At 37.1% G+C, this 57671-nt stretch carries 56 protein-coding genes and 1 other annotated feature (2 of these 57 running past the window's edge); of the genes, 50 read left to right on the forward strand and 6 right to left on the reverse strand.

Features of this window, described 5'->3' with window-relative positions; translation table 11 throughout:
* Nucleotides 1-2875 carry the 3' portion of a pyruvate carboxylase gene (pyc, locus tag ACW2QC_RS05605; protein ID WP_457542999.1) on the forward strand. The gene continues 569 nt to the left of window position 1, outside the view, so 2875 of the gene's 3444 nt are visible here — the last part of the coding sequence; the start codon falls outside the window, past its left edge; the stop codon is at nucleotides 2873-2875.
* A gap of 79 nt (nucleotides 2876-2954) precedes the next feature.
* On the opposite strand, the gene ACW2QC_RS05610 is transcribed toward pyc, so the two are convergent.
* Nucleotides 2955-3899, reverse strand: coding sequence for a COX15/CtaA family protein (locus ACW2QC_RS05610; protein ID WP_457543000.1), 945 nt, complete (start codon nucleotides 3897-3899; stop codon nucleotides 2955-2957).
* A gap of 487 nt (nucleotides 3900-4386) precedes the next feature.
* Between ACW2QC_RS05610 and cyoE the strand changes: the two genes are divergently transcribed.
* The 7 genes from cyoE to ACW2QC_RS05645 all read left to right on the forward strand — a co-directional run bounded on the left by cyoE (nucleotide 4387) and on the right by ACW2QC_RS05645 (nucleotide 10978).
* Nucleotides 4387-5325, forward strand: a complete 939-nt coding sequence (gene cyoE / locus ACW2QC_RS05615) for a heme o synthase (protein ID WP_457543001.1) — start codon at nucleotides 4387-4389, stop codon at nucleotides 5323-5325.
* Between the two features lie 73 nt (nucleotides 5326-5398).
* A complete protein-coding gene (gene coxB, locus ACW2QC_RS05620) occupies nucleotides 5399-6451 on the forward strand; it encodes a cytochrome c oxidase subunit II (protein ID WP_457543002.1) in 1053 nt (350 codons plus the stop codon).
* A 58-nt stretch (nucleotides 6452-6509) separates the two neighbouring features.
* Nucleotides 6510-8360 (forward strand): cytochrome c oxidase subunit I, encoded by a 1851-nt coding sequence (gene ctaD / locus ACW2QC_RS05625; RefSeq protein WP_457543003.1) that lies wholly within the window; start codon nucleotides 6510-6512, stop codon nucleotides 8358-8360.
* Nucleotide 8361: 1 nt separating this feature from the next.
* Entirely contained in the window at nucleotides 8362-8985 is a 624-nt protein-coding gene (locus tag ACW2QC_RS05630) for a cytochrome (ubi)quinol oxidase subunit III (protein WP_457543004.1), read from the forward strand.
* Nucleotides 8986-8988: 3 nt separating this feature from the next.
* A complete protein-coding gene (gene ctaF / locus ACW2QC_RS05635; protein WP_457543005.1) occupies nucleotides 8989-9309 on the forward strand; it encodes a cytochrome c oxidase subunit IVB in 321 nt (106 codons plus the stop codon).
* A gap of 208 nt (nucleotides 9310-9517) precedes the next feature.
* Entirely contained in the window at nucleotides 9518-10420 is a 903-nt protein-coding gene (ctaG, locus tag ACW2QC_RS05640; RefSeq protein ID WP_457543006.1) for a cytochrome c oxidase assembly factor CtaG, read from the forward strand.
* 102 nt (nucleotides 10421-10522) lie between these two features.
* Complete coding sequence (locus ACW2QC_RS05645) at nucleotides 10523-10978, forward strand: DUF420 domain-containing protein (protein WP_457543007.1); 456 nt, start codon at nucleotides 10523-10525, stop codon at nucleotides 10976-10978.
* Nucleotides 10979-11390: 412 nt separating this feature from the next.
* Here ACW2QC_RS05645 and ytvI read toward each other — a convergent pair whose 3' ends face one another.
* Nucleotides 11391-12449, reverse strand: coding sequence for a sporulation integral membrane protein YtvI (ytvI, locus tag ACW2QC_RS05650; RefSeq protein ID WP_457543008.1), 1059 nt, complete (start codon nucleotides 12447-12449; stop codon nucleotides 11391-11393).
* A gap of 173 nt (nucleotides 12450-12622) precedes the next feature.
* Nucleotides 12623-12988 carry a YugN family protein gene (locus tag ACW2QC_RS05655; protein ID WP_457543009.1) on the reverse strand — a complete coding sequence of 122 codons (366 nt, stop codon included), beginning with the start codon at nucleotides 12986-12988 and terminating at the stop codon, nucleotides 12623-12625.
* A 286-nt stretch (nucleotides 12989-13274) separates the two neighbouring features.
* Between ACW2QC_RS05655 and ACW2QC_RS05660 the strand changes: the two genes are divergently transcribed.
* From ACW2QC_RS05660 to coaD, 7 genes are all read left to right on the forward strand, one after another.
* The gene (locus ACW2QC_RS05660; protein ID WP_457543010.1) at nucleotides 13275-14348 is read left to right on the forward strand and encodes a CAP domain-containing protein; all 1074 of its coding nucleotides are present in this window, start codon (nucleotides 13275-13277) and stop codon (nucleotides 14346-14348) included.
* Between the two features lie 201 nt (nucleotides 14349-14549).
* On the forward strand, nucleotides 14550-14951 hold the full coding sequence (gene ylbD, locus ACW2QC_RS05665; protein ID WP_457543011.1) for a spore coat protein YlbD: 402 nt from the start codon (nucleotides 14550-14552) through the stop codon (nucleotides 14949-14951).
* Nucleotides 14952-14966: 15 nt separating this feature from the next.
* A complete protein-coding gene (locus ACW2QC_RS05670) occupies nucleotides 14967-15200 on the forward strand; it encodes a YlbE-like family protein (RefSeq protein WP_457543012.1) in 234 nt (77 codons plus the stop codon).
* 53 nt (nucleotides 15201-15253) lie between these two features.
* Nucleotides 15254-15697, forward strand: a complete 444-nt coding sequence (locus ACW2QC_RS05675; RefSeq protein WP_457543013.1) for a YlbF family regulator — start codon at nucleotides 15254-15256, stop codon at nucleotides 15695-15697.
* A gap of 68 nt (nucleotides 15698-15765) precedes the next feature.
* Nucleotides 15766-16041 (forward strand): YlbG family protein, encoded by a 276-nt coding sequence (locus tag ACW2QC_RS05680; protein ID WP_457543014.1) that lies wholly within the window; start codon nucleotides 15766-15768, stop codon nucleotides 16039-16041.
* A 468-nt stretch (nucleotides 16042-16509) separates the two neighbouring features.
* Nucleotides 16510-17067 (forward strand): 16S rRNA (guanine(966)-N(2))-methyltransferase RsmD, encoded by a 558-nt coding sequence (rsmD, locus tag ACW2QC_RS05685; protein WP_457543015.1) that lies wholly within the window; start codon nucleotides 16510-16512, stop codon nucleotides 17065-17067.
* Between the two features lie 45 nt (nucleotides 17068-17112).
* Nucleotides 17113-17598, forward strand: coding sequence for a pantetheine-phosphate adenylyltransferase (gene coaD / locus ACW2QC_RS05690; protein WP_457543016.1), 486 nt, complete (start codon nucleotides 17113-17115; stop codon nucleotides 17596-17598).
* A gap of 47 nt (nucleotides 17599-17645) precedes the next feature.
* Here coaD and ylbJ read toward each other — a convergent pair whose 3' ends face one another.
* The gene (gene ylbJ / locus ACW2QC_RS05695; protein ID WP_457543017.1) at nucleotides 17646-18854 is read right to left on the reverse strand and encodes a sporulation integral membrane protein YlbJ; all 1209 of its coding nucleotides are present in this window, start codon (nucleotides 18852-18854) and stop codon (nucleotides 17646-17648) included.
* A gap of 239 nt (nucleotides 18855-19093) precedes the next feature.
* On the opposite strand from ylbJ, the gene ACW2QC_RS05700 reads away from it, so the two are divergent.
* A complete protein-coding gene (locus ACW2QC_RS05700; protein WP_457543018.1) occupies nucleotides 19094-20110 on the forward strand; it encodes a SepM family pheromone-processing serine protease in 1017 nt (338 codons plus the stop codon).
* 743 nt (nucleotides 20111-20853) lie between these two features.
* Here ACW2QC_RS05700 and ACW2QC_RS05705 read toward each other — a convergent pair.
* On the reverse strand, nucleotides 20854-22065 hold the full coding sequence (locus ACW2QC_RS05705; protein WP_457543019.1) for a nucleotidyltransferase: 1212 nt from the start codon (nucleotides 22063-22065) through the stop codon (nucleotides 20854-20856).
* Nucleotides 22066-22269: 204 nt separating this feature from the next.
* Between ACW2QC_RS05705 and ACW2QC_RS05710 the strand changes: the two genes are divergently transcribed.
* The 4 genes from ACW2QC_RS05710 (at nucleotide 22270) to ACW2QC_RS05725 (ending at nucleotide 24549) form a co-directional block, all read left to right on the forward strand.
* Nucleotides 22270-22800 carry a YceD family protein gene (locus ACW2QC_RS05710; RefSeq protein WP_457543020.1) on the forward strand — a complete coding sequence of 177 codons (531 nt, stop codon included), beginning with the start codon at nucleotides 22270-22272 and terminating at the stop codon, nucleotides 22798-22800.
* 46 nt (nucleotides 22801-22846) lie between these two features.
* On the forward strand, nucleotides 22847-23023 hold the full coding sequence (gene rpmF / locus ACW2QC_RS05715) for a 50S ribosomal protein L32 (protein ID WP_457543021.1): 177 nt from the start codon (nucleotides 22847-22849) through the stop codon (nucleotides 23021-23023).
* 174 nt (nucleotides 23024-23197) lie between these two features.
* Nucleotides 23198-23956, forward strand: coding sequence for an enoyl-CoA hydratase/isomerase family protein (locus tag ACW2QC_RS05720; RefSeq protein ID WP_457543022.1), 759 nt, complete (start codon nucleotides 23198-23200; stop codon nucleotides 23954-23956).
* A 104-nt stretch (nucleotides 23957-24060) separates the two neighbouring features.
* Entirely contained in the window at nucleotides 24061-24549 is a 489-nt protein-coding gene (locus ACW2QC_RS05725; RefSeq protein ID WP_457543023.1) for an RsfA family transcriptional regulator, read from the forward strand.
* Between the two features lie 87 nt (nucleotides 24550-24636).
* Here the strand turns inward: ACW2QC_RS05725 and ACW2QC_RS05730 are convergent, their stop codons facing one another.
* Complete coding sequence (locus ACW2QC_RS05730) at nucleotides 24637-25128, reverse strand: N-acetyltransferase (RefSeq protein WP_457543024.1); 492 nt, start codon at nucleotides 25126-25128, stop codon at nucleotides 24637-24639.
* 185 nt (nucleotides 25129-25313) lie between these two features.
* On the opposite strand from ACW2QC_RS05730, the gene ACW2QC_RS05735 reads away from it, so the two are divergent.
* The 30 genes from ACW2QC_RS05735 to ileS all read left to right on the forward strand — a co-directional run.
* Nucleotides 25314-26192 carry a 2-dehydropantoate 2-reductase gene (locus ACW2QC_RS05735; protein ID WP_457543025.1) on the forward strand — a complete coding sequence of 293 codons (879 nt, stop codon included), beginning with the start codon at nucleotides 25314-25316 and terminating at the stop codon, nucleotides 26190-26192.
* A 2-nt stretch (nucleotides 26193-26194) separates the two neighbouring features.
* Nucleotides 26195-26578 carry a DUF3397 domain-containing protein gene (locus tag ACW2QC_RS05740; protein ID WP_457543026.1) on the forward strand — a complete coding sequence of 128 codons (384 nt, stop codon included), beginning with the start codon at nucleotides 26195-26197 and terminating at the stop codon, nucleotides 26576-26578.
* 377 nt (nucleotides 26579-26955) lie between these two features.
* A complete protein-coding gene (bshC, locus tag ACW2QC_RS05745; protein ID WP_457543027.1) occupies nucleotides 26956-28581 on the forward strand; it encodes a bacillithiol biosynthesis cysteine-adding enzyme BshC in 1626 nt (541 codons plus the stop codon).
* A 566-nt stretch (nucleotides 28582-29147) separates the two neighbouring features.
* On the forward strand, nucleotides 29148-29579 hold the full coding sequence (gene mraZ, locus ACW2QC_RS05750) for a division/cell wall cluster transcriptional repressor MraZ (RefSeq protein WP_457543028.1): 432 nt from the start codon (nucleotides 29148-29150) through the stop codon (nucleotides 29577-29579).
* 26 nt (nucleotides 29580-29605) lie between these two features.
* Nucleotides 29606-30586 carry a 16S rRNA (cytosine(1402)-N(4))-methyltransferase RsmH gene (rsmH, locus tag ACW2QC_RS05755; RefSeq protein WP_457543029.1) on the forward strand — a complete coding sequence of 327 codons (981 nt, stop codon included), beginning with the start codon at nucleotides 29606-29608 and terminating at the stop codon, nucleotides 30584-30586.
* Nucleotides 30583-30954, forward strand: a complete 372-nt coding sequence (ftsL, locus tag ACW2QC_RS05760; protein ID WP_457543030.1) for a cell division protein FtsL — start codon at nucleotides 30583-30585, stop codon at nucleotides 30952-30954. Before rsmH ends, ftsL begins: the two co-directional genes overlap by 4 nt.
* Nucleotides 30955-30966: 12 nt before the next feature.
* The gene (locus tag ACW2QC_RS05765) at nucleotides 30967-33162 is read left to right on the forward strand and encodes a penicillin-binding protein (RefSeq protein WP_457543031.1); all 2196 of its coding nucleotides are present in this window, start codon (nucleotides 30967-30969) and stop codon (nucleotides 33160-33162) included.
* A 111-nt stretch (nucleotides 33163-33273) separates the two neighbouring features.
* Nucleotides 33274-35217 carry a stage V sporulation protein D gene (locus ACW2QC_RS05770; RefSeq protein ID WP_457543032.1) on the forward strand — a complete coding sequence of 648 codons (1944 nt, stop codon included), beginning with the start codon at nucleotides 33274-33276 and terminating at the stop codon, nucleotides 35215-35217.
* Between the two features lie 104 nt (nucleotides 35218-35321).
* On the forward strand, nucleotides 35322-36794 hold the full coding sequence (locus tag ACW2QC_RS05775) for a UDP-N-acetylmuramoyl-L-alanyl-D-glutamate--2,6-diaminopimelate ligase (RefSeq protein ID WP_457543033.1): 1473 nt from the start codon (nucleotides 35322-35324) through the stop codon (nucleotides 36792-36794).
* Entirely contained in the window at nucleotides 36795-38159 is a 1365-nt protein-coding gene (locus tag ACW2QC_RS05780; protein WP_457543034.1) for a UDP-N-acetylmuramoyl-tripeptide--D-alanyl-D-alanine ligase, read from the forward strand. It abuts the gene before it with no gap.
* A 5-nt stretch (nucleotides 38160-38164) separates the two neighbouring features.
* On the forward strand, nucleotides 38165-39181 hold the full coding sequence (gene mraY, locus ACW2QC_RS05785) for a phospho-N-acetylmuramoyl-pentapeptide-transferase (RefSeq protein ID WP_457543035.1): 1017 nt from the start codon (nucleotides 38165-38167) through the stop codon (nucleotides 39179-39181).
* Nucleotides 39178-40524 (forward strand): UDP-N-acetylmuramoyl-L-alanine--D-glutamate ligase, encoded by a 1347-nt coding sequence (murD, locus tag ACW2QC_RS05790; RefSeq protein ID WP_457543036.1) that lies wholly within the window; start codon nucleotides 39178-39180, stop codon nucleotides 40522-40524. Before mraY ends, murD begins: the two co-directional genes overlap by 4 nt.
* Before the next feature lie 132 nt (nucleotides 40525-40656).
* Nucleotides 40657-41769 (forward strand): stage V sporulation protein E, encoded by a 1113-nt coding sequence (spoVE, locus tag ACW2QC_RS05795; RefSeq protein ID WP_457543037.1) that lies wholly within the window; start codon nucleotides 40657-40659, stop codon nucleotides 41767-41769.
* A 432-nt stretch (nucleotides 41770-42201) separates the two neighbouring features.
* Nucleotides 42202-42990 (forward strand): cell division protein FtsQ/DivIB, encoded by a 789-nt coding sequence (locus ACW2QC_RS05800; RefSeq protein WP_457543038.1) that lies wholly within the window; start codon nucleotides 42202-42204, stop codon nucleotides 42988-42990.
* The gene (locus ACW2QC_RS05805; protein ID WP_457543039.1) at nucleotides 42974-43675 is read left to right on the forward strand and encodes a DUF881 domain-containing protein; all 702 of its coding nucleotides are present in this window, start codon (nucleotides 42974-42976) and stop codon (nucleotides 43673-43675) included. Before ACW2QC_RS05800 ends, ACW2QC_RS05805 begins: the two co-directional genes overlap by 17 nt.
* Nucleotides 43676-43680: 5 nt before the next feature.
* The gene (locus ACW2QC_RS05810; protein ID WP_457543040.1) at nucleotides 43681-44412 is read left to right on the forward strand and encodes a DUF881 domain-containing protein; all 732 of its coding nucleotides are present in this window, start codon (nucleotides 43681-43683) and stop codon (nucleotides 44410-44412) included.
* Nucleotides 44412-44780, forward strand: coding sequence for a small basic family protein (locus tag ACW2QC_RS05815; protein ID WP_457543041.1), 369 nt, complete (start codon nucleotides 44412-44414; stop codon nucleotides 44778-44780). Before ACW2QC_RS05810 ends, ACW2QC_RS05815 begins: the two co-directional genes overlap by 1 nt.
* A gap of 152 nt (nucleotides 44781-44932) precedes the next feature.
* Nucleotides 44933-46213: a cell division protein FtsA gene (ftsA, locus tag ACW2QC_RS05820; RefSeq protein WP_106497702.1), complete on the forward strand. Its 1281-nt coding sequence runs from the start codon at nucleotides 44933-44935 to the stop codon at nucleotides 46211-46213.
* Nucleotides 46214-46272: 59 nt separating this feature from the next.
* Complete coding sequence (gene ftsZ / locus ACW2QC_RS05825; RefSeq protein ID WP_457543042.1) at nucleotides 46273-47415, forward strand: cell division protein FtsZ; 1143 nt, start codon at nucleotides 46273-46275, stop codon at nucleotides 47413-47415.
* Nucleotides 47416-48318: 903 nt separating this feature from the next.
* Nucleotides 48319-49239 (forward strand): sigma-E processing peptidase SpoIIGA, encoded by a 921-nt coding sequence (gene spoIIGA, locus ACW2QC_RS05830; protein ID WP_457543043.1) that lies wholly within the window; start codon nucleotides 48319-48321, stop codon nucleotides 49237-49239.
* Between the two features lie 116 nt (nucleotides 49240-49355).
* Nucleotides 49356-50075 (forward strand): RNA polymerase sporulation sigma factor SigE, encoded by a 720-nt coding sequence (gene sigE, locus ACW2QC_RS05835; RefSeq protein WP_457543044.1) that lies wholly within the window; start codon nucleotides 49356-49358, stop codon nucleotides 50073-50075.
* Nucleotides 50076-50199: 124 nt separating this feature from the next.
* Entirely contained in the window at nucleotides 50200-50979 is a 780-nt protein-coding gene (gene sigG, locus ACW2QC_RS05840) for an RNA polymerase sporulation sigma factor SigG (protein ID WP_457543045.1), read from the forward strand.
* Between the two features lie 333 nt (nucleotides 50980-51312).
* Complete coding sequence (locus tag ACW2QC_RS05845) at nucleotides 51313-51585, forward strand: YlmC/YmxH family sporulation protein (RefSeq protein WP_457543046.1); 273 nt, start codon at nucleotides 51313-51315, stop codon at nucleotides 51583-51585.
* A gap of 53 nt (nucleotides 51586-51638) precedes the next feature.
* Nucleotides 51639-52448 (forward strand): peptidoglycan editing factor PgeF, encoded by an 810-nt coding sequence (gene pgeF, locus ACW2QC_RS05850; RefSeq protein ID WP_457543047.1) that lies wholly within the window; start codon nucleotides 51639-51641, stop codon nucleotides 52446-52448.
* Between the two features lie 27 nt (nucleotides 52449-52475).
* Nucleotides 52476-53150: a YggS family pyridoxal phosphate-dependent enzyme gene (locus tag ACW2QC_RS05855; protein WP_457543048.1), complete on the forward strand. Its 675-nt coding sequence runs from the start codon at nucleotides 52476-52478 to the stop codon at nucleotides 53148-53150.
* 14 nt (nucleotides 53151-53164) lie between these two features.
* The gene (locus ACW2QC_RS05860; protein ID WP_457543049.1) at nucleotides 53165-53599 is read left to right on the forward strand and encodes a cell division protein SepF; all 435 of its coding nucleotides are present in this window, start codon (nucleotides 53165-53167) and stop codon (nucleotides 53597-53599) included.
* Nucleotides 53600-53605: 6 nt separating this feature from the next.
* Nucleotides 53606-53872 carry a YggT family protein gene (locus tag ACW2QC_RS05865; RefSeq protein ID WP_457543050.1) on the forward strand — a complete coding sequence of 89 codons (267 nt, stop codon included), beginning with the start codon at nucleotides 53606-53608 and terminating at the stop codon, nucleotides 53870-53872.
* Between the two features lie 199 nt (nucleotides 53873-54071).
* Entirely contained in the window at nucleotides 54072-54848 is a 777-nt protein-coding gene (locus ACW2QC_RS05870) for a YlmH family RNA-binding protein (RefSeq protein ID WP_457543051.1), read from the forward strand.
* A gap of 188 nt (nucleotides 54849-55036) precedes the next feature.
* A complete protein-coding gene (locus ACW2QC_RS05875) occupies nucleotides 55037-55540 on the forward strand; it encodes a DivIVA domain-containing protein (protein ID WP_457543052.1) in 504 nt (167 codons plus the stop codon).
* Between the two features lie 53 nt (nucleotides 55541-55593).
* Nucleotides 55594-55815 (forward strand) — a binding site (T-box leader).
* An 84-nt stretch (nucleotides 55816-55899) separates the two neighbouring features.
* Nucleotides 55900-57671, forward strand: partial view of an isoleucine--tRNA ligase gene (gene ileS / locus ACW2QC_RS05880; protein WP_457543086.1) — the 5' portion only. 988 nt of this gene lie beyond the right edge of the window; only the first 1772 of its 2760 coding nucleotides appear in the window; it begins with the start codon at nucleotides 55900-55902; the stop codon falls past the right edge of the window.

Here is a 57671-nt window from a genome sequence, read left to right on the forward strand (position 1 = left end):
AAGATCTGAGGCACGTGCTGCATTCGGCAGTGATGAAGTTTATGTTGAAAAGTTAATTGAAAATCCAAAGCATATCGAAGTGCAAATAATTGGTGATCATAACGGTAATATTGTTCATTTATATGAACGTGATTGTTCTGTCCAACGTAGACACCAAAAAGTTGTGGAGATTGCCCCAAGCGTTTCCCTTAGCGAGGGACTTCGATTAAAAATATGTGATGCAGCGGTTAATTTAATGAAGAATGTAAACTATTTAAACGCTGGAACAGTTGAGTTTTTAGTGACGGATGACGATTTTTACTTTATTGAAGTTAATCCACGTGTTCAAGTGGAACACACGATAACGGAACTTATTACGGGAATTGATATAGTTCAGTCACAAATTAAAGTGGCGGAGGGACAAGCAATTCATGATAAATCGATTGGTATACCATTACAAGAAAATATCTCAATAAATGGCTATGCAATTCAATCAAGGGTAACAACAGAAGATCCACTAAATAACTTTATGCCGGATACAGGTAAAATTATGGCCTATCGTACTGGTGGCGGATTTGGTGTTCGTCTTGATGCAGGGAATGGATTTCAAGGTGCTGTTATTTCACCGCATTATGACTCGTTGCTCGTAAAAGTATCCACATGGGCTTTAACGTTTGAGCAAGCTGCGCACAAAATGGTCCGAAATTTAAAAGAGTTTCGAATTCGCGGGATAAAGACAAACATTCCATTTTTGGAAAATGTGATACTTCATGGGAAGTTTTTATCAGGTGAATATAGCACAACTTTTATTGATCAAACACCAGAGCTTTTTGTTTTTCCAAAACGGAAAGACCGTGGTACAAAAATGCTTACATACATTGGAAAAACGACGGTTAACGGTTTTGAAGGAATGACAAAAAAGAAAAAGCCATTATTTTCGAAACCATCAATCCCAAAAATAAATCGAAGTCAAGAGATACTAGCGGGGACAAAGCAAATATTAGATGAACGTGGACCTGAAGGCCTTGCTAACTGGCTGAAAAAACAAAATGAGGTATTATATACGGATACTACATTCCGTGATGCCCATCAATCATTATTAGCAACACGCGTACGGACGAAAGATTTGTTGCAAATTGCTGAACCGACAGCACGTATGCTTCCGGAATTATTTTCTGTGGAAATGTGGGGTGGGGCAACATTTGATGTCGCGTATCGTTTCTTAAAAGAAAATCCTTGGCAACGATTGTTAAATCTTAGGGATAAAATCCCGAATGTTCTGTTCCAAATGCTTTTGCGTGCAAGTAATGCGGTTGGTTATAAAAACTATCCAGACAATGTGATTCAAGAATTCGTTGAAAAGAGTGCAACTGCAGGGATCGATGTATTCCGGATATTTGATAGTTTGAATTGGCTTGATGGAATGAGACCGGCAATTCAAGCTGTTCGGGACAATGATAAAATTGCCGAAGCATCGATGTGTTATACTGGTGATATTTTAGATGTAAACCGCAGCAAATACAATTTAACCTATTATAAAAACCTGGCAAAAGAGCTAGAAGATTCAGGTGCTCATATTTTAGGCATAAAGGACATGGCAGGATTGTTAAAACCGGAAGCCGCATATCAACTTATATCAACATTAAAAGAGACAATTGATTTGCCAATTCATTTGCATACACATGATACTAGCGGTAATGGGATCCATATGTATGCACGTGCGGTTGAAGCAGGCGTTGATGCTGTCGATGTTGCTTGTGGATCGATGGCTGGGCTAACATCACAACCAAGTGCTCAGACATTGTACCATGCACTTGAAGGAACAGAGCGTCAACCAAAAATCAATGTTGGTTCATATGAAAAATTATCACAATACTGGGAGGACGTTCGTGGATATTATCAAGATTTTGAAAGTGGTATGAAGTCACCGCATACAGAGGTATATTTCCATGAAATGCCAGGAGGACAATATAGTAATTTAAAACAACAAGCAAAAGCTGTTGGACTTGAAAATAGATGGAATGAAGTAAAAACGATGTTCCGCCAGGTTAATGAAATGTTTGGTGATTTAGTAAAAGTAACACCTTCATCAAAAGTTGTTGGTGATATGACATTATTTATGGTGCAGAACAATTTAACTGAAGATGATATTTACGAACGCGGTGAATCAATTGATTTTCCGGATTCAGTTGTAGAGTTTGCGCAAGGGTATATTGGTCAACCACATCAGGGAATACCACAAGAATTACAACGGATAATTTTGAAAGGGAAAAAGCCTATTACGAAAAGACCTGGTGAACTTCTCGATCCCGTTGATTTTAAACAGTTAAGGGACACATTATTTAAAACACTGGACCGTCAAGTAACGAGTTTTGATTTGATATCCTACGCATTGTATCCAAAAGTATTTATGGATTATCATAAGTTTACGGAATCATATGGGGATATGTCTGTTCTTGATACACCAACATTCTTCTATGGTATGCGGTTAGGGGAAGAAATTGAAGTTGAAATTGAACAGGGGAAGACATTGATTGTTAAATTAGTTTCGATATCAGAGGCTCGCTCAGATGGAACACGGGTTGTTTATTTTGAATTGAATGGTCAGTCCCGTGAAGTGGTAGTAAAAGATGATAGTGTTAAATCAAATGTTGTTACAAGGCCAAAAGTAGATCCGAGCAATAACAAACAAATCGGGGCTACAATGCCAGGCACAGTAGTAAAAGTAATTTGTGAAAAAGGGGAAAAAGTTAAAAAAGGTGATCACTTGTTAATTACAGAAGCAATGAAAATGGAAACAACTGTACAGGCTCCATTTGCTGGCGTTATTAAAGACATTCACGTTAAAAATCAAGAAGCAATTACTGTGAATGACTTGCTAATTGAGTTTGAATAAGCAAAAAACGGGTAGTAGATTTTTAATCTACTACCCGTTTTTTGCTAACGAACAAACATCTTAAAATAAAGTTTCTAGCTTATAAGCTGTTTGTTGAGGATTCGTCCATTTTTTCTTCATATTTGGCGCTGCGTGATGAAAGTAAAATAAAGTAACTTAACATTGAGAAATAACACGAGATCACAAATGCGTGCAATAATGCTATACCTAAATTGAGCATCGTAAAAATGATCATTGCTCCAAAGAAAACTTGAAGCAAAATAAGAAGCATCGTGGTAATCCAACCCCAAAACATGACGCGATTGTTATGATAGTTCTTGATAATTTTTATGAACAATACAATCGTCCAGACAAGAAGGATTCCTGCTAACAAGCGATGTCCCATTTGGATCCATTGTTCAAAACTAAATGTGGAAAAAGAAAATGCTTGATCATTTGTACAGAATGGCCAATCACCACAAACCATACTCGCGTGAGCGTGACGGACAAGTGCTCCAGTATAGACAACGATTAATGTATAACCTGTTATAGCATAAATTTCAATCCGATGTTTTTTCTGTATAACTAATGAAGTTGCATCAAATTTCTTATCTATCTCAAATATTAACAGCATGAGTAAGAAAACAGCCGTGAAGGAGATTAGCGAAATGCCAAAATGGGTTGCTAAGATGAAATCTGACTGATTCCAAACAACGGCCGCTGCGCCTATTAATGCTTGTAGTAATAAAAAGAAACTTGACAAGAAAGATAAAAACTTCACTTCGCGGATATGTCCAATATATTTCCACGATAAAACTGATAAGGCGATTATGACAATACCCATAATGCCGGAAACTAGTCGGTGACTTAATTCAATCACGAGTTCTGGTGTTATTTCATTAGGCATGAATTCGCCATGACATAATGGCCAGCTTGCACCGCATCCCATGCCTGAATCAGTTTTAGTGACTAATGCACCACCAATTAAGACAAACACCATCCCAATTGTGGCGACAACAGAAAGCCATTTTAATATTCTAATCATATGAAATCCTCACTTTGCTTCTGGTAGATATACAATAGGTCTATATTAATACTTTTATGTTAGCAGAAGCAATAACAAACAAGTAAATAACACACAATTGTCATCTTATCATGTTTTATTACCGTTTTCACTATAAAAAAAGAAAAAACTCTTGCAAAGTAGAGCGTTGTTTGCTAGAAATAATGTAGGGGATATTTGTTAAGATTTCCACCATTATGCCCAGATCATGGGAAAACTACATATATTCTTGATTTACGAATGAAGGCTATTATGCCTTTTATTTTATTTTTAGTCTCCATTTCACAAATTCGTCACATTTAGCGAGCCTAAAATAAGTAAACCACACTCCATATGTAGTTGAATAGAACGTAATACAATTCCGTGATACAATAAGGATAATAGACTGGATACTTTGGGGAATATTAGATATCATAGGTACATTCTTTAGTATGCCTTTTTGTTGGGAATTTGAAGGGGGGATATGATAATGGATAAAGTGGAGTCCACAACTTCACAAATAATGGGCAAGGTAACTGCATCAGAGAAGGACACTCCATTTTTTGCCGATTTTAAAGCTCTTGTAAAAACGGGGATTGTTAATTCTAATTTAATAACGACATTTACCGGATTTTGGTTGGCACTTCATTTTACAGGCGCCTCATTTATGGAAAATTGGGATGTCTTCCTATTAACGATGGCTGGAACTGCTTTCGTGATTGCAGGTGGCTGTATTATGAACAATTGGTATGATGTTGATATTGATCCGATAATGACACGTACTAAGAATCGACCAACCGTTACTGGAACCATTCCACTAAACCAAGTACTTTTAATGGGGATTGCTGCTACAAGTGTTGGGATTATTTTATTATTGTTCACAACAATTGAAGCTGCTGTTTTAGGGTTTTTGGGATGGTTTACATATGTCGTCCTCTATACAATGTGGTCAAAACGAAGATACACATTAAATACTGTAGTTGGCAGTTTTTCTGGTGCTGTACCGCCATTAATCGGTTGGGCAGCTATAGACCCTGATTTTCATATAGCAGCTGTTGTGTTGTTTTTGATCATGTTTATTTGGCAAACACCACATTTCCTTGCATTAGCAATGAAAAAATGTAAAGAATATAAAGCTGCAGGTATCCCAATGCTTCCAGTTGTTCATGGATTTGAATTCACAAAGCGCCAAATGGTTGTGTATACGGCATGTTTATTGCCCCTGCCGTTTTATTTATCATCACTTGGTCCTACATTTTTGGTAATTTCAACATTGCTTAATGTTGGATGGCTCGCTTTGGGTATTTGTGGATTTTTTATGAAAAATGATCTAAAATGGGCAAATCTGATGTTTATTTATTCATTGAATTATTTAACCATTATCTTTTTGTTGATGGTAATTGTAACATTTGAATTCCCCTTCAGTTAATGGTTATTCGTAATGGTCCTTAATCAAAATCAAATATAAGGAAGAAACATAAGAGAAAGAGAGGTATGAATACATGAAAGGTTGGATGGGAAAATTTCGAGCATTAACATTGTTAGGCTCGCTGGCACTCGTTCTATCGGGATGTGGTAGAGAGAACTTAACTGCTTTAAAACCTAAAGGATATGGTGCTGAGACATCATTCGATTTAATTATCCTAACTACAATTGTTATGTGTGTCGTTTTCGCGGTTGTGGCAATCGTGTATATTATTGTATTAATCCGATTCCGCAAAAAGAAAGGAAAAGAGAATTTTATTCCAAAACAAGTTGAAGGACATAAGACACTGGAAACTATTTGGACAATTATTCCCATAATTCTTTTGTTCATCATTGGTGTCCCAACAACGATTGCAACATTTGATTTAGCTGACACATCAGGTCAAAAAGACAGTTTAAATGTAGAAGTTACTGGTAATCAATATTGGTGGCATTTTAACTATAAGGGACAGGAAATTCAAACTAGTCAAGATTTATACATTCCAACAGGTGAAAAAGTGTTTCTTAACATGAAATCTGCTGATGTTATTCACTCATTCTGGGTACCAGCAATTTCCGGTAAAATGGATGTAAACCCTGAGAATGAAAATACCATGTACATCAAAGCAGAAGAAGAGGGTGTATATTGGGGTAAATGTGCCGAGTTTTGTGGTCCTTCCCATTCGTTGATGGACTTTAAGATTATTGCTGTGAGCCCGGATGAATTCGATCAATGGGCTAGCGATATGCAAAGTGTTGATCCAGAAGCAGTTGCAGAAGGAGATACAGCACAAGAAGGTCAGGAATTATTCCAAGAAAACAACTGTATGGGCTGTCATGCTGTTGGTTCATCCCCTGTACAAGTGGGACCTAATTTAACAGACTTCGGTAACCGTACGAAAATCGCAGGGATCTTAGATCACAATAAAGAGACCCTTGTTGACTGGATTATGGATCCTGAGTCACTTAAACCAGGAAATAAAATGGCTGGAAATTATCCGGCACTATCAGAAGACGAAGCAAGTAAAATTGCCGACTATTTATTGCAATTAAAGCCTTCAGATATTACACCTGAAAGTGCTGGTAATTAAGAGATAGCATAGAAGATATTGATTAAGGGATGAAAGATGTAAAAGGGAGGTTAAAGTAGTGAGTATTGCAGCTACTCAAAAAAGAGGCTTCGGTGCTGTGTTATGGGATTATTTAACGACTGTCGACCATAAGAAAATTGCGCATTTGTATTTGATCGGCGGCGGTTTATTCTTCCTAATCGGCGGAATAGAAGCCATGTTAATTCGTATTCAGTTAATCAAGCCTGACAATGATTTCTTAAGTGCAGGTTTGTACAATGAAATGATAACCATGCATGGAACTACAATGATATTCTTGGCGGCTATGCCGTTGATATTCGCATTAATGAATGCAGTTGTGCCACTGCAGATTGGTGCAAGAGATGTTGCTTTTCCATTTTTAAATTCATTAGGTTTTTGGTTATTTATGTTTGGTGGAGTTTTACTAAACTGTAGCTGGTTCCTTGGTGGTGCTCCTGATGCTGGTTGGACTTCTTATGCACCATTATCAACAACATCACCAGGACATGGCGTGGACTTTTATGTAATGGGACTACAAATAGCTGGTGCGGGTACATTAATTGGTGGTATTAACTTCTTGGTGACTATTGTCAACATGCGTGCGCCAGGAATGACATATATGCGTATGCCGTTATTTACATGGACCACGTTTATTGCAAGTATCTTAATTCTATTTGCTTTTCCAGCATTAACAGTTGGTTTATTCTTATTAATGTTTGATCGTATGTTTGGAACTGCATTTTTTGATGTATCGTTAGGTGGTAACACCATTATCTGGGAGCATTTATTCTGGGTCTTCGGACATCCGGAAGTTTACATTTTGATTTTACCGTTGTTCGGTGTATTTAGTAACGTATTTGCAACGTTTGCTAAAAAGCGACTATTTGGTTACACAGCAATGGTATTTTCAACGATTGTCATTGCATTCTTAGGATTCATGGTTTGGGCTCACCACATGTTCACTGTTGGTCTTGGCCCTGTCGCAAACACTATTTTCTCACTTGCAACGATGGCGATTGCTGTACCTACAGGGATTAAAATCTTTGGTTGGTTAGCAACACTTTGGGGCGGAAACATAACGATTAATTCAGCAATGCTATGGTCACTTGCTTTCATACCTACATTTACAATTGGTGGTATGACAGGTGTAATGGTTGCTTCAGTTGCTGCTGACTATCAATATCATGATACGTATTTCGTTATTGCTCACTTTCACTATGTAATCGTAGGTGGAACAATCTTTGGTATATTTGCCGGTCTACATTATTGGTGGCCGAAAATGTTTGGAAGGATTTTGCATGAAGGACTGGGTAAACTCACTTTTTGGACATTTTTCATTGGTTTCCATTTAACTTTCTTTATCCAACACTTCCTTGGTTTAATGGGTATGCCTCGTCGTTATTGGGTATTCCATGCTGGAGATGGATTGGAAGTAGGGAACCTGATTAGTACAATTGGTGCCTTCTTGATGGCATTTGGTGTAATCGTGTTTGTTATTAACGTAATAGTTACTGCGCGCGGTGAAAAAGCACCTGCTGACCCTTGGGATGGTCGTACACTTGAATGGGCGACACAATCACCGCCAGCACATTATAATTTTAAACAAACACCACTTGTACGTGGACTTGATCCATTATGGATAGAAAAAACAGAAGGTGACGGCAAGTTAACACCTGCAGAGCCTTTAGGTGATATTCATATGCCAAACTCATCTTTCTTACCATTTTTATTCTCACTAGGACTATTTATTGCTGGTTTCGGTTTTATTTACCAAACAGACAATAAAGCATGGTTAGTAGTCCTAATTGGTGGTATGGCTTTCTCATTAGCTATGATGGTAGTAAGATCAATGAAAGATGACTTAGGTTATCATATTACAAAAGAAGAACTTGAAAGGGAGGCTGACTAAAATGAGTCACGATCATTCCTTAAATCCAGAAACAATGCCACATGAACCAGAAAAAGCCACCCTTGAAGGTAAAAACAAATTTATTGGTTTCTGGTTTTTCCTTGGTGGAGAAACAGTTCTCTTTGCTTGTTTGTTTGGGACCTATCTAGCACTTCACGGTTCAACAGCAGGTGGTCCATCTGGTAATGAATTATTCGGTTTAGAACTTGTGTTTATAATGACTGTTTTACTATTAACAAGTTCCTTAACAAGTGTTTATGCAATTTACCAAATGAAGAATAATAATTATAAGAAAATGACCCTTTGGTTTGTTATAACTATTTTGCTTGGGTTTGCTTTCGTCGGCTGTGAGATTTATGAATTCCATCATTACATTACGGAATATGGATTTTCTTTCCGCTCATCAGCTTTCGGATCTGCATTTTATGCACTTCTTGGGTTCCATGGAGGACACGTAACATTTGGTTTATTTTGGATGATTTCATTGTTAATTCGCAATGCTAAGCGAGGGTTAAACCTTTATAACGCACCAAAGTTTTATATTTGGAGTCTCTATTGGCACTTTATTGATGTTGTTTGGGTTTTCATTTTCACAGTAGTATATCTAATGGGAAAGGTGGGCTAATCCATGACTGATAATACAGGTTCCAATAAAATTGATTCATTCCAAAAGAAAAAGAATAAAGAAGAAATGCAACAACAGTTAATCAGCTTTGCGCTTATGATGGTGTTCACCATAATTGCGTTTATCGTTGTCATTACTGGAATGGAAAAAGTAATTGCAATTCCTATTTTGATTGCGTTGGCAGTTGTGCAAGTTGGTTTCCAATTTTATTATTTCATGCATATGAAACACGCAGGCCATGAAATGCCTTCCGTTATGATATATGGCGGTATTTGGATAGCTTTCCTTGCATTAATGGGTCTTGGTGTCATAACTTGGTGGTAATCAGAAACAAAAAGACTGGGATTTATTCCTGGTCTTTTGTTTTTATAAATGAATAATAGCAAGTTGATTTTTATTATAGCTCCGCCCAATTGTCCAGACGAAATGGTTGCCATGTTTTGTTATAAATCTGTCACATTCGTTTTACGTGCAGTAAGACTAAATACGTTATAATATAGGGTATAAGCTGTTTTGATGGAGTGAGTTTATTATGTGGTTGGAATTACAAATTTTCGGTTTTCGCGCATTGTGGAGTCCTTATTATTTGATCTTTGTTTTAGGACTTTGTCTTGCTTATTATTTAATTACAATACGTTATCGATATAAATTTGGTGTTGAAGACAAACCAACTGGAAAACAAATTGTCTTTTTCTACCTTGGAATGGTCTTACTATATATTGTTAAAGGGTCTCCAGTAGATCTACTTACACATATTATGCTGACAGCACATATGGCACAATTAGCTATATACTTTTTGATCTTTCCGATTTTGATGATTAAGGGTATTCCGGTTTGGATATGGAAACGAGTGGTTAACGCACCAATAGTTAAACCTATTCTCAAATTATTGACAAAACCGATCATTTCCTTACTTTTGTTTAACGTATTATTTTCTATCTATCATATTCCGGTGGTATTTGACTTTACAAAATCATCTCCGGTAGCTCATACATTGATTTCTACGATTATTTTAGTTGCGGCATTTATTGTATGGTTTCCGGTGTTGGCACCGCTTAAGGAATTTGATACGATGTCACCAATTCTAAAAATTGGTTATATTTTTGCTAATGGTGTATTAATTACTCCAGCATGTGTATTAATTATATTTGCTAATGTACCATTATACGCTGCGTATAGCCAAAACGGAGCTTGGATACAGGCATTAGCCTTATGTGTTCCTGGGGATGTACTACAAGGTCTGACATACTCCATATCAGGACCGCAAATGTTTTCACCAATGGGGGTAATGGAAGATCAACAATTGGGCGGAATTATTATGAAAATTATGCAGGAAGCAACATACTTAACAATCTTAGGTAAAATATTCTTTTCATGGTTTACCCGCGAAAGTCTAAAAGTTGATCCGATACCTGATTCAAACGCATGGAAATGATACAGCAAATGTAGGAATTAATAAGCTGTAATTTGCCTCTGATTTATTCATGGTGAGATTACAGCTTTTTTATCTAATTTTAGTAAGAAGGGGAATAATATAATGCCATTTTTACCGACAATTAGTACTTTTTTTATCGTTCTAAGTGCACTATTAGTTGCGATAGGCTGGCGATTAATTATAAAAGGAAAAGCCAAGGCGCATAAGCGAACAATGATCTGTGCTGCAATAAGTGCATTGTTTTTTTTCATCATCTATGTGTCAAGAACTGTATTTATTGGAAATACCAGTTTTGGCGGCCCAGAAAGTATTGAAATTTATTATACTATTTTCTTGATTTTCCATATAATTTTAGCCACTATTGGGGCAATATTCGGTGTTGTAACCATTACGCTTGCCTTAAAACGGAAAATTAGAATACATAGAAGAATAGGGCCTATTACAAGTGTTATCTGGTTTTTTAGTGCGATAACAGGGGTTATGGTCTACCTGCTTTTATATATTATTTATGATGGTGGGCAAACGACAAGTATGATTAAGGCAATACTGGGCTCCTAATAACTAAAAAAGTGTGAAAGCAAACAACATGCTTTCACACTTTTTTATAAACTTAAAAGTACCAAATTTGACTCTAATTTACCTTGGGTTGGACAGGCCACGTCCGGCTCCAGCGCTAAAGCTGTAGCGAGACTCCCCTCACCTCCTGCCCCACACGAGGTGGGGTAGTTCGACGTTGCCACTGGACGTGGCGCTCTTAGTCGAACTTCCTTATCGGTTCGAATCTAAAGGAAGGCGACTAAAAACGGGCTTTGCGCCCAACGTCGGCATACCCCTTTTTTAGTGGCATGTTTCCTTTATCTCCTACGGCAGGAATATTCAGTTAAGATCGCTGCTTTGCGCAGCAACACTGAACCACCCTGCTTGGCAGAGCGCAGTCTGTACGTCGCTAAACGGACGCTTGCGCTTTTGTTTATATTTTGAAATTCAATTTAATAATTTCAGCTTCTCTGGCGGATTTAAACATAATTAGGAATAATGGTCCTAAGATAAAGCCAAGTATACCGAGTATTTTTATTCCTAAGAACATAGCAATGAGTGTAGCAAGTGGTGAAAGGCCAATGTGTTTTCCCATCACTTTTGGCTCTACTGTACGACGTATGCCAAGAAGGATGATGGCGAGTACTGCTAGTTTAATCCCCATTATCGTATCCCCTGTAATAAACATAAATAAGGCCCACGGTCCAAGAATTGCTATGGAGCCGATAATCGGTATAAAGTCGATTAACCAAATAATGAGCGACATAATAATGGCAACTTCAGGTACAATTAGAAATAAGCCTAGCAATGAAACAACAAATATAATCACACTTACTAAAAATTGTGCTTTCAAAAACCCTAAAATGACATCTGATAATCGACTGTTCATAAAGGAGAATTTTTCAGCTGTTTCTTTTCTCATAAGTTTGTATGTATTTGCTTTAACCAAAGGAAACTCTAGCATGAATAAGAATAAAGCGATTAAGTAGACAAGGAAACTAATTAGATATTGTGGTATTTTTGTAAACACCTGTGTAATATTATCAATCGTTATTTCATTTTTTGCTGTTTCACTTAGTGAAGATAAATAATCCTCTATACTACTTGATACTTCTTGGACAAACTCAGGTGGCAAATTCTCGGAATACTGTTTAAAGTCATTTTCCCATTCCGCATATACTTCATTTAATTCATTAAAATACGCTGGAACATCTTCTACAAAGTTAACTAACTCGGTTACAGCCTTTGTCACAATAAATGTACCTGCTACTCCAATAAGCATCAAAAATAAGAGGAAGACAATGATAACGCTTGTTTTTCTGCTTGATTTTATTTTTCTTTGAAAAAAACGCACTGTTGGATTTAGCATGAGCGCTGTAATGAATGCGATGATTAATGGGATAGAAATAGGTAAAATAAAATACATCAGTAATACTAATACAATCGCTAAAATGATAAGTGTCCATTGGCGTTTTGTAATTGATCGAAACAATTTAATAGGATGTCTCCTTTCCGGATGGTTCTTTTATGTATATGAAAAATATAGCATTTATTTCACTATTTGAACAGGGATTAAGAATTTTTTGCAATTTATGATGTTGATGGAGTATATGGTTGGAATAAGGAAGTAAAAAAACTGCTCTATTTGTCAGAGCAGTTTTTTGCTTATTTTTGATATTCTTCGATTTCTTTCTGCACTTTTGCTATAAGACCATTTGCTCTTTCTATAAGGCTTTCTGGGAAATTTTCGTTTTCGCCATATTCAACACCATGTGGGTAATAATGTTTACCTAGCAACGGGGTTAATAGCTTAATTACGGCATTGCCACGATCAACATCCCCTTCAAGTGCATAACCTTGAATACGGATGTAATATGTAATGTTTTTTTCCTTGGAATCAATTCTGTAATCATATGTTACGCGTTCATAATCCCATTGACCCGCGCGAATAAAAGCATGTTTACCCATTAAATGGTCTAGTGGTTTCAAATCAACAACGGCATCATCTATACCAGAATTTTCTAATCTCATTCTTTTCCACCTCACAAAATTATCCTCACTAACACTATAATAGTACGAAATAGGTTAAGTTGCAATCGAAACCCATTTATAAGTTCAAACAAAAAATATATCCTCAATTATTTTCTTTTGTAATTTTGGCGAAATAATAGATAAACTAGAATCAAATGGACTGCCTGAACATATAGTTATTATAAATGAGTAAAGAAGTTGTTTAAAAGCAACCAAGCGATAAGAGGCATCGTTGTTTTTTATAATTTGGTGCTTTTGGACACACACATAAAGGGGAAAAGTATTTATGCGTTTAATTAAAACTATTGTAATTTTATTTTTGATAGTGGTTGTGATAGGTGGATATTATTTATTGGAGAAAAATGACATCTCATCTGATGAGGCAATGGATGATAGTGGGAATGTCATAAAAGAAAAAGAAAACATGTTGGAATCGAAATCTGTTCCGGAAAAGAAGGCACCTAAAATTAAGTTAAAAGGTGATTTGTTTCAATGGATCGGTAAATCATCAAATGAGTTAAAGGATAGCCTTGGAGATCCAGTAAGAATTGATCAAAGTGCATATGGTTACAGTTGGTGGGTCTATACAGATCAACGTGAACAATATATCCAATTTGGTGTTCAAGAAGACGAGATTAAAACGATCTATGCGACAGGGAACAATTTGTCAACTGACCCCATACAAATTGGACAATCATATGATTCAATTGACGATCATTTTTCATTTGAGAATGATGTTACATATAGTAAAGATGTTGCGTCCTATACGTTTCATCTAAATGAGGATGATATAAAAATGCGTCCATTGGTAAAAATAGCCGATAATGTGTTTGTTCAATGTTATTTTGATACGTTCACAAATAAATTATCTTCTATACGGATTTTGACAGCCGATATATTGCTTAAACATCGACCATATAAAATAGAGTATCGTGGAGACTTGCCAGAGCAGCCTAATTTAACTGAAAAGGATTGGGAAAAAGTCGAAAGCGGCATGGAGCAGCAAATATTTGATATTACAAATGTCATACGGAATCATTTTGATAAGGAAGATGTCCAATGGAATGAGACGGTAAGCGAAGTTGCGTTTCTTCACAGTGAAGATATGGCTGAGAACAATTATTTTTCCCATTACAGTAAGAATGGCAATGGGTTAAAGGAACGGTTAGCGGATAAAAATGTTTATTACTTTTCTGCAGGTGAAAATATAGCTGCACAGTATCCGGATGCACCAGCGGCCATGGAGGGGTGGTTAAATAGCGAAGGACATCGGGAAGCATTATTAAATAAAGATTACACACATTTAGGTGTAGGGGTATATCATTTTTATTACACGCAAAATTTCATTAAAAAGCCGTAGATGTAAAGAAGGTTCAAAAGTCACTAATGATAATCGGCGAATCTCTTCGTTGGCTTGCTCCTCATTTGGCATCTTTTGAACATGCACTTGTAAAAAGCTCATAATTCACTTTATGAGCTTTTTTATATGTCTTTCTCTCACAGGATATAGGTCATTATCATAAAGTAATAGTAATTATATTCATCGGTGGTGAGAAAACATATGGAAGATAAATTGCATCCATCCGTTAAAGAATTTAAACAATTTTTGGCAAATCATCCTGAATTAATAAAGGAAATTCGTAAAAATGGAAGGTCTTGGCAAGAGCATTATGAAAAATGGGTACTCTTGGGGGAAGAAGATCCATATTGGACTCAATATAAGGAAAAAACGGAGACAGAGCCTGACGAAAAAGGAACGAAGAAACAATCTGAACTGTTTAGCCAACTATTGAAACTTACAGAGAATATGGATATAAATAAAGTTCAACATCAAATCAAACAATTGAGTTCGACAATCTCGACAATTCAAGAGGTGCTAGGTCAATTTCAGGAAACTAAGGAAACAAAAAAATCTTTACCTGAAACAAGAAATAACCAACCATTTAATTGGTTTCGAGATTAAGAGGTGAAAAAACGTATGCAACCAATATGTTATCAGTACCTTCAGTCACATCCACATATAGCAAATTTTGTTCGATTCAACCCAATTTGGTATCGATATTTGACAAGGGACCCAAACCGTATTGAGGAATTGCCGGGTGAAGCCAAAAAATATTATGGAAAAACATTTCCTCAAAAGCTTGAAAAAATAAGTAATCAGGTTCAAATGGCTGGTATGCTGGTTCAATTTGCTGATGCTATGAAAGATTAGCTAACTTTATCATATTCAGATTACATGATATGATAAATGTGGAGGTGAACCTAATGATAGCTACGATGGAATATGTAGACATCCTCGACCGATGTGAATCACTCGGACAAATGGTTTTGCAATCTGACGTCATGGAAGACTACCAGCGTTCCCGTAAAGCGTTAAATAATGATGAAGAGGCCCAAAAGCTGATTAAAGCTTTTATAGATATAAAGGATCAATATGAGGATGTCCAACGTTTTGGCAGATACCATCCGGACTTTAATCAAATCATGAAACGTGTCCGCACAACCAAACGCGCAATGGATATGCATGATAAAGTAGCAGCGTTTAAAGTTGCGGAGCGTAATTTGCAAAAATTACTTGATGAAATAAGTCAATACGTTGCACAAAGTGTGAGTGATGATATTAAGGCTCCAAAAGATGGCGCCGCATTAAGCGATGGCGGCTGTGGTCATGGAAGTGGTAGTAGTGGTTGTGGATGTCGGGCATCTTAATATTGAATTGATAGATTGGTAATAATTTGATAAACTATGGTCAAATAAGGTGTAAGTGAGGACTTAAAATGAGGACAAATCGTCAAGGTATTATCGTTTGGTTTCAGCATATGAAAAATTTGCGGCAAATAAAACGTTATGGTCATTTGATTTATACATCAAAGAAATTAAAATACGCTGTTTTATATGTTGACCAAGATGACGTAGATAACATCGAAAAGAAGTTACTAAGACTTTCATTTGTGTCTAAAATAGATCGATCATACAAGCCTTTTATTCGAACAAACTATGAGAACGCCAAGCCGGATAAGGCAAAGCAATATGACTACAAAATGGGAATATAAAATAAATTACAACAAGTCTATCGGATGTACATATAGTTAAATCCGATTTTTCAAGGAACAAAAACGCAAGCAAACCGATGTTGTTGACATATCGGACGGAGGTGTGGGAAGTCCCACTAGCTGGAGTTAGACGTGGCTCCCCCTGCTTGTGAACAAACAAAAGTTAAATTTTATACTTTTTTTAAGTAAAAAAAAACCTGCAGAAATTTTTCTGCAGGTCTTTTTGTTTTCTAATTGAAAACAAAAAGGCAAAGGGAGAGGAGAAACCGGAGGAAGAACTTATGGGGAAATGTAAGTCTTCTCCGTGTTTTTGAAACAACCAAGCTAAGTATTAGCTGTCTCACTAATTAAGTATGTACGAGTAAAAAAATTCTATACATCCGATTGTGATTTTTATTCATTCTCACTGGTCGCCTCTTTTTTTGATTTGTGGTAGAATGTCGATTAGTAGTAAATAGAGGTGTGCATATGAGAGTAATAGCAGGTACAATGAAAGGACGTCAATTAAAAGCGGTTCCAGGCAAATCAACTCGACCAACGACTGACAAGGTGAAAGAGGCTGTGTTCCAAAGTATTGGCCCTTTTTTTCAAACTGGAATGTGTTTGGATTTATTTGCTGGTAGTGGGTCATTGGGAATTGAAGCGATAAGTAGAGGGATGGAAAAAACAGTTTTTGTCGATAAACATCCAAAAGCAATACATACCATTTATGAAAATTTAAAGACACTTGAAATCGAACATAAGGCAGAAGTATTCCGTACAGATGCTTTTCGTGCGCTTCATGCAGCTGCTAAAAGAGAATTGCATTTTGATTTGATCGTTTGTGATCCACCATATGGAAAGGTTAATTATGGTAAGTTTTTAGAGAAAATAGAAGAACTACATTTGTTGACTGTTGATGGATTGATTTATTGTGAGCATGATGTATCCGAAGTATTGCCGGCTGACCTTACTAATTTAACTATTGTGAAACAAGAGAATTATGGTGGGACAATTGGGATTACTATTTATCAAAAGGTAGAGTAGTGATCTCAACTTGGAATGACTAGAAGCATTAGAAGAGGTGTTCAAATGAGTAGATTAGCAATTTGTCCGGGGAGTTTTGATCCCGTTACATATGGCCATTTAGATATAATCCAGCGTGGTGCTAGAATTTTTGATAACGTAATTGTAGCGGTATTTAACAATCAGTCCAAAGCCCCTTTATTTTCGGTTGGAGAACGGATAGAATTATTACAGGAAACGACAAAAGACTTACCTAATGTTACGGTCGATTCCAGTGATGGATTATTAATTGATTATGCTAAAGAAGTAAAAGCCAATGCTATATTACGCGGATTACGTGCGGTTAGTGATTTTGAATATGAAATGCAAATCACATCAATGAACCGTAAACTTGATGAGGAAATTGAAACATTCTTTATGATGACGAATAATCAATACTCCTTTTTAAGTTCAAGCATCGTAAAAGAAGTAGCCAAATATAAAGCAGACGTTTCTGACATTGTCCCAAAACCTGTTCAAAAAGCACTAATCAAAAAATTTAAGCATGTCTAAGGTGTAAGGAGGCAGCTTCACGAATTGGAAGCTGCCTCTTTATTAGATTATTTTTCCATTTTTCTGCGATACAAGAGCAACACGGCAACCCCTAAGAAGAGAATTGTAATTAAAGGACCGGCTTGTTTCAATATGTCTAGTGCTGTAAGCCAGCTGTTCTGCTGTACCTCTTGTGAAACAGGGATATCTTCCAATTCAAATGCCTGTCGATTAACATATAATGGGTTATATAATAGAACTGTTAATACACTTGCGAAAACTGCATGTAAAAAGCGCGCAAAAAAGTAAGGAGCGAAACGGATATCCGTTTTCGCGATAATGCTTGATACTTGAGCTTGAACGGATAGCCCATGGAATCCAAGAATAAAACTAACAATAACCATTTGCGCTAATAAATTATCAATCGAAACATTAGATAACATCTGGGAACCTAAGGTGATTTCAAATATTCCCGATAAAAAAGGTAGGGCTAAATCAACAGGTAATGTCAGAAATTGAAAGAAATGTTTCAACACACTTGCAATTGCTGGTGTGATATTCAAAATGTATAGTAATTTTGTTAAGACGGAAAAAAGAATGATAAATCCACCAACCATAACTAATGTTTTTACTGAATTTAAGACCGCATCACCCATGACTTGTCCAAATGGGCGGGGATCGCTCATTCTGGTTTGATGCATTTCATTAAATGCTCGTTTTAGAGATACTTTCTTTTCTACTGTTTGTTTGTTTTTTTCCTTTGACTTTCCGTAAAATCGCATACAAATGCCCACAAGTGTGTTGCCAATATAGTGGCAAACAATTAGCAACAGTCCTAGTTTAGGATCATTGAAAAGACCTCCGGCAATTACTCCGATTATGAATAGTGGACTAGAGGCATTGGTAAAAGCAACAAGACGTTCCCCTTCAATTTGAGAAATTTGCTTTTCTTGGCGTAAATGTACAGAAATTTTTGCGCCTGTAGGATAACCGCTGACCATTCCCATTGTCCAGGCAAAGCTTCCCACACCTGGAACATTGAATATTGGACGCATAATTGGTTCACAAAGCACGCCGATAAAACTAACAACGCCAAAACTTATTAGCAACTCAGCAATGATGAAAAAAGGTAGTAATGTTGGAAAAACACTCTCCCACCAAATGCTAAGTCCGCGAATACTAGCTTCGGAAGCTTGATCAGGAACTGTTAGTATTGCAAATGCGATAAACCCTGTTATTCCAGCTAATAGTAGTGTTTTTATAATTTGCCTCAACATAAAGCCTCCTAATGAAGTGCTAGCTCTGTACTTCTTTTTTTGATCGTAGTAGAATAATTTTAGTTCACAATTAAAAAAGCAAATGTAAAAATTAGCAATCATAATGTTGAACCGTTAATAAAAAAGCTGATTTTGATTGTACAAGTCTATATCAATATACGCACATACCCCTACCATTTATGCCATACTCTTTTTGTAGAGGGTATATGATCGGTTGGAGTTATGGAAGGAGTTATACTGTGAAAATAACGAAGCGTCATATAATATCGTTAATTATTGTTGTAGCAATTGCCCTTTTTCTATCTGCATATAAGTTACCGTATTATATTTATAAACCAGGTGGAGCAGATGCATTAAACCCAATTGTTGCCGTTGATGGCGGGCATGAAAGTGCTGGTGATATGCACTTAGTAACAGTGAGAGGAGGGCAAGCAACCCCTGTACAATATGTATGGGCAAAGCTCTTGCCACATCATGAAGTATTACCTATTAGCCAGGTTAGACCTGAAGGGATTACAGAGGATGAATATTTTCATGTTCAATTACAGATGATGGAGAACTCTCAAGAAGCATCAACAGTTGTAGCATATAAAGCCGCTAATGAGGATATTACAATTGATTATAATGGTGTTTATGTTGTGTCTGTTATCAAGGGAATGCCTGCAGAGGGAAAGTTGAAAATGGGTGACCGGATTACCAGGATTGATGGAAAAGAAATTGAGGAAACAGATGACTTAATTTCTTATGTGGAGAATAAAAGTGCTGGTGATACAATTTCAATTAATTTTGAGCGGGACGATGAAACATTGACGGAAGAAATTGAACTGGAATCCTTTAAAAAATTAGATAACAAAGTGGGGATTGGCATTCAATTAGTAACTGATCGTAGTGTTAGCGTTGATCCCGACGTCAATTTTTCCAGCGGTAGTATTGGCGGCCCAAGTGCTGGGCTAATGTTTTCCTTAGAAATTTATGATCAGCTAACAGAAAAGGATTTAACACATGGGTTTCAAATTGCCGGAACGGGTGAAATCGATTATAACGGAAATGTTGGACGAATCGGTGGTATTGATAAAAAAGTTATTGCTGCAGATGATGAAGGTTGTAAAATATTTTTCGCACCAAATGAAAATGGTGCAGCTGATTCTAACTATGAGGTAGCAAAGAAAACGGCAGAGGAAATTGGAACCGATATGAAGGTTGTTCCTGTAGATACATTTGACGATGCTTTAACATACTTAAAAAAGCTTAAATAAAGGCTCTTCTCGTAATGTTTGTTGCTTTTTAATTTTGTAGTTGGTATAAACAGCAATACAGTGACAATGCTTTTTTGTGACGCTTTCTCTCACTCAAATGTGGGTTGAGTGCTTGAAACCGCTACGGCAGAATACTTCGCTTTCCGTGGGCACGGCCTCAGCCACCTCGAAAGCAAAGAGCGCTTCCTGCGGGGTCTTCGGACACGTGCTGTTCCCACAGGAGTCTACGTATTCTGCCTCCGCTAGCAGTGATTTTCTAGCTAGAGAGAGTAGTTATTCAATCAATGTTTCACGGTTTTCCTCTCATTTGAATAAAAAGTTTTTTTAGGCTTGGGGAACATGCGAGACTCCTTGAAAATACAAACCAATTTTCTTCGTGCGATGTAGTGCTGCCGAAGCATTCCCTGTCCTATGGGAAAGGAACAGTCTGAAGACCCCGCAGTGAGCGGTTTTTGCTCACGAGGAGGCTGAAGCGTTCCCCATGGAAAGCGAGTATTTTCCCCAAGCCGCGAATTACCACTCACCTTGTAAAGGACGGGAGGAAGTCACACTAAAGTTACTTCGCAGTTTATATCTATTGTGTAAAGAACAACAAATGTTTTCGGTGGGGCGAGTAATCGCAGTCCCAATCTTTAGAAACAGCCTAAAAATAAATAAGGGTCTGTCCCTTCTCGAGGGAATAGACCCTTATTTATTTAGGTTGTTCAAAAAGTCTGGTAAAATCTCCTTTTTGGAACACTCACTTATATCATAATTGGCGGTTGTAGTTCCTTTCGACGAAGCTGTTGCCTAATCGCTGGAGGAAGAATACTATAATAAGCTGCACTAGCTCTTTCCTCAAGTGAAAGCATAGGTGGATTTGTTCGGCTTAAGTTTGAAATCAGTGGAACGTCCGTCCGTTTCTTTGCCTTATTAAGGTACGCTCTTCCTGTTTCCGTTAATCCTAGAATGCGCACATATGGAATTGAAGATAAGCTGGTAAGACTATCTATATCCTGCTTTTTTGTATTTGTTAAAATATGGACAAACATCCGTTGCAGCCTTGTCCAAGTGTAGCGTTTCGTTTTAATAGCCTTGACCCATTCAGTAAACGAGGTTGCATTTTTGGCCGTTTTTTTGATGCGATATTCCAAGCCCTCATCAACCCCTTGTATCGCTCTTAGTTCAGTTTCGGACATGGTTATCACGCGATAATGTAATAGATTAAAATACGCTTCCCAATGATGCCAGCATGAAGCAGTATGATAATACCTTTCCAGTTCCTCTTTTGTTGCTTTAGGAATTGTTTCTGCAATTTTCGGTGTGATTTTTCCTGTAGTAAAAAGTTGTTTTCGAATACTTGTTGCACTGGCGATAGAACTGGTGATGGTTTCATCATGATAACCACTCTTGCTTCGCTTGATTGTTAATGGTTCAATTGGTAGATTATTTTCCAAAATTGCTTTTACATAACTGAACCCTAAGATATTATTTGGCTTTGCTAAATCCATACCTGCTGTGGTTAAGCCAATTTTTTGATAAGCCAATCTGCTTGCTTCAGGGTATGCCATCCCTTGATTCAACTGTTTTTTTAATGTTTCCCTAAATAAATCTTTGCGTTCATGAAATGTGTGGTATCCCGTAATAAAATCACTGATCATACCTGATTCACTACCAAAGCAGATTGAGTCAATTCCTAATGCGTGAAGTGTTAAAATCGACCCTTTGGCAAATAAGTCACTACTTTGAACTGCGAACACGTAAGGTAGCTCAACAACGATGTCAATACCACTAGCGAGAGCTGCGTTTGTTCGGTGAAATTTATCGATGATTGCGGGCTCGCCTCGCTGTAAGAAAGAGCCGCTCATGACGGTGATCATGCAATCTGCTTTGGAGGCCTTTTTTGCTTCTTCTAGATGATATACATGCCCATTGTGAAATGGATTATACTCAACGATTAAACCACATGCTTTCATCTGTTCAACTCCTAATTATGTATGTTATCATTTAGTTTAACAAAAAACGCTACTAATAGATATCACAAATCTGATTAGTGTATCTTAGTATGGGAATGCTAGAGCCAAGATTTTTCTCTTTTTTTGCAATCTGTAAAGAAAATATGTTGACAAAAGTTTAATTTCCTTTTAAAATAACTTTTGTTGCTCTTTGAGGTGATAAAGATGAAATTTTCGGTAAGTCAACTTAAACGGGGTACGTTAGATGGACCCTTTACGTTTGATGATGTCATAGATGTTTCAGAGTTAGAAACAATGAACAATGATATTCGAAATATAGATCCAGTCCATGTTAAGGGAGAATGTACCATTCAAGGGGAACAACTTATTTTTTCTTTTACCATAAACGGGGAAATGATTCTACCTTGTGCTAGAACGCTGGTTGATGTACCATATCCGTTTGATATTAAGGCACTTGAGGTGTTCACACTATCTGACTTTTATGGTGAAGAAGAAGAGGAAAATGAAATTCATCCAATAGACGGGGAAATGCTTGACTTAACCCCCTATATAAAGGAAAATATCTTATTAGAGGTTCCATTTCGAGTGTTCTCCGATGATGCAAAAGCTAAAGGAGATGCCCCGGTGAAAGGCGATGGATGGGAATTTATTTCTGAAGAAGAAACTGAAAAAACGATCGATCCTCGTTTGAAAAAATTGGAGTCCTTATTTGATAATAATGAGAAAGAAAAATAAGAAGAACTAATTCGAATTTGACTTTCGTTTGAAGGAGGTGTAAGACATGGCAGTACCAAAAAGAAGAACTTCTAAAAAAGTGAAAAATCAACGTCGTACTCATAAAAAATTACACGTACCTGGCATGGTAGAATGCTCGAATTGTGGTGAATTAACAAAACCACACCATGTTTGCAAATCTTGTGGACATTATGATGGGAAAGAAGTTGTTAGCAACGTCTAATTTTCCTTGATTGTAAAACAGATCACTTTGAAAAGTGATCTGTTTTTTACGTTAAGTAAAAAACAAATTTAAAGTATTAGAAAACGTTGGCATTCACCTAACATGAGATGAATGCCAACGTTTTCTAAAATATATGCTATGATATCGATAAATGGAATGAAAGAGGGATCAACGTTGGATACAGTAGGATATCATGTACATAAAGAAGGATATATTGAAATTAAACTGAACCGTCCGGAGAAAAGAAATGCTGTATCGGGAGAAATGAGAATAGATTTAAAAGAGGCTATACAACGAGCCAAACAAGAAACAATTTCGTGCCTCGTAATAACAGGAGCAGGAAATGATGTATTTTGCGCTGGTGGGGATTTAAAGGAGTTACATGGGGATTTGACTCAAGATGAAGCCTTTAGCCAGTTGTACGATATGAAAGAGATACTTTATGAAATTGCTGCATTTCCAGTTCCGACTATTTGTTTGTTAAATGGCAATGCATTAGGTGGTGGGTGTGAACTTGCCACTGCCTGTGATGTGCGCATTGCGAAAGCCACTGCTACACTCGGGTTTGTACAAACAAAGCTTGGGATAACACCAGGTTGGGGTGGTGGTGTCCTTTTATACGAAAAAGTTCATGCTAGTTTCGCTTTCCATTGGTTGATGGCTGCAGAAATTTATGATGCCAGATATTTACAAGAACAAGGATTTATCCATAAGATTGTTGAAAAAACAGATTGGGATAACCATGAAAAATTACTAGAACCATATGTGACAAAATCATTTGAGCAAATGAAATTACTAAAGAGGCAGTATTTGAAGAAAATATCAATTTTAAGTTTGTCTTCCTTAATGGACGAAGAAGTTCGCGTGTGTGCTAATCTTTGGGAATCACCTACACATAAAGAGGCGGTAAGGAAATTTTTGATGCGAAAATAGCTTAACCTTAGCAAAATTACTTTTAAAAATAGTAAAACAGTTATTCTATCACTCCTACTTTTTGCATACATTTTATAGCAAACAAGAATGTAAGGAGGGGTGTTATGGAAGCAACACGTCAAGATGCATGGACGAAAGATGAAGATGTTATTTTAGCTGAAACAGTAATTCGCTATATTAGAGAAGGCCAAACACAGCTAGAGGCTTTTAAAGATGTGGCAAAGCAGTTATCACGTACATCTGCTGCTTGTGGGTTTCGCTGGAATGCAACCATACGCAAACATTATCAAGACGCCATTCATAATGCAAAGGAAGAACGAAAACAAGCTGGAAGAAAAAAAACAGCATGGAACTATGTGGAACCATCAGAACATGCGGAAAAAGATCCAATCGCAACAGCTATATCGCTATTGGAAAAAATGAAAATAAATTATTCTGCGGAAAATCAGTTAACACAAAAGGAACAAGAGAAAATTATTAAACATCTTGAACAGGAAAATGAAAAGTTAAAAGTTCAGTTACAACGCTATGAAGGGGCATGGAAAGAAATGGGGAAGTTGTGGAATTGGGTGACTGAACAAACGAAAGAATAGGGAATTATCATATTGATAGTTGAATAAATAGGTAAAAAGACATGAATGTGAATAAGCATCATTCATGTCTTTTGCTTTTAGAAATAATTACTTTTCTGTTGATTTCAAGTCTTTTTCATTTATTCCATTAGGCATCCAAATTAATGGGTTTTCTCCAAAATCGCGTTCCATTTCGTACTTCGCTTTTTGGAAACCCATCTTTTCCCAGAAACCTTGGGAGTTAATACGAGGATTTGTTTTAATTGGCAGATTATAGCTTTTTGCAAATTCAACCAAAGCCTTACCATAATTGTTTCCTCTATAATCCGGTAGCACCTCGAGCTTCCACAGTACTAAATAATCATGCGCCGGTTCAAAGTACAGATCGTATTTTTTATCCATTTTGTACAAGCTCATACGGGCCACAAGTGCATTACCGAAATAAATCCCGTAGAATGGTGATTCGCTATCATTTTCCACAATGTTACTTTGTAAGTCCTCTAACATGGATAGTTCCTGGTTACCATATTCCTTGAATCGCTTGAATTTCTCCAGTGTTTTATAATTAATTAGCAGTCTTTCAACTTTTACATCGTTCATAATCCAATGTCCCCCTTATCGTAAGAATTATTATAATTCACTTTTCGTATATATTCTTTTATTATAATATAAATAGACACGGAATGAAATCAACATGGCAGGAAAAAACGATTGAGCTTTAACGGAAAACAAGGTTATTGATGCAATGAACAAAAAAGTGATTTAAAAAAAGAAGGTGACAAGGTGTGAAGATTGGGGTTATTGGTGGGGGATCTATCGGTTTACTGTTGAGCTGGTATCTTTCTGGAGTGCATGAAGTCACTATTTATGTACGAAGAAACCAACAAAAAAAGTCGATAAATGAGTATGGGGTTTGTCAAACACAACACTCTGATTCGCGCACTGTTAAAGCATTGTTAACTGAGGAGTTAAGACAAGAAGATTGTTACATTGTCTGTGTTAAACAACCACAGCTCACAAACGTAATGTCGTACATAACAAAATTGGGATCAAAGGCACCTTTCATTTTTTTGCAAAATGGGATGGCGCACATCGACCAGGTAAAAAAATTAGCAGCGCCAGTATTCCTTGGAATTGTTGAGCATGGTGCACAACGACTAAATAGTTGTACGGTTGCACATACGGGACAGGGTCTGATTAAACTAGCTACCTATGATGAGGAGCTAGAAATGCTAAAAACGGTCGTCACGAATTTAAATCAGCCGAATTTCCCTATACAAATGGAGAATGATTGGTTGTCTATGCTTAGTGAAAAACTCGTCGTTAATGCAGTTATTAACCCATTGACAGCTTTGTTTGAAGTTTCAAATGGAGAAGTGATCCACAACCCGTATATTGTTACGATAGCGAAGGAATTATGTCTTGAGGCATCTATGGTGCTTGAACTACCTTTTTTGGAACAGTGGAAGCACGTCCTTGCTGTAGCTGAAAAAACCAAAGAAAATGTGTCATCAATGTGGAAAGACCTTCAAGAAAATCAACAGACGGAAAACGAAGCGATTTCTGGCTTCTTACTAAATCATTCTAAACAGAATATTCCGTATACATCGTTTGTTTATAACAGCATGAAAGCATTGGAAAGAAAAAAGGGGAATAAAGATTAGGTATGTTTGATATTGTTGTTTATTTTATCGCGTTTTTAATTACAGTACCTATCATCGCAACGTGGATTGTCTATCAAATTTCAGTGAAAATCCATCGGCAAAAATGGCGAGCGATTCACACTGCTGTTAACTGGACGACCATTTTATACATACTAGCTGTTACTGGTCTTTTTACTGTTGTTTTTAACCATGGCTTTTTTGGTTGGATTTTGATCTTCTTAATGATGGCGCTTTCCATTATTATTTTTTTGCAATGGAAAACGAAGATGGAGGTTGAATTTAAGCGTGCATTTAAAGAATTTTGGCGATTTTCATTTCTGTTATTTTCGTTTTTATACCTATGTTTAGTATTAATTGGGCTAATACAGCAGGTTTTCTTCTTTTAAATGTGAGTTCAAAAAGTTGCTAAATTTGGAACACGTCAATAGCCAACATCGACATTAGCACGTCCTCGAAAAAGAAATAAGCTTTTTCTTCGTGCGATGTATCTCTGTCGTAGCCTTCCTTGTCCTGTGCATCGAAGGTCGAGGCGGCGTAGTCTTGAGGACCGGGCTTGCACACGAGATGCTGACTTCTATGTTGCCCACAGGACGCGGGCGGGCTTAGTAGAAGTTCTTTTATAGCCAACGAAGAGATTCGCCGTTTATCATTTGGTGACTTTTTGAACAACCTCTTTATAAAACAGATTACATGAAATTTTTTATTGTTTTAGGTACAATACGTAGTGGACAATACTCATTATCTTTAAAGGAGCATGTAATCTATGCGGATTGACCCTATTCAATTACAAAAACAATCTAAACTAATGAACGATTACCGTTCAAATGAAATACAAATAACAAACTACTTCGATTATCAACCTTTTTTGCAATCTACATACCAAACAAGGGTCCAAGATTTAAAAGGGCGTGTTTTTAATAGAGAGCAACTTACAAAAACGCTAACCGCTATAAATAACCAATGGGATGCTCCTGATTCTACATATAAAAGCATTGAAAGATTAAAAGAAAACAATAGTGTAGTTGTCATTGGTGGTCAGCAAGCAGGACTTTTAACAGGACCAATGTATACGATAAATAAAATCATTTCGATCATTCAGTTAGCACGACAACAAGAGAAAGCATTAGGGGTCCCTGTTGTGCCGGTCTTCTGGATAGCTGGTGAAGACCATGACTTTGATGAAATCAATCATATTTTTTTACCAGAAGTTCCGGAGATGAAAAAACATAAATTACTGCAACGTGTTGTCGACAAAATGTCTGTATCAGCTATTGAAAAAGATGATGTGATTGCAAATCAATGGATAGATCATTTATTTGAGCAGTTAGTAGAGACAGGGTATACAACGAAACTATATAACACCATCAAAATGTGCTTAGATAAATCGGCAACATATGTTGATTTTTTTGCTCGGATCATTTATCAATTATTTGCAGAGGAAGGGGTTGTACTCGTTGACTCTGCACACCCTGAGTTACGCAGGTTAGAGAGCGAACACTTTCTAATGATGTTGGAAAATCAACCTAAAATAAGTGAAGGAGTATTTAATTGTGAGCAACAGCTAAATCAATCTGGTTATGCTATTTCATTAGGTGTTGAGCCTGAGGATGCGCATCTTTTCTTCCATCATGGCAATGAGCGGATTTTATTAATGCGCAATCGTTCAGGGGATTGGGTTGGTAAACAGAATGAGATTTCTCTAACGACAGAAGAATTGGTTACTATTGCCAAAACAGAGCCAGAGCGTTTAAGTAATAATGTCGTCACAAGGCCTTTAATGCAGGAATTACTTTTTCCGAGCTTAGCGTTTATTGGTGGTCCTGGTGAAATCAGCTATTGGGCAGCATTAAAACCAGCTTTTCACGCATTAAACATGGATATGCCACCTGTCGTTCCGCGCTTATCATTCACATTTTTGGAACGGAATGTGGAAAAATTAATAAATAAATACGGAATAACAGGGGATCGAGCAATTAATCAAGGTGTGATCAAGGAACGAGGGAATTGGTTGGCGTCCCAAAGTAATCCACCAATTAAACAAATGACAGAGCAGCTTAAACATGTAGTGAAAGAAGCACATCAACCACTTCGAGACACTGCAAGGAGTTTTCGTGCGGATTTAGGGGAATTGGCTGATAAGAATTTAGCTTATGTGTTTCGTGATATCGAGTATTTGGAAACGAGACTGACGAGAGCCTTGGAAGAGAAATATGCAAAAGAACTATATGAATTTGATGTGATTGATACCGCATTACACCCTAATAATGGGTTGCAAGAACGAGTTTGGAATCCATTACCATTGATTAATCGATATGGTATCAATTTTATAAAACAATTAATAGAAACGTCTTGTTCGTTTGAAAATGAACATTACCTTGTATATATATAATTCAACTTTCGCAGCGTAAAATGGACAAATAAGCCTTTGTAGAATGAGGGAGGATGGAGATTCACTGCTCAAGTTGACTTTGGATTAATCACATTTGAAACAAACTGTGACACAGTGAAAATTCTCTTTAATGATGACTGAGTGCTTGGATTCCGCTCCGGCAGAATACTTCGCTTTCTGTGGGCACGGCCTCAGCCTCCTCGCGGAAAACCGCTGCTGCGGGGTCTTCAAGTTTGCCTCGGCTAACTGCGTGATCTTATTTTATTGTGCGAAGGTTGAATATATAATATTTTTGTTCCACCACTTTTCACCACGAAAAGATGAAATGCTGTCTTTCTGAGCTTGAATCGTATGTTTGCATGTATTAAAAATGCCGGTATAGGGAAGTTGTTACCCATTTTTAGTCATGATTTACCATACAGTCAGCTTAAGGGAAGATAGCTTTTTTTTACCTTAAACCTATGACTTTTTACCTAATTTTTGAGACGACAAAATTTATTTTAAAATTAAGTGGTGAATTGTGGAGGGATGTGGTAAGATAGGAACATGAAAGTGGGGAGAACCATATGTTCATGGGTGAATTTCAACATAACATTGACACAAAGGGAAGAATTATTGTCCCCGCTAAGTTCCGGGAAGAGCTTGGTGAAAGCTTTGTTGTAACCCGGGGACTTGATAAATGTTTATTTGCCTATCCCATGACAGAATGGAAACTATTGGAAGAAAAGTTAAAAAAACTCCCGCTTACCAAGAAAGATGCTAGAGCATTCACACGTTTTTTCTTTTCGGGTGCGGTCGAATGCGAAATAGACAAACAGGGCAGAATAAATATCCCACAGCCTTTAAGAAACTACGCAACATTAGATAAAGAATGTGTAGTTATAGGCGTATCAAATCGTATTGAGTTTTGGGCAAGTGAAAATTGGGATGATTATTTCAATGACTCTGAAGAATCATTTGCTGAGATTGCCGAAAATTTGATGGACTTTGATATTTAATTTGACGCAAAAAAGCAGGTGTAATTATGTTTGAACATTATAGTGTTTTAAAAAATGAGGCAGTAGATGGTTTAGCAATTAAACCAAATGGTACATATGTCGATTGTACAGTTGGTGGAGGAGGCCATTCGGAACAAATTGCTTCCAAATTAAATGAAAATGGGCTACTTGTTGCTTTTGACCAGGATGTAGATGCACTAGCTGCGGCACAAACAAGGCTAGCATCATACCAGGACAAAATCACATTCATCCGGGCGAATTTCCGCAGTCTTGAACAAAAACTTCTAGAATATAATGTCAAACATGTAGATGGTATATTGTTTGACCTTGGTGTTTCATCTCCACAATTAGATCGTGGAGAGCGGGGGTTTAGTTATCAACATGATGCTGAGCTAGATATGCGTATGAATCAGGACCAAGATTTAACTGCATTTGAGATTGTCAACACATGGTCATATGAAAATCTAGTAAAGATTTTCTTTAAATACGGTGAAGAAAAATTTTCAAAACAAATAGCGAGAAAAATCGAAACGCATAGGGCTACAGAACAAATCCACACGACACATCAATTGGTTGAAATCATTAAGGAAGCAATCCCTGCACCTGCACGAAGAAAAGGCGGCCATCCAGCGAAGCGAATTTTTCAAGCATTAAGGATTGCGGTGAATGATGAATTGGCAGCATTTAATGATGCATTGCACCAAGCTGCAAGAGTTATCGCTGTGAATGGACGAATTTCGGTGATCACCTTCCATTCGCTTGAAGATCGGTTATGTAAACAAGCCTTCAAAAAATGGAGTACCGCGAAACAAGTGCCAAAAAATTTGCCCATTCTCCCAGCAGATCATGTAGCACCATTCAATTTAATAACTAGGAAACCGATAAATCCGAGCGATCAGGAATTAACGTCAAATCGTCGGTCTCGATCAGCAAAATTACGCATCGTCGAGAAAATTAATCCATGGAATGAAGATTTTACATATGAGGAAGGGTGGAAAAAATCATGAGTGAAAATAGTGCTCGCAAATGGGAACAAACATATTCAACACATGCCCCAAAAGAGAAGCAAATTTCTGTCGTACGTAAAACAAGCTGGATTACGAAGGGTGAAAAAATGTTGTATTCGATCATATGTATTTGTTTAATTGCAGCAGGAATATATATGGTTTCTTTTTCATCCTCAACCGATAGCATGAATCGAGATTTACAGTCAGTCGAACAGACGATACAGAAACAGAAAGTAAAGAATGAAGGGTTGCTTTATGAAAAGAAAGAGTTATCAAGACCAGAACGTATCACATCAATAGCTAAAAAACATGGATTAAAAATACAAGATGCAGAAATTAAGCAAGCAAGTGCACTAAACAACAACTAAGGCGGTTGTGTTATGAAAAAAAATAAAACGACACACTTCATGTCAGGAATCTTGATTCTCCTATTTGTTTCGATCTTTTTAATCTTAACGGGCAGATTTCTCTATATTCAATCAACAGGGGCAATTAATGGTGTTTCCCTTGATAAGTGGGCAGACCAAAAACGGACAGCGTCTTATTCCTTAAATGCCGGTAGAGGCAAAATTTTTGATAAGAATGGCATGACACTTGCCTATGATCGCCCTACATTTCGTATTTATGCAGTCGTTAATAAAAAATATTCGATAAACTCTGAGGAGCCACACCATGTAAAAGATCCGGAAAAGACTGCGGAAGTGTTGGCTCCTCTATTGGATGTGGAAGAAAGTTTTATTCTTGATATATTACAAAAGGGAATTAAAGAGGGCAAAGACCAGGTTGAATTCGGAACTCCTGGTAAAGAGCTTTCACAAAAAACAAAAGATAAAATCGATGCATTGGATTTACCTGGGATTAAATTTGAAAAGGAATCTATTCGCTATTATCCGAATGGCATGTTTGCCTCACAAATTCTCGGTTTTGCCCGTAAGCAAGAAGGTAAAATAACGGGCGTTACTGGAATAGAGAATGAAATGAATAAAATTCTAAGCGGTGAAAATGGACACATTTCTTATCAACGAGATAAATATAATACAAAACTATTAGATCCAAATGAAGTAATAAAAAAACCGGAGAATGGTGGCAATGTCTATTTAACGATTGACCAAAAGATTCAGACATTGTTGGAAGATGTTATGTCTCAAGTGGATAAGAAATATGAACCGGAGCGAATGACCGCCATTGTGATGAATCCGAAAACGGGTGAAATTTTGGCAATGAGTAATCGACCAAGCTATAACCCTAATAACCCTACGGATGTTAAGAATTGGTATAATGATGCGATATCAACGCCATTTGAGCCAGGATCAACGATGAAGATGTTTACATGGTCGGCAGCAATTGAAGAAGGTGTCTATAACGGGGAAGAATGGTTTGAGTCGGGCAGCTACAAAATAAGTGACCGAAATAAGCCAATTCGTGATTGGAAACAGTCATGGGGATCTATAACGTATGATGAAGGATTTCAACGTTCATCCAATGTTGCTGCAGCTAAACTAGTATGGGAGAAAATCGGCCCGGAAAAATACATGGATTATTTAAAAGCGTTTGATATCGATCAAGAAACAGGGATTGATTTACCTGGAGAAGTACCTGGTCAGATATTGTATAATTGGCCAATTGAAAAAGTAACGACTGCATTTGGACAAGGCACCACCATGACACCGATTCAGCAGATGAAAGCAGCTTCGGCAATTGCAAATGATGGAAAAATGATTAAACCATACGTTATTTCAAAGATAACCGACTCAGCAACAGGAGAGGTTATGAAAGAAAAATCTCCAGAAGTAGTTGGTCATCCAATTTCTAAAGAAACGGCAAAACAGGTAAGGGATTTAATGGGAACTGTTGTAACTGGAGAAAACGGAACAGGTAAAATTTATAACTTGGAAGATTATTCGATTGCTGGGAAAACAGGAACTGCGCAAATACCCGATTCAGAAAATGGTGGCTATTTAATAGGACAGGAAAACTATATTTTTTCTTTTCTAGGTATGGCACCGAAAGATGATCCGGAACTAATGATGTATGTATCGGTGAAACAACCGGATTTAGACGAGGAAAACTATGAATCTGGTTCTGTACCGGTTTCGTTTGTTTTTAATAATGTGATGAAAAATAGTTTGCGTTATTTGAATATCGAACCGGATAAAGAGGGAAAAGAAGCAGTTAATTCGATTAATGTGCCAAAAATAAAAGGTGAAAATACTAAAGCACTTAAACAAACGCTTACCGATCTGGGCTTACAAGTAATAGTTGTTGGATCAGGAAATAAAATAGTAGATGCAAATGCAGTAAAAGGGGATAAACTGTTGCAGAACGACCGGATCATTTTACTAACAGACAAACCAACAATGCCAAATATTACAGGCTGGTCGATGCGAGATGTGTTGCAACTGGCAGATTTACTGCAGGTGAAAGTCGAAACCTTGGGAAATGGCTACGTTAATAGTCAAAGTATCAAAGAAGGAACATCTGTGAAAAAGAACGATTACTTAGGTGTTGAACTCGCGCTTCCAGATGAAGAGAAGACAGATGAAAAAGTAGCAGAAGAATCAAAAGCACAGGAATAAAATAGTAGTAAAGATATAATCTAGCATAACGAACCTTAAGAAACAGTGTTCTATTCATATTTCTTCGTTCATATAGTGGATACAAGCCTACCTATGAAAAGGGGATGGAAGATGAAACGTGTATCTGCTGTTACCGTAAGAAAACGAATAGTCACTGTTTTTCTTTGTGGATTATTAGTACTCGCAGTTATTATTATTCGCTTAGGCTATGTCCAATTTATAATTGGTGACAAGTTAATGGCCAAAGCGAATAACTCCTGGACAAGGGATATTGAATTTCAGCCAGAACGAGGAAAAATTTTAGACACCAATGGTGATATATTGGCTGAAAATGTATCTGCCCCTTCCGTTGTAATAGTGCCGAGGCAAATAAAAAATCCACAAAAAACTGCCGAACAACTGGCAAAGGTTTTAGATTTGTCAGTTGAAAAAGCATATGAATACGTTACCGAGAACAGTTCACAGGTAAGTATTCATCCAGAGGGAAGGAAAATTTCTGAAGAGCAGGAAGAAACAATTCGAACACTTAATCTTGATGGTGTTTATTTGGCAAAAGATTCAAAGCGAAGTTATCCAAATGGTGACGATTTAGCGCATGTTTTAGGTTTTGCCGGCATCGATAATCAAGGATTAATGGGCTTAGAGCTCTATTACAATGACAAACTGAGTGGAGAAGAAGGAAGTTTATCCTTTTACTCGGATGCTAAAGGCAAGAAACTAGAAGATTTAGCCGACATTTACAAGTCACCTGTCGACGGTCTGGATTTAAAAACGACTATTAACTCCAAAGTGCAAACCATTATGGAACGGGAGCTTGATTTAGCCGTAACAAAATATAATCCTGATGGTGCTCTGGCGATAGCGGTTGACCCAAAAACCGGTGGAATACTTGGTATGTCGTCAAGGCCGAATTTTGATCCAGAAAATTATCAGGAAGTTGATTCAGACATATTTGACCGTAATTTACCTATATGGAAAACCTACGAACCTGGATCAACATTTAAAATTATTACGCTAGCCGCTGCTTTAGAGGAAGATCAAGTGGACTTGGAAAAAGACACATTTGATGACGATGGTTCTATTTCTGTCGGTGGTGCAAATTTGCATTGCTGGAAAAGTGGCGGGCATGGACATCAAACTTACTTAGAAGTCGTGCAAAACTCCTGTAACCCTGGTTTTGTTAACTTAGGTCTAGAACTAGGTAAAGAAAAATTATTTTCCTATATCCGGGATTTCGGTTTTGGTAAGAAAACAGGAATTGATTTGCAGGGGGAAGGAAACGGGATTCTATTTAAACCAGAAAATGTTGGACCAGTAGAATTAGCGACGACGTCATTTGGACAGGGTGTATCTGTTACTCCAATTCAGCAGGTCATGGCAGTGGCAGCTACGGTGAATGGTGGGTACTTATACAAACCCCACATTGCTAAAGAATGGATTGACCCACGAACGGAAGAAGTTGTTGACTCCGTTAAGACTGTTACCAAAGATAGGGTTATTTCTGGCGAGACATCTAAAGAGGTGCGCCGTGCATTAGAAAATGTCGTAGCGAATGGTTCTGGTAGGCCAGCATATGTTGATGGATATCGCGTTGGTGGGAAAACAGGGACAGCCCAAAAGGTTGGTCCAGATGGTAGGTATATGCAAAATAACTATATTGTTTCGTTTATCGGTTTTGCCCCTGCAGACGATCCAGAAATTGTTGTTTATGTTGCAATTGATAATCCGAAAGACACGGTTCAATTTGGTGGTGTGGTAGCTGCACCAATTGTTGGAACGATTATTGGTGATAGTTTACGAACATTAGGCATTGAGCCAAGAGAAGGTGGGCTGGAAAAAGATTATCAATGGCCAGACCAACCAAAAGTGGAAGTGCCGGATTTAGTAGGCCTTAAAAAGGGTGAGCTAACTGAATATCTGACAAACTTATCGATTGAAACAAATGGTGCAGGTGATTATATTATTGATCAAGCACCACAGCCTGGAACAAAAGTAGAACAAGGTTCAAAAATCAGAATTTATTTTTCCGATAAAAAAGATCGTGAATCGGATTAAATTTTGCTATAATCAATTATAAAAGAGGGTGGATCCACCCTCTTAAAAACGTATCCATATGAGAATACATATGTAGGATATTTTATTTAGTTAGGATGTTTAACATGAAAATAGCTGATATTCTTTCCGTATTGCCATTCTATGACGTTACGAACCTAATGGAGGGCATGGAAATCAACGCGATCGAAATGGATTCTCGTGAAGTAAAAAGTGGTGATCTATTTGTCTGTATTAAGGGATATACAGTTGACGGACATGATTATGTTCAACAAGCTGTTAATAATGGAGCAGTTGCTATTCTAGCAGAAAAAAGGCTTGATGTGGATGTCCCTGTCATTATTGTTGCAGACACGTCTCGTGCTGCCGCAATGCTCGCAACTAAATTTTACGATTACCCGACGAGAAAATTCCCACTAATCGGTATTACTGGAACAAATGGGAAAACAACGGTTACTTATCTGTTGGAGACCATATTTAAACAATTTAAAAAGAAAACGGGTGTAATTGGAACGATCCAGATGAAAATCGGTGATGAGAGCTATCCAGTGAAAAATACGACACCAGATGCATTGTTTTTACAAAAAGTGTTTGATCAGATGGTAAAGGAAAATGTAGAAACGGGTATTATGGAAGTATCATCCCATGCACTTGATCAAGGACGGGTATTTGGTTGTGACTTTAATATAGCGATTTTTACAAATTTGTCACAAGACCACCTGGATTATCATAAAGATATGGATGATTATTTACGTGCTAAAAGTCTTTTGTTTGCACAATTAGGGAATACTTATCATGACAAACAGAAAAAATTTGCCATTATCAATCAGGATGATCCGGCAAGCAAAATCCTAAAACGAAGTACGGCACAACATGTATTAACTTACGGTTGTAAAAACGAAGCACAGATTATGGCGACTGATATACAATTAGATGCAACCGTAACAAACTTTATTTTAAAAACGCCGAAGGGTGAAATAGCAATCAATAGCAAACTCATTGGTATGTTTAACGTATACAATATGTTGGCGGCAAGTGCAGCGGCAATTGCTGCAAATATCCCGCTATCAATTATTAAAACGGCATTGGAAAATATAACTGGTGTTAGTGGTCGTTTTGAACCCGTCCTTACTGGTCAATCATTTGCTACATTAGTGGATTATGCTCATACACCGGATTCGCTGGAGAATGTGTTACAGACAATTAAAGGTTTTGCAAAGCAAAACGTATATGTTGTTGTCGGCTGTGGTGGGGATCGTGACAAAACTAAACGTCCGTTGATGGCGGAGATTGCCTTAAAATATGCCGATCGAGCAATATTCACATCTGACAATCCGCGTACAGAGGATGCCCAATCCATTTTGGACGATATGACGGATGGATTAGAAGAAGATCATTTTGATGTGATTACAAATCGTAAAGAAGCAATCATTCACGCAATTGAACTTGCAAAAGCTGATGATATTGTGTTAATTGCCGGTAAAGGACATGAAACATACCAGCAAATTGGGAATGTGAAATATGACTTTGATGATCGGCAAGTAGCTAGAGAAGCAATTCAAGCTAAGGAGAATAGATAAATGTTATTTACGACAAATTGGCTTACCCGCTTTTTTACTGATTTTAAAGGGACAGCGTTAGAAGCAATTTCGATTGATGCTGTAATAACTGATAGTAGAAAAGAAACAAAAAATGCATTATTTGTTCCGCTTGTTGGTGATAATTTCGATGGTCATGACTATGTCAAGCAAGCATTTGAAAATGGTGCTGTAGCGGTGGTGTGGAACAAACAAAAAGAACTGCCCGCATTTTTGCCAACTGATTTTCCCGTGTTTTTCGTTGATCATACACAAAAAGCATTACAAACGTTGGCGGCAGCATATAGGGAAGAAGTTGATCCCATTGTAGTTGGTATAACTGGGTCGAATGGGAAGACAACAACGAAAGATATCACAGCTGCTGTCATGTCTTCAACATATCGGACTCATTGTACAGAAGGAAATTTTAATAATCATATCGGATTGCCATTAACGGTTTTATCGATGCCGAATGATACAGAAGTACTTGTACTGGAAATGGGAATGAATCATTTTGGCGAAATAGAAGAGCTTTCTAAACTTGCAAAACCAGATTATGCAATCATCACGAATATTGGCGAGTCCCATATCGAATACCTTGGGTCACGCGAAGGTATTGCAAAGGCAAAGCTAGAAATCATACAAGGTCTGAAACAAGATGGTTGCCTCGTTATTGATGGTGATGAAGCATTATTGAAATCACTAGATAAAAAGTCTAATGTTATATCATGTGGGTTTCAAAGAAATAATGATGTCATCATTAAACAAGCCACAATAAATCAGAACGAAACTGTTTTTGTTTTGTCTGATGGACATGAATATAAAATTCCGTTATTAGGGAAACATCATGCTAAAAATGCAACGTATGCTATAACACTTGCATCTCGGTTGAGGATACCTAAGGAAGTAATAATACAGGCATTACGTACATTGGCGTTAACATCTATGCGGTTTGAAATGTTAACTGGTACGAACGGTGTATCGGTTATTAATGATGCCTACAATGCTTCACCGACATCAATGAAGGCGGCTATTGAGGTTGTCAAACAAATGACGGGCTTTAACAATAAAGTCTTGATTCTTGGGGATATGTTTGAACTTGGGCAACATGCTGGTGATTTACACCAATCCGTTGCAACTGTCATCGATGATTCTATATCAGCCGTATTTACTTTTGGCGAACAAGCCGCATTGATTTCCCAAGCAGTTAACCGAGAAAACACTTCTATTGTTTGTAATCATTTTATAACGCGTAAAGAGTTGATAGATGCCTTGGAAGCTTATTTAAAACCAGATGCACTTTTATTGTTTAAGGCTTCACGTGGCATGCAGTTTGAATCGTTTGTTAACGCAATAATACATCCATAAGTTATATGGACGGTTTTGTACGAGGAGGAGAAACAGTGAATATATGGGTATTAATCATAACAATAGGAATCGCATTTCTAATAACCGTCCTTTTATCACCAATAGTTATTCCATTTTTACGGCGATTAAAGTTTGGACAAAGCATTCGTGAAGAAGGACCAAAATCCCATTTGAAGAAAACAGGCACCCCTACAATGGGTGGTGTAATGATTGTAATTAGTGTTGTTATTACGTCATTAATTATGGTTAGTAAAATTAGTTCGACCCCGATTGGATATGAGCTTTGGTTATTAATCTTTGTAATCGTGGGATATGGCCTTTTAGGCTTTTTAGATGATTTTATTAAGGTTGTAATGAAGCGTAATTTAGGCCTGACATCAAAACAAAAAATGCTTGGTCAAATAATAATCGCGCTTGTCTTTTATTTTATTTTAAACGCTAATGATTTCCCAACATATATCCAAATTCCAGGTACAAATATTCAATGGGAACTAGGATGGGGCTATGCATTACTAATAATTTTTATGTTAGTAGGTGCATCGAATGCTGTTAACCTAACAGATGGACTGGATGGCTTATTGGCAGGAACAGCGGTGATTGCTTTTGGAGCCTTTGGAATTTTAGCATGGTATGGCTTTCCGCAAAGTGAAGTACTCATATTTGCTTTAGCAGTTGTTGGTGCGTTACTTGGATTCCTATTATTTAATGCACACCCTGCAAAAGTATTTATGGGGGATACTGGTTCATTGGCACTTGGTGGGGCAATTGCAGCCATTGCAATCCTAACAAAATTAGAAATCATTTTAGTTATTATTGGTGGCGTCTTTGTGATTGAAACACTATCCGTTATTATTCAGGTTATTTCATTTAAAACAACAGGTAAACGCGTGTTTAAAATGAGTCCATTGCATCATCATTACGAACTGCTAGGGTGGTCTGAGTGGCGAGTTGTAACAACATTTTGGTTAATTGGACTTATTTTTAGTGCGCTTGGCATATATATCGAGGTGGGCTTGTCTTGAAAAAACTAACTGATTTTCCTTATCAACATGTACTTGTCTTAGGTTTAGCAAAGAGCGGAACAGCTGCAGCAAAATTATTACTTCACAATGATAAGCATGTACGAGTTAACGATGTGAAAGCATCTAAGGATGATGAAATCGTCAAAGAATTAATTAAGACAGGTGCGGAAGTTATTGTAGGATCGCACCCTCTTTCTGCCTTGGAAGGTATCGAGATTGTCGTTAAAAACCCTGGGATTCCATATGATAATCCCATTGTTAGCGAAGCACAAAAACGTAATATTCCAGTTATTACGGAAATCGAACTAGCTGGAAATATTGTTGAAGGATCAATCATTGGAATCACAGGTTCGAATGGAAAAACAACAACAACCATGCTGACAACTCAGATACTTGAGGCTAGCAAACAAGGGGTTCAGATTGCCGGGAATATTGGGACTGTTGCTACTGATGTTGCCAGCACATTAAAACCACATGAAAGATTAGTTGTGGAGCTCTCTTCGTTTCAATTAATGGGTATCCAAACGTTCAAGCCTAAAGTTGCCGTACTGTTAAATATTTTTGAAGCACATTTAGACTATCACGGTACATTTGCTAACTATAAAGCAGCAAAGTGTAATATTTTCAAGAACCAAGACAGTGACGATTATCTTGTTTATAATGCGGAAGAACCAATTGTTGTCGATGCTGTTCAACATGCCAAAGCAACAAAGGTTCCGTTTTCTGCCAAAAAACGGATGGAAAATGGTGCATGGGCTGATGATAGTAGCATTTATTTTAAAAGAGAAAAAATAATTGATTTAGCAGAAATTGTACTTGTTGGTGAGCATAACCTGGAAAATATTTTAGCCGCAGTATGCGCGGCAAAATTAAGTGGTGCAACAAATGAAGGGATACAAGCCGTTTTGACAACTTTTTCTGGTGTGAAGCATCGATTACAGTATGTTGATACAATTAACGGTAGACTTTTTTACAATGATTCAAAAGCAACGAATATTTTGGCGACACAAAAAGCATTATCATCGTTTCAACAACCAATTTTATTGCTTGCAGGTGGTCTGGATCGCGGTAATGGCTTTGCTGATTTACTACCGTATCTGAATAACGTTAAGACGATGGTGTTATTCGGGCAAACGAAAGAAAAATTGAAAGAGCTTGCTGATGAAGCGGATATTCATTCAGAACTGGTACACGATTTAGAATCAGCTGTTAAAAAAGCGTATGAAATGTCAAATCCTAATGATGTTATACTCTTGTCCCCGGCTTGTGCTAGTTGGGATCAGTATCGTACTTTTGAAGAAAGAGGAGACATGTTTATACAAGCTGTGCATACATTAATGTAGGGGCTTGTTTCAAACTTTGTCAGAGATAAGAAGTCGAAGGTCGGATTGCTAGTATTCTGGATGCGGTCCTTCGGCCTGAATAATGAGATGAAATAATGCCCCGATTCCAATCATGGATATGGGGTGTTTCTTTTGTTTCGAAATTTATTTAAGCAGCAAAATGCACCAGATTATACGTTACTTGGTGTGATTCTAGCATTATTACTTGTTGGCATTGTGATGGTTTACAGCTCATCCTATGTATGGGCCGAATATAAGTATGGTGACAGTATTTTTTATTTGAAGCGACAACTATTGTTTACTGGTGTTGGTCTTGTTGGCATGTTCTTTATCATGGCGATTCCTTATGGCACGTGGCATAAATATGCGAAAGTTATATTGTTTAGCTGTTTTGTCTTGTTACTGCTTGTATTAGTTCCAGGTATTGGAATGACAAGAGGTGGGGCACAAAGTTGGATAGGGGTTGGGGCATTTAGTATCCAACCATCAGAGTTTATGAAGCTTGGACTGATTATTTATTTGTCTGTCTATTTGGCAACAAATCAAAAATACATCACTTCGTTTAAAAAGGGTTTTTTACCATCGCTTTTGCTTGTGTTTACTGTGTTCGGATTAATCATGCTGCAGCCGGACTTAGGAACGGGTGTCGTACTTGTTTTAACGTGTATGGTCTTAATCTTTACTGCTGGTGCTAAATTGTCACACTTCATTGGGCTTGGAGGTCTTGGACTTGTAGGCTTTTTATTACTGATTATTTCTGCACCATACCGGATTAATCGTATAACTGCTTTTTTAAACCCGTGGGAAGACCCACAAAACACCGGATTTCAAATTATTCAATCACTTTATGCGATTGGACCAGGTGGATTAATGGGACTTGGTCTAGGGGAGAGTATACAAAAATACTTTTATCTGCCTGAACCGCAAACGGATTTTATTTTCGCAATTCTTGGTGAGGAACTTGGTTTTATTGGCGGAACCGTCGTTATTGGACTCTTTGGACTGTTATTTTGGCGGGGAATAAAAATTTCACTAGCTGCGCCAGATCCATTTGGACGCTTCTTAGCACTTGGCATAGTGTCGATGTTAACAATTCAAGTGATGATCAATATCAGTGTTGTGATCGGGCTAATTCCGGTTACTGGAATAACGTTGCCCTTCTTAAGTTATGGTGGATCCTCGTTGACACTAACACTTTGTTCGGTTGGGGTTTTATTAAATGTTAGTCGGTATTCAACGCTGTAATGGAAAAATTGTTTTCGCATTGTCTGTTCTTTCAGCCCTGCAACTAAAATACACGTATACTCCTGTGGGACAAGTGGTCAATGTCAGTCCACACAGTAAGGTATGGAGGCCACTGAAAAAGACGCTTTTGTAACAGATGAATAATTGTAAAGAAAAAGGAGACTTTTCATCCAATATGTTGATGAAAAGTCTCCTTTATTTTACACTTTTTCATTTTCGAATATGGTCGTTATATCAATTATCCGTACATAAGGGCCGGAAAAAAGCAAATAAAGACGAAACGTTGTTGTGACAGACCTTACAAATTAAAAAAACAAGGTAATGTGTACTACATATCCAAGCATAATCTATGATATAATTTTTGTAACAAGCGAAACGGCATTTTTGATGTGTCGTTTTATTTGTTAATTTATTGATAAAGGAAGAAATAGAATGGGCAAAAAGAAAATTGTTTCGATTGAAGACCGAATCCCTAAATTGAAACAAGCTCGGAAAAAGAAGGCAAACAGAAGATTAATATTTTATCTATCTATTTTTTTCCTATTGATAGCGGTCATTGTCTATTTGCAATCACCATTAAGCCATGTGAAAACAATCACCGTTACTGGTAATCAATTTGTTTCAAACAAAGAGGTTATCAACCAAAGTAAACTAACAACCAAAACAAATATATGGACAATTAATGAAGCGAAAGTAAAAGATGCACTGAAGAAAAATCCCTCCATTAAATCGGTTGAAATTGAGAAACAACTCCCATGGACAGTTAACATTCAATTGAACGAATATGAACGGGTGGGTTATGTAAGTAATAATGGTGATTTTTACCCGGTATTAGGAAATGGAAAAATATTAACAAAGCTTAAACAAAAAACAACTAACGGGGATGCACCACTATTAATGAACTTTTCGGACAAGTATTATTTACATAAGATGACAAATGAGTTACAAAAGCTACCAAAAAGTATTTTAAATATTATCTCGGAAATTCATTGGAAACCTACAGATGAAAATAAATATAAAATTTTACTCTACATGAATGATGGCTATCTTGTTGACGGAACGATTAGAGGCTTTTCGGAAAAAATGAACGTTTATCCATCTATTGTGTCTCAACTAAATCCGGATAATAAAGGGATTGTCCATATCGGTGTTGGTGCTTATTTCGAATCATTTGACAAAGAATCACAAGAAGGGGAAACGGACGATGAAATTGAGGGGTAAGCACGCTGTCATTTCGCTTATTCTGTTGATTTCCGGTTTTTTAGTGACATTCAGCTATCAACAAACAACGGAAAATCCCAAAGTTGTCCAATTGTCAGAAAAAAAGTGGGAAGAAAATTATCAATTTCGCCAACAAGCGATTGAATTAGTTGATAAAAATAAACAGCTACGGGATGAATTAGAAGAAAACTTGCAAAGAATTCAGGAGTTGGAAACTAAATTTGCTAATCAAGAGGAGCTGATTGGCAAATATGTTGAACAAAAGAAACGATTGCAAATTTTAAATGGAGACCTTACTGTTGGTGGTGATGGCGTCACGGTTACGTTATGGGATGCTAACTATATTCCTAATGAGCAAAACGCGAATGATTATATGGTACACGAAAGTCACATACATAAAATTGTTAACGAACTATTTAGTGCAGGCGCAAAAGCAGTAGCTATTAATGGACAACGTGTATTAAAGGATTCATATATTGCATGTGTTGGACCAGTGATAACAGTTGACGGTGTAGAATATCCTGCACCATTCGTTGTGAGTGCAATTGGTGACCCTGACGTACTCTATCCAAGTATTACATTAACAAATGGAGTTCGTGATCAATTGGTAAATGAAAATATTGAAGTCGGTGTAAGCGAAGAAAATAATCTGGTGATAAATGGCAAACATGCAGGGGAACAGTGATTAGTATGAAATCGAACTATAAAATAACCATCTTAATTATGTTTGCACTTGCTGGTTTTATTATTGCCATATCATTTCAGTTTTTCCAAGAACCAAAGAAAATAGATACGAGGGACACAAGGGATACTTGGGAATTAAAAGCTGATATTCAAAAGCAACAAAAAGTACAGCAAAAATTATATGCTGATATTCAAGAATCAGAAAAGATTATTAAAAAGTATGAGAAAGAGTCTGTAAATGAAACGATCGAAACGTTAAAAAAATCGGTCCAAAAACTAAAACAGGAAACGGGATTTATAAAAGCTGAAGGGAAAGGTATTGTATTTACATTAGCCCCTTTGTTTCAGGATGATCCCAATAGACAAGCATATCCAACAATGTCACCGGAACTTTTAAGCAGGTTCATGAACGAGTTAAATAAGTACGGTGCTATGGATACTGCGATAGAAAATGAACGTATCATAAGTCTTACAGCGATACGCGATGTTAATGGTAGTGTCTATGTCAATAATCATCCAATTCCTTCTCTACCTTTTGATATTACTGTCTTAGTTGATAATCCTGAAAAGTTACAAAGCTATATTGAATATAGTAATATTCGCGATGCATTTGCCGCTGAAAACATCAATTTAACCAGTGTAACGAAAGAAGAGCTTACACTTCCTGCATATGACGAGGAAATCCGCTTGAATTCAGTTGATGTAGAAGATGCTAAAGAAACGGATGGAGAAAAATAATGTGGTTACCTATTCTTTTTTTACTATTTGGGGTTATGTTAGGATTGCTAACAGATGTTCAAATTCCTGACGCATATACAAGTTATTTGTCAATTGTAATACTTGCGGTATTTGATACGCTATTTGGCGGCATCCGTGCGCATCTCGAAAAAAATTTTGATGACAAAATTTTTATTAGTGGTTTTTTGTTTAATAGTATATTAGCAGCATGTTTAGCTTTCATTGGTTTACAATTGGGAATTGATTTATACCTGGCTGCAGTATTTGCCTTTGGTGTGAGACTTTTCCAAAATTTAGCGATTATTCGGCGACATGTAATTGAAAAGTATTATTATTTTAAGAAAAAAGAAAAAAGTAATGGAAAATAAAAGGAATATGAAGGTTTTTTGTAGAATTACTCTATATATCTTTTATTTTTATGTGTATTCCTTTAGGATTTTAATTTATAATAAAAGAATAGAAGAAATGTGAATCTATCTGAAACATTTAATCAGATGCTTCTGAATTGGAGGTGCCTTACATGAACAACAGTGAAATACTAGTAAGCCTAGACGTAGGTACATCAAAAATAAAGGTTATTATTGGTGAAGTGTTAAATGATTCCTTAAATATTATTGGTGTAGGTTCTGCAAAATCAAATGGCATGAAAAAAGGTGCCATCGTTGATATTGACCAAACTGTACACTCGATCCGAAATGCGGTGGAACAGGCAGAACGCATGGTAGGAATGCAAATTGATCGTGTGGTTGTTGGTATTAATGGAAATCATGTTCAGTTGCAGGCTTGTCATGGTGTAGTAGCAGTTCAAAGTGAAAATAGGGAAATTGGTGATGAGGATATAACACGTGTCATTGATGGTGCGCAAGTTGTTTCCATTCCACCAGAAAGAGAAATTATTGATGTAATACCAAAGCAATTTATTGTAGATGGATTAGATGAAATAACGGATCCAAGAGGAATGATTGGGGTTCGCTTGGAAATGGAAGGAACAATTATTACTTGTTCAAAAACGGTTCTACACAACATTTTAAAATGCGTGGAACGTGCCGGATTACAAGTAGCCGATATTTGTTTGCAACCACTTGCAGCAGGTTCCATTGCCTTATCAAAAGATGAGAAGAATCTAGGTGTTGCATTAATTGATATTGGTGGAGGCTGTACAACTGTATCCGTCTTCGAAAGTGATCATTTAGTATCCACAAGTGTCGTTCCCCTTGGCGGAGATAACATTACGAAAGACTTATCGATTGGACTTCGGACGTCAACCGAGGAAGCGGAAGATATTAAACTAAATTATGGACATGCTTTCTACGATGATGCACAAGAAGATGAAACATTTAACGTATCCACTATAGGTAGCAATACATCACAAACATATAATCAATTACAAATTGCCGATATGATTGAAGCAAGATTGGAAGAAATCTATGCGTATGCTGAACGAGAAATTAGACGGATGGGATACCATGAATTACCAGGTGGATACGTGCTTACAGGTGGTACAATGAAAATGCCCGGTGTATTGGAACTTGCACAGGATTTGTACCAATCAAATGTTAGAATGTCTTTACCAGATTACATAGGCGTTCGGGAACCACAGTTTACTGCAGGGGTAGGAATCTTGCAATTTGCTTATCGTAATGCGAAAATACAAGGAAAAGAATTATTTCCATCTGTACTTGTTAATGCTTATGAAGAAAATCCGAAACGAACAAAAAAACAACCAAAAGCTGAAGAAACTACAGGGAAAAAGAAAAAAGAATCTGGAATCGCGAATTTGTTTAAATACTTTTTTGATTAAATAAGCGATCCTATTATTCTAAAGTTCTCGTAATTTTGCATATCTAGGAGGAACAATATATGTTAGAGTTTGACACGAACATGGATCAACTGGCTACAATAAAAGTTATCGGTGTTGGCGGCGGTGGAAATAACGCTGTTAACCGAATGATTGAACACGGTGTTGAGGGCGTTGAGTTTATTGCTGTTAATACAGATTCACAGGCGTTAAATCTATCAAAAGCAGAAGTGAAACTACAAATTGGTGGGAAACTAACTCGTGGTCTAGGTGCAGGTGCAAATCCTGAAGTTGGAAAAAAGGCCGCAGAAGAAAGTAAAGAGCAGATTGAAGAAGTGTTACAGGGTGCCGACATGATATTCGTTACAGCCGGAATGGGTGGCGGAACTGGAACGGGTGCTGCCCCAATTATTGCACAAATTGCCAAAGATTTAGGTGCATTAACAGTGGGTGTTGTAACACGTCCATTCACATTTGAAGGCAGAAGGCGATCGACCCAGGCCATTTCTGGTATAGATACATTGAAAAATAGTGTTGACACTTTGATTGTTATTCCAAATGATCGATTACTAGAAATAGTCGATAAAAACACACCTATGCTAGAAGCGTTCCGAGAAGCTGACAATGTACTTCGTCAAGGTGTACAAGGTATTTCTGATTTAATTGCAAAGCCAGGCCTAATTAATGTTGACTTTGCCGATGTTAAAACAATCATGTTTGATAAAGGATCTGCATTAATGGGAATTGGTATTGCAACTGGTGAAAACCGTGCAACAGAAGCTGCTAAAAAGGCAATCTCATCACCATTATTGGAAACATCAATTGATGGTGCACATGGAATCCTGATGAACATAACTGGTGGAGCCAATTTAAGTTTGTATGAAGTTCAAGAAGCGGCAGATTTGGTCACTTCAGCTGCTGATAATGAAGTAAATGTTATTTTCGGTTCAGTTATAAATGAGAACTTGAAAGATGAAATTATCGTTACTGTTATTGCAACAGGATTTGACGAAAATCAAAAAGTAGAACAACAACCAAAAAGTCGACCAGTTATCAATCATAAACAACATGCTGCAACTCGAGTAAATGAGGATATTCCCCAAAGAGAGCAGCAAAGGGATACGGGAAATCAACAACGTCCAAAGCCAGAGGAAGATACATTGGATATCCCAACGTTTTTACGAAACCGAAATCGAAATAGGTAAATATAGCAGGCAAAAAGAGCAAACGAGTTAGATCCTTATCTACTCGCTTGCTCTTTTTTTAATGTCAAATCGGGTATAGCAGAAGAGTATACGCCCATGTTAATTTCTTCAAACATTCGAAAAATACCATTCTCTGGAATTACAAGATTAGTGTTATGTAAACCGACAAACTCCCCGATAACTTGTTAAAATTAGCCCTATTATGCTTGCAAGAACTGACAGACTTTGCTGATCAAGTCCGCTATACTTCATTTATAGCATTTGTTTTTCAGTAAATGAATCTATTTTAAAGGCTCTTTTCGTAATGTTTGTTGTTTTATTAATTTCGTAGTTGATATAAAATGCGCACTAATTACCGCTACGGAAATACACTTCGCTTTCCGGGGGCGGCTGTTGAGCCTCCTCGTGCTAACGCACTGCGGGGTCTCACCGATGCCTCTCTTCCCCCGGGAGTCTACGTGTATTTCCTCCGCTGGTGTTGTGTTTACAAACCATTAACTGTAGTAGGACGTATTCTATAAAGTCGCATCCTACCACTTCACTAGTCCGGGTGAGCGGAGGGTGGTGACTCCTGCGGGAACAGCACGTGTCCGAAGACCCCGCAGAGTGGTTTGAAAAGGAGGGTCGACTAAAACCGCCCTTTGCGGACAACGTCGACATACCCCTCGCCGGGGCAAGGAGGCTGAGGCCGTGCCCGCGGAAAGCATCCATCCGGAGCGATCCCGGACGGCGGGATATGCACGTACTTATAGAAAAGAGCCCTGCAGTTACGTCGCACTTTATATCTATTGTCTAAAAAACAACAAATGTTTTCGATGGGGCGAGTAATAGCAGCCCCAATCTTTTAGAAAACAGCCAATTTAAATCATCATGATACTTTTAATACGGGAAAGGAAGAGTAGAGTGACAATTTACCTTGATGCTGTCTGGCTGTTGAATTTCCTGTTAGATATGATGCTCTTAATGCTTACCCAAATGTTAGCAAAAGATAGCACAAGAAAAATCAGGATATTTTTTGGTGCGTTTGTTGCATCCTTGATTGTGCCAATCTCGTTAATTTACCCGGAAACTATTATAACGACTACAGCCGGTAAAATTGTTTACTCTGTCGTTATTATTTTATGTTCATTTGGGTATTCTTCGTTCTATCGATTGATGAAAATGCTTTTTTTATTTTACTTTACAACATTCTCTATTGGAGGTGGTTTGATAGCAGTACACTTTTTGTTTCAAAATCCAATTGGGATTTCGTCCAATGGAATATTCACCTTTAATAAAGGATTTGGTGACCCTGTGAGCTGGTTGTTTATTGTGATAGGGTTTCCGATAATTTGGTGGTTTACGAAAAATCGTATGGACAAGCACGCCATAGAAAAAATCCGGTATGATCAGTTGTATCCCGTTACAATTCAGGTTAATAATCAAAGCAATTCAACTACTGGATATATTGATAGTGGAAATCAATTGGTAGATCCATTAACCAAAAAACCCGTCATTATTTGTGATGAACAATTTTTAATGCATTGGTTCTCAAAGGACGAATGGCGACTGCTTAAAGACGCACAAGAGGAGTTGGATTTTGATAAAATCCCGGAGCGGTGGAAAAAGAAGATTCAACTAGTACCATTTCAGGGGGTTGACGGAAAACGTCTGTTCATGCTGGCAATGAAGCCAGATCAATTGATTGTATACTACGATGAGAAAAAAATTGTGACGAATAAAATTTTAATTGGCTTTCAATTTGCCGAATTAACACATGATCAACGTTACCATTGTTTATTACACCCACAAATAATTAAATTAGCTGCTGTTCATTCAGCGTAGTTTGAGCAAAAGGGTAGTGTTTAACCGTTTTTGGTTTGTCATTTATTCGCCTTTAAAGGCAGTAAACCCTCAATGAATGAAGTTTTTATCGAGTATATAAAAAGGAGAGATAAACTTTGCGGAAATGGAAATTACGGATTCGATTATGGTGGTACAAAACTTTAATGAAACTAGGGTTTAAATCAGATGAAATCTATTATATTGGTGGAAGTGAAGCATTACCACCTCCATTATCCAAATCGGAGGAACAAGAACTTTTAGAACTTTTGCCAAAAGGAGATAAAGCAGCCCGTTCCATACTAATTGAACGGAATCTGCGGTTAGTTGTTTATATTGCGCGAAAATTTGAGAATACAGGAATTAATATTGAAGATTTGATCAGCATTGGAACTATTGGACTAATTAAAGCGGTTAATACATTTAATCCGGAAAAGAAGATCAAACTAGCTACGTACGCTTCTCGTTGTATTGAAAACGAAATACTTATGTATCTAAGAAGAAATAACAAATTGAAATCGGAAATCTCGTTTGATGAACCATTAAACATTGATTGGGATGGGAACGAATTGCTATTATCTGATGTACTTGGAACTGACGATGATATTATTACAAGGAACTTAGAAACAAATGTCGATAAACACCTATTAAAAAATGCACTATCACAATTAAATGATCGAGAAAAACAAATTATGGAACTTCGCTTTGGATTAATTGGCGAGGAAGAAAAAACACAGAAAGATGTAGCGGATATGCTTGGCATTTCACAATCTTATATTTCACGCCTGGAAAAGAAAATAATTAGGCGTTTAAAAAAAGAATTTAATAAAATGGTTTAGTCCTTATTTCTCGCAGGAATGAGCCAATTTTTTACCTTTATTAGCACTGTTTGTATTGCATAAAAAACCTTCTAGGGGGAGATACTGTCCATGAACAGCATCTCCAACTGGGAGGGTAGAACAGATGATAAGACATAAAGTAGAGATATGTGGCGTTGATACATCAAAGTTACCGGTTTTAAAGAATGAGGAAATGAAGAAATTATTTATTCAAATGCAAGAAGGAAACCTATCTGCACGAGAAGAACTTGTTAACGGAAATTTACGACTTGTTTTAAGTGTTATCCAACGATTTAATAATCGCGGAGAATATGTCGATGATTTATTTCAAGTAGGTTGTATTGGGCTAATGAAATCCATCGACAATTTTGACCTAGGACATAATGTTAAATTTTCCACTTATGCAGTACCAATGATCATTGGTGAAATTAGAAGATATTTACGCGATAACAATCCAATTCGCGTTTCCCGGTCATTGCGGGATATTGCCTATAAAGCATTGCAGGTTCGAGAAAAATTGATTAATAAAACATCAAAAGAACCGACACCAATGGAAATTGCAGAAGAAATGGGAGTTCCACACTCTGATATTGTTTTCGCCATGGATGCTATTCAAGACCCTGTATCGTTATTCGAACCTATTTACAATGACGGGGGAGACCCAATATTTGTGATGGATCAATTAAGCGATGACAAGGATAAAGATGACACATGGGTTGATAAACTTAGCCTGAAAGAAGGAATGTATGAATTAAATGCAAGAGAAAAAATGATCCTAAATAAACGATTTTTTCAAGGAAAAACACAAATGGAAGTCGCTGATGAAATTGGTATTTCTCAAGCACAAGTCTCCCGCTTAGAGAAGGCGGCCATCCACCAAATGAATAAACAGATGTTTGAATAACTTAACAACAAGCCGTATCACATTAAAGTGATGCGGCTTATTTTTTGCTGAAAATGATTTGAATTTGGACCTTCATGCATATAAGTGCGTGTTCAAAAGTCGCGAAATTAGAAGCAAGAAGGTCGTGGCGGCGTAGTTTTGATCACAAGACAAGCTTCACCGAATTCACATCCCACGATGGAAAAGTGATTTTCTTTTCCAAGGAGCGGAGAAACAAGCCAACGAAGAGATTCACCGCTTATCATTTGGTGACTTTTTGAACATCCTCTATAAGAAAATCTTACATGAAACTATCCCATCCTCGCATATAGTTTAGTAAGGTGGGTGAAGCATATGGTAAAGTTATCTGAGTTACAAATAAAGGAAATTATTGTGATTGATGATGGAACACGATTAGGACATTTTTCAGATCTGGAAATTGATGCAGAAACAGGCAAGATTATTTCGTTGATTTTAAGTGTAAAGGATAAGCAGGGAGGCTTTTTCGGTAAATCAGATGAAATGATTATTCATTGGAATCAAATTGAAACAATTGGCTCTGACGTTATCCTAGTAAAAAATGTGCAAACACCGTCATTATATCCGGATCAACATTTCATAGAATAAAAATTATGATAGAATGGTACAAGTTAGTGGTTTTTTTAAGGAGGACAATAAACATGACGGAAACATTTATGCATGCTACTAATTCGTTATTACATATAGAGAAATGGCAAAAATTAAATCCAAAATTACGAGTGGGTTTTACAACGAGACAGGGCGGTGTTAGCCAAAATTCATATAAATCGTTTAACCTAGGATTACATGTGGAGGACGATAAAACTCATGTTATGAAGAACCGACAGCAATTAGCACAAAAACTGGACTTTCCACTTGACAATTGGGTGGCGGGCGAACAAATCCATTCAACAGATATTGTCGAAATAAACCAACAAGATTTGGGGAAGGGTGCAATATCGTTTCAAGATTCATTAGAAAAGATTGATGGCATGATTACAAATGAAGCTGGGATATTATGTACTGCTTTTTTTGCCGATTGTGTGCCGTTATTTTTCTTTGATCCTGTAACAAATTATATTGGCATAGCCCATGCTGGTTGGAAAGGTTCTGTTCAGCGAATTGCGGGAAAAATGGTAGACAAACTACAAGCCGCTGATGTTGATATTGCCAATCTACTCGTTGCGATTGGTCCATGTATTTCACAACAAGTTTATGAAGTTGATGAGCATGTAATTCGTCATATACCAGAAAATATCTGCAAAAAAACAGCCATTATCCAAGAAAATGGTCATTATTTATTGGATTTAAAGCAATTAAATGTAGAAATCCTTTTACAATGTGGTATTATACGTCATAATATAGATGTAACTAATTATTGTACATTTCGCGATGATTCGTTATTTTTTTCACATAGAAGAGATAATGGGAAAACTGGTAGAATGTTAGGCTATATTGGCTATTCTACGTGATGATGCTAGGGAGGAGTAAAAGAAACAATGACAGTATCGGCAAATCTGCAAGAAATTCGCTCGAATATTAGACAAGCATGTGCAAACAGCAATCGTAATCCGGAGGAAATAACCATAATCGGCGTTACGAAATATGTTACAATAGAGCGAACAAAAGAAACAATCAACGCAGGGATTAACAATCTTGGCGAAAATCGTCTAGAAGGTTTTTTGGAAAAACATGAACACTTTCAAGATCAAGCGACATGGCATTTTATCGGTACCCTTCAGTCAAGGAAAGTAAAAGATGTTATCGATAAAGTGGATGTTATCCATTCGTTGGACCGTCTATCACTTGCAAAGGAAATAAATAAGCGGACAACAGCACCAATTGATTGTTTTGTCCAGGTAAATGTAAGTGGTGAGGAATCTAAGCATGGGTTGTCACCAGACGCTGTTATCCCTTTTTTAAATGATGTTCAAACGTATGAAAATATTCGTGTGGTTGGTTTAATGACCATGGCACCACATGTTAATGATGAGAAGCTACTGCGGGATACGTTTAGACATTTAGCAACGTTGAAAACCGCTATACAACAAGAGAATCTTCCACAAGCACCTTGCCACTATTTATCAATGGGAATGAGTAATGATTATCAGATAGCGATTGAAGAAGGGGCCACACACATTAGAATCGGTTCTAAATTGGTGGGGACAAACTAATTGAGGTGGTTATAATGAGTATTAAAAATAAAATTAAGACATTCTTTACGATGGATGATGAATATGAATATATAGAGGAAGAGCAGGAGGAGATTGAGTTGCCTGAAACGACATCAACACAACAGCGAAAAAACAATGTTGTGAATCTAAAAAGTATGCAGCAGCCATCGTCCAAAGTTGTGCTTTGTGAACCAAGATCATACAATGAAGTACAGGAAATTGCTGACAACATTGTTAACAAGCGTGCTGTTGTTATTAATTTACAAAGAATCGACCATACGCAAGCCAAACGAATTGTTGACTTTCTCAGTGGAACAGTTTATGCCGTAAATGGCGATATTCAAAAACTTGGTGCGGAAACATTCTTATGTACACCAGATAATGTTGATGTGTCAGGAACAATTTCTGAGATATTTGCAGGAGAAGATGAATTTGAAAAAGGATGGTAGGATGATATGATCCAGTTATTTAATATTTTAGATACGGCAATCGTCATATACAGTTATGCGTTGATTGTATATATTTTTATGTCATGGTTTCCCGGTGCACGTGAATCAGCGTTTGGGACGTTTTTGGCAAAAATCACCGAACCATATTTAGAACAATTTCGCAAAATCATTCCACCTTTAGGTATGATTGATTTATCACCAATCGTGGCAATTTTTGTCTTGTATTTAGCAAGGATGGGATTATTTGAGTTATTTAAAATAATCTTCTTATAAAAGGATGTTCAAAAAGTCATCAAATGATAAACGGCGAGTATCTTCGTTGACTATAAAGGAACTTCTATTAAGCCCACCCACGTCCTGTGGGTAACATAGAAATCAGCACCTCGTGTGCAAGCCCGGTCCAAGACTACGCCGCCTTGATCTTCTTGTTTCTAATTTGTCGACTTTTGAACATGTACTTAGGGTGAGAAATATGGATATTTATCAGCATTTTCGTAAAGATGAGCAACCATTTATTGATCAAGTTTTAACATGGAAAGAGCAAGTTGAAACAACGTATCAACCAAAATTGACCGATTTCCTAGATCCAAGAGAACAACAAATTGTGGAAATAGTAGTTGGTACGAACCATGATGATGTAAGACTACATAAACACGGTGGGGGATTACATACGGAGAGGAAGCGGATGATCATCGCTCCTTGTTATGATGTTATAGAAGAGGAAGATTTCAAGCTTACCTTAATGCAGGCATCGTATCAGAAAAAATTTATTACTTTATCTCACCCTGATGTTATGGGTGCATTTCTTTCGTTAGGAATAAAAAGAAAAAAACTGGGAGATATCCATGTCGCAAATGGTGTATTACAAATCATGATGGCGAGTGATATTGCTCCATATGTTTTGACTAATTTGACAGCAATTAAGAAGGCAACCATTAGATTAACGGAAAAGCCATTATCTGCTTTGTTAGAAGATAACGTACAATGGCAGGAAGCAGATAACACCGTTTCATCACTTCGATTAGATGCTGTATTAAAAGAAATTTATAACATATCCAGAAAGGATGCTACCCAATTTATTTCTAAGGGGCTTGTCAAAGTAAACTATAAAATAGTTGAAGAACGAGCATTTAGTATACAAGCTGGGGACCTTATCTCAGTTCGTGGTAAAGGAAGAAGTAAAGTGGTTACAATAAATGGTCAAACAAAAAAAGATAAATGGAAAATAACAACGGCAATCTTAAAATAATTTAAAAAGCGTGCAGGATTTTTTCAAGTTATGTCGAATTATAACGAACAAAGGACAATTATTTTTTAAAAAGTAGAAAGTATATAAGAGTTTCGTTAGTGGACGAGTAAACGCAAATTCGGGACGTTACGCTAAAGGCGTTTGTGCTTTCTTTAATCGATACGATATTTCGTAAGGAGGTGGCCTTTGTGCCATTATCACCATTAGATATTCATAATAAAGAATTTACCAGAAGCTGGCGTGGATATGATGAAGATGAAGTGAATGAATTTTTAGATCAAGTAATTAAAGATTACGAAATGACAATCCGTGAAAAAAAAGACTTACAAGAAAAGGTGGAACAGTTGACCGAAAAATTGGGACACTTTACGAATATTGAGACAACATTAAATAAGTCAATTCTAGTTGCACAAGAGACTGCGGAGGAAGTAAAAGGTAATGCGACAAAGGAATCAAAATTAATTATTAAAGAGGCAGAAAAAAATGCTGATCGAATTATCAACGAGGCATTAGACAAATCGCGTCGTATTTCCATGGATGTTGAAGAATTGAAAAAACAGGCAAAAGTATTCCGGACCAGGTTAAAAATGTTGATCGAAGCACAATTAGACATGATTGGTACCGATGATTGGGACGAACTGTTAGATACAGAAACGGGCGATGAACTAGAATTGGCAGAAAATAAGTCATAAACCTTGACGTTTATCGGATTTATGCATATAATTTTCACATGATTAATTAAATGAAAAAAACGATGACAGAGACAGTATAAAGGTATGAGTCTGTTTAGCGAGTCAGGAATTAGGTGGAAGCCTGATCAGAATACCTTTAGAAGATCACTCTGGAGTATCCATTCGAACGATTATCTAGTAGGTATGGACGGTTCATTCACGTTACGAATCTTGAGTGAATTTAAATGTGTATTTAAATTTATTAGGGTGGTACCGCGAGTCTTCTCGTCCCTTTTTGGGGATGTTGAAGACTTTTTTTATTCCACTATAAATGGAAAGTAATCTCAAAGTGATAGTAAAATTTTAGGAGGAAATATATGATGGATTACAAAGAAACCTTACTCATGCCAAAGACAAAGTTTCCAATGCGTGGGAACTTACCGAATAAAGAACCTGTAAGACGGAAAGAGTGGGAAGAAGCTGATTTGTATCAAAAAGGCCAGCAAAGGACGGAAGGCAGACCATTATTTATCCTTCATGACGGCCCTCCATATGCAAATGGTGATTTACACATTGGCCATGCGTTAAATAAGATTTTGAAAGATTTTATTACCCGTTACAAGTCAATGGCAGGATATCATGCACCATATGTTCCAGGCTGGGATACACATGGTTTGCCAATTGAAACAGCATTAACAAAAAAGAAAAAGGTCGACCGTAAGAAGTTAACAATTGCTGAATTCAGACAAAAATGTGCTGAATATGCTATGAAACAAGTGGATAATCAACGCGAACAATTTAAAGAACTTGGTGTACGTGGAGACTGGGATAATCCATATTTAACGTTGACGAAGGATTATGAGGCTGCACAAATCCGAGTGTTTGGCGAAATGGCCAAAAAAGGTTACATCTATAAAGGACTAAAGCCTGTTTATTGGTCACCTTCTTCTGAATCGGCATTGGCTGAAGCAGAAATTGAGTATCATGATAAACGTTCGCCATCTATCTATGTTGCATTTGATGTAACAGATGGGAAGGGATTGCTAGATGGTGGAGAAAAATTTGTAATCTGGACGACAACGCCATGGACAATTCCAGCTAACTTAGGAATTAGCCTACATCCCGAATTTGATTATGTTGTTGTTCAGGTAAACGATGAAAAATTTGTAGTTGCCGAAGAATTGTTATCTGCTGTTGCTGAAGAATTAGACTGGGAAAATCCAGAAGTTGTAAAAACATTCAAAGGAAAAGAAGCAGATCGAATCGTAACGAAGCATCCGTTTTATGATCGCGATTCCCTGATTATGTTAGGTGAACATGTAACAACAGATGCTGGTACCGGTTGTGTCCATACAGCACCAGGACACGGGGAAGATGACTTTTACGTATCTAGAGAATATGGAATAGAGGCATTATGTCCTGTGGATGAAAAAGGTGTTTTCACGCATGAAGCTCCGGGATATGAAGGCATGTTTTACGATACAGCGAACAAGGCTATTACTGAAAAATTGGAAGAAGTTGGGGCATTATTAAAATTAAAATTTATCACTCACTCCTATCCACATGATTGGCGGACGAAAAAACCAACCATTTTCCGGGCAACATCACAGTGGTTCGCGTCGATTAAAGATTTCCGTCAAGATATTTTAAACGAAATCAAACGGATCAATTGGTATCCAAATTGGGGTGAAACACGTCTTTACAATATGGTTCGTGATCGTGAAGACTGGTGTATTTCCAGACAGCGCACATGGGGTGTCCCAATTCCAGTATTTTACGGAGAAGATAACCAACCAATCATTACCGATGAAACTATTGAACATGTATCTACATTATTTGCTGAGCATGGATCAAATATCTGGTTTGAGTGGGATGCTAAAGAACTGTTACCTGAAGGGTTTACTTCCGAACATAGCCCTAATGGCAAGTTCACGAAAGAAGTAGATATTATGGATGTGTGGTTCGATTCGGGATCATCACATGAAGCTGTGCTAGTTGGACGTGACGATCACAGACGACCGGCAGATGTGTATTTAGAAGGAAGTGACCAATATCGTGGCTGGTTCAACTCATCATTGTCAACTGCTGTTGCGGTAACGGGCAAAGCACCATACGAAAATATTATTAGTCATGGATTTACACTTGATGGTGA

This window comes from Virgibacillus sp. FSP13, from assembly GCF_054048505.1.

Excerpts from the sequence above, each read along its gene's own strand:
- ACW2QC_RS05610 (WP_457543000.1), bottom strand. The coding sequence starts at position 3,899 with ATGATTAGAATATTAAAATGGCTTTCTGTTGTCGCCACAATTGGGATG.
- cyoE (WP_457543001.1), top strand. The coding sequence starts at position 4,387 with ATGGATAAAGTGGAGTCCACAACTTCACAAATAATGGGCAAGGTAACT.
- coxB (WP_457543002.1), top strand. The coding sequence starts at position 5,399 with ATGAAAGGTTGGATGGGAAAATTTCGAGCATTAACATTGTTAGGCTCG.
- ACW2QC_RS05630 (WP_457543004.1), top strand. The coding sequence starts at position 8,362 with ATGAGTCACGATCATTCCTTAAATCCAGAAACAATGCCACATGAACCA.
- ctaF (WP_457543005.1), top strand. The coding sequence starts at position 8,989 with ATGACTGATAATACAGGTTCCAATAAAATTGATTCATTCCAAAAGAAA.
- ctaG (WP_457543006.1), top strand. The coding sequence starts at position 9,518 with ATGTGGTTGGAATTACAAATTTTCGGTTTTCGCGCATTGTGGAGTCCT.
- ACW2QC_RS05645 (WP_457543007.1), top strand. The coding sequence starts at position 10,523 with ATGCCATTTTTACCGACAATTAGTACTTTTTTTATCGTTCTAAGTGCA.
- ACW2QC_RS05655 (WP_457543009.1), bottom strand. The coding sequence starts at position 12,988 with ATGAGATTAGAAAATTCTGGTATAGATGATGCCGTTGTTGATTTGAAA.
- ACW2QC_RS05660 (WP_457543010.1), top strand. The coding sequence starts at position 13,275 with ATGCGTTTAATTAAAACTATTGTAATTTTATTTTTGATAGTGGTTGTG.
- ylbD (WP_457543011.1), top strand. The coding sequence starts at position 14,550 with ATGGAAGATAAATTGCATCCATCCGTTAAAGAATTTAAACAATTTTTG.
- ACW2QC_RS05670 (WP_457543012.1), top strand. The coding sequence starts at position 14,967 with ATGCAACCAATATGTTATCAGTACCTTCAGTCACATCCACATATAGCA.
- ACW2QC_RS05675 (WP_457543013.1), top strand. The coding sequence starts at position 15,254 with ATGATAGCTACGATGGAATATGTAGACATCCTCGACCGATGTGAATCA.
- ACW2QC_RS05680 (WP_457543014.1), top strand. The coding sequence starts at position 15,766 with ATGAGGACAAATCGTCAAGGTATTATCGTTTGGTTTCAGCATATGAAA.
- rsmD (WP_457543015.1), top strand. The coding sequence starts at position 16,510 with ATGAGAGTAATAGCAGGTACAATGAAAGGACGTCAATTAAAAGCGGTT.
- coaD (WP_457543016.1), top strand. The coding sequence starts at position 17,113 with ATGAGTAGATTAGCAATTTGTCCGGGGAGTTTTGATCCCGTTACATAT.
- ylbJ (WP_457543017.1), bottom strand. The coding sequence starts at position 18,854 with ATGTTGAGGCAAATTATAAAAACACTACTATTAGCTGGAATAACAGGG.
- ACW2QC_RS05705 (WP_457543019.1), bottom strand. The coding sequence starts at position 22,065 with ATGAAAGCATGTGGTTTAATCGTTGAGTATAATCCATTTCACAATGGG.
- ACW2QC_RS05710 (WP_457543020.1), top strand. The coding sequence starts at position 22,270 with ATGAAATTTTCGGTAAGTCAACTTAAACGGGGTACGTTAGATGGACCC.
- rpmF (WP_457543021.1), top strand. The coding sequence starts at position 22,847 with ATGGCAGTACCAAAAAGAAGAACTTCTAAAAAAGTGAAAAATCAACGT.
- ACW2QC_RS05725 (WP_457543023.1), top strand. The coding sequence starts at position 24,061 with ATGGAAGCAACACGTCAAGATGCATGGACGAAAGATGAAGATGTTATT.
- ACW2QC_RS05730 (WP_457543024.1), bottom strand. The coding sequence starts at position 25,128 with ATGAACGATGTAAAAGTTGAAAGACTGCTAATTAATTATAAAACACTG.
- ACW2QC_RS05740 (WP_457543026.1), top strand. The coding sequence starts at position 26,195 with ATGTTTGATATTGTTGTTTATTTTATCGCGTTTTTAATTACAGTACCT.
- bshC (WP_457543027.1), top strand. The coding sequence starts at position 26,956 with ATGCGGATTGACCCTATTCAATTACAAAAACAATCTAAACTAATGAAC.
- mraZ (WP_457543028.1), top strand. The coding sequence starts at position 29,148 with ATGTTCATGGGTGAATTTCAACATAACATTGACACAAAGGGAAGAATT.
- rsmH (WP_457543029.1), top strand. The coding sequence starts at position 29,606 with ATGTTTGAACATTATAGTGTTTTAAAAAATGAGGCAGTAGATGGTTTA.
- ftsL (WP_457543030.1), top strand. The coding sequence starts at position 30,583 with ATGAGTGAAAATAGTGCTCGCAAATGGGAACAAACATATTCAACACAT.
- ACW2QC_RS05765 (WP_457543031.1), top strand. The coding sequence starts at position 30,967 with ATGAAAAAAAATAAAACGACACACTTCATGTCAGGAATCTTGATTCTC.
- ACW2QC_RS05770 (WP_457543032.1), top strand. The coding sequence starts at position 33,274 with ATGAAACGTGTATCTGCTGTTACCGTAAGAAAACGAATAGTCACTGTT.
- ACW2QC_RS05775 (WP_457543033.1), top strand. The coding sequence starts at position 35,322 with ATGAAAATAGCTGATATTCTTTCCGTATTGCCATTCTATGACGTTACG.
- ACW2QC_RS05780 (WP_457543034.1), top strand. The coding sequence starts at position 36,795 with ATGTTATTTACGACAAATTGGCTTACCCGCTTTTTTACTGATTTTAAA.
- mraY (WP_457543035.1), top strand. The coding sequence starts at position 38,165 with ATGGACGGTTTTGTACGAGGAGGAGAAACAGTGAATATATGGGTATTA.
- ACW2QC_RS05800 (WP_457543038.1), top strand. The coding sequence starts at position 42,202 with ATGGGCAAAAAGAAAATTGTTTCGATTGAAGACCGAATCCCTAAATTG.
- ACW2QC_RS05805 (WP_457543039.1), top strand. The coding sequence starts at position 42,974 with ATGAAATTGAGGGGTAAGCACGCTGTCATTTCGCTTATTCTGTTGATT.
- ACW2QC_RS05810 (WP_457543040.1), top strand. The coding sequence starts at position 43,681 with ATGAAATCGAACTATAAAATAACCATCTTAATTATGTTTGCACTTGCT.
- ACW2QC_RS05815 (WP_457543041.1), top strand. The coding sequence starts at position 44,412 with ATGTGGTTACCTATTCTTTTTTTACTATTTGGGGTTATGTTAGGATTG.
- ftsA (WP_106497702.1), top strand. The coding sequence starts at position 44,933 with ATGAACAACAGTGAAATACTAGTAAGCCTAGACGTAGGTACATCAAAA.
- ftsZ (WP_457543042.1), top strand. The coding sequence starts at position 46,273 with ATGTTAGAGTTTGACACGAACATGGATCAACTGGCTACAATAAAAGTT.
- sigG (WP_457543045.1), top strand. The coding sequence starts at position 50,200 with ATGATAAGACATAAAGTAGAGATATGTGGCGTTGATACATCAAAGTTA.
- ACW2QC_RS05845 (WP_457543046.1), top strand. The coding sequence starts at position 51,313 with ATGGTAAAGTTATCTGAGTTACAAATAAAGGAAATTATTGTGATTGAT.
- pgeF (WP_457543047.1), top strand. The coding sequence starts at position 51,639 with ATGACGGAAACATTTATGCATGCTACTAATTCGTTATTACATATAGAG.
- ACW2QC_RS05855 (WP_457543048.1), top strand. The coding sequence starts at position 52,476 with ATGACAGTATCGGCAAATCTGCAAGAAATTCGCTCGAATATTAGACAA.
- ACW2QC_RS05860 (WP_457543049.1), top strand. The coding sequence starts at position 53,165 with ATGAGTATTAAAAATAAAATTAAGACATTCTTTACGATGGATGATGAA.
- ACW2QC_RS05865 (WP_457543050.1), top strand. The coding sequence starts at position 53,606 with ATGATCCAGTTATTTAATATTTTAGATACGGCAATCGTCATATACAGT.
- ACW2QC_RS05870 (WP_457543051.1), top strand. The coding sequence starts at position 54,072 with ATGGATATTTATCAGCATTTTCGTAAAGATGAGCAACCATTTATTGAT.